We start from the raw sequence: 41847 nt of genomic DNA on the forward strand, positions 1-41847 counted from the left end.
ACACGCGCAGCTACCTGAGCGTGGCCCGGGGCGAGTTTGCGGGCGTGAGCCTGACGCGGCGCTACCGGCCCCTGGTGCCGGCCCTGGCCGCCGCCGTAGCCTGGCCCATCGAGCAGGTGTACGCCCGCATCTGGCCCGAGCGCCCCGGCTCCGAGTGGCCGCTGCGGCTGGCTTTTTACGTAGTAAACTGCCTGCTGTTGGCCGGCGCGGGGCTGGTTATGTTCCGTACCTGCCAGCGCTGCGGGGCCTCGCCGCTGGCGGCGGCCCTGGCGCTGGCGGCCGTGTTCACGAGCCGCTGGACGGTGTACATGGCCGGCCTGCCCCTCGTGGATAGCCTGTATCTGCTGGTATTTGCGCTGGCCTTTTATGCCGTGCGCGCGGGCTCGGCGGGGGCCGTGGTAGCCGTGCTGCTGCTGGCGCTGCCGGCCAAAGAATCGGGCCTGATGCTGGTGCCCTGGCTGCTGTGGTACGGCCGCCACGCGCTGCGCTGGCCCTGGCAGCTGGTCTGGCTGACGCTGGGCGGGGCCGCCTGGCTGGCCCTGCGCATCTGGATTGACCAGCAGGCCGGCACCCCGCCGTCGGCCAGCGTGAGCAACGCCCTGGGCCACCTCGAAAACCTCACCTATTCGCTCGGGCGGCTGTTTTCGGTGAAGGGGGCGGGCGAAATCTTCAGCATCTTTGGCTTCTTCAGCCTCGCCGTGCTGGTGGGTTTGCGCAACCGGGCTGCCCGCCAGCATTGGCTGCCCGCCGTGGGCTGGTCGGGCGCGTGGCTGCTGGTTATCGTAGCCGCCCACATGCTGCTTTCCGGCGACTTGGGCCGCATGGGATATCTGGCCGCCCCGGTTTTCGCGGTGGCTTTTTCGTTGATTGTTAGTGCCTATTCGCTACTTGGATCAAAAGCTAGAAGTCAATCGATTTGAAGACGATATTTCCTTTTTTGTATACGCTCACCTTATCAGGAGAATTTATAGTCATCCCTAATTCAACTATTTGATTTTTTTTGGAATAGACACAATGCATCGGACGCCATATGCCTGACATATGGCTCAGTGGAGTGAATTTATAAAAATACAAGCTATCAGATATTTTTTGAGAATACTTTCTATCGTATAATTCTACTTTCAGCCTTGTAAAATTATCCCACATAATAAATTCGCTACTATATTTTTCTTTAAAACAGAACAACGTCTGTATATCTGAATTTTTTTCATTTTTTGTCAATACACACTGTTTTTCAGATAAGTAGCTTTTGAAAGGAAAAACAAATGGCGGGTACCCTCCTAAATCTCCAATGAAACGGGATTTGATACGCTGCTCTTTACGCACAGCATCTGACTCCCTCAGCAATTTCACTATAAGCACGTTAGCGCCATGATCATCCTGATAAATTATTTTTTTTGTAGCACATGAGGCGAGGGCTACAGATAATATAAAAAGCGCAAATTTGAGATTACATCCCTTCATAAAATTATTTAAATATAACCCAAAAACTTCTATTCCTAATATCGCTCCAGATCCTGCTTGCGGGCGGCATCAATGGCCAGCAGAATAAAGAGCAGCGTGGTGAATGACCATAGCGAGGAGCCCCCGTAGCTGAAGAACGGCAGCGGGATGCCCACCACCGGGGCCAGCCCGATGGTCATGCCGATGTTGATGCAGAAGTGAAAGAAGATGATACTGGCCACGCAGTAGCCGTAGGTGCGGCCGAACACCGATTTCTGCCGCTCGGCTACGAACACCACGCGCCCGAGCAGGGCCATAAACAGCACAATGGTCGTCATTGTGCCGGCCCAGCCCCACTCCTCGCCCACGGTGCAGAAAATGAAGTCGGTGCTCTGTTCGGGCACGAAATCGAACTTGGTTTGGGTGCCCTGCAGGAAACCCTTGCCGGCCAGTCCGCCTGAGCCAATAGCAATTTTCGACTGCGTGACGTTCCAGCCTACGCCCAGCGGGTCGGCCGAAGGATTTATCAGGATTTCGATGCGCTTGCGCTGGTGGTCCTGCAGCACGTTGTTGAAGAAGAAATCCACCCCGAACACCATGCCAATCACCACCGCCCACACGCCCGCACTCAGGGGCAGGTGGTGGCGCAGACTTCGCCAGTTGGCCGCCAGCACCACCGCCAGCAGCACCGTGAAGCCCACGACCAACCAGACCTTGGGCACGAGCAGCGCCAGAATGAGAATAACGGCGCCGGCGGCCAGAATCAGCAGAATGATCGGCGACATTCCCTCGCGGAAGTAAGCCAGCAGGAAGGCGGCAAACACCAGTGCCTGGCCCGTTTCGTTGGCCGCGATGATGAGCACCGGCGGCAGCAGCGTGAGGCCAACCAGCACCAGCTGGTCGCGGAAGCTTTGCTGGCGCAGGTTGATGCCGGCCAGGTAGCGCGATACGGCCAGGGCCGTGATGAACTTGGCAAACTCGGCGGGCTGCACCCGCACCGGCCCCAGCTCCAGCCAGGAGCGCGAGCCGGCAATCGGCCGGGCAATAAAGGGCGTAACAATGAGCAGCAGAATCATCAGCCCGTAGAGGCCGTAGGCAAACGTGTCGTAGGCCTTGGGGTCGATGACGAGCAGCACCACAATGAGTACCAGGGCCGTGCCAATCCAGACAATCTGCTTGAACCAGTTGAAGTCCATGAGCTGGCCGAAATTCAGCGAGCCAAACGGGTTACTGGGCGCATCGGGCGAGTAGCTGGCCGCGTACACGTTCAGCCAGCCCACGCCCACCATCAGCAGGTAGAGCAGAACCGTGACCCAGTCGATGCTGCGGTTGTAGCGGGCGGGGAGGGAATTCAATTGTGAATTTTGAATTAGAAGCTGGTGTAGCGCGAACTTTGTAGTTCGCGTCCTTGTGCCGTTAGGATGGCTTCGAACGGCGCGGCGACGCGAACTACAAAGTTCGCGCTACACTATTAATATTTCCGGCGTTTGATGAAGCGGTCGGCGGGGCCGGGCAGCCACTCTTCCCAGCGGTGGCGCCAGGGGGCTACCTGGCCACGCAGGTATTTCTCCATCACGAGGGCGGCCAGCGGCGCGGCCGAGCTGCCGCCGAAACCGGCATTTTCGATGAACACCACGATGGCAATTTTGGGGTCCTGGGCCGGGGCAAAGGCGGCGAAGGTGGCGTGGTCGTCGCCGTGGGGGTTTTGCACGGTGCCGGTTTTGCCAGCTACCGAAATACCCACATCGGCCAGGCTGGCGTTGTTGCCGGTACCGCCGTTGCCATCCACCACACTCACCATGCCCGGAATGATGGCCTCGAAGTGGCGGGCATCAACGCCCACCGTGTGCTTTACCTGGTACTCGGGCAGCGGGCCGCCGCTGCCAATGCCGCGCACGAAATGGGGCGTGTAGTACCAGCCGCGGTTGGCAATGGTGGCCATCACATTGGCCATCTGCAGGCCCGTAATGCCAATTTCGCCCTGGCCAATGCTTAGCGAATACACCGTGCGGAAGGTCCAGCGGTGGTAGCCATTGCGCTTGTCGTAGAACTCGGGCGACGGAATCAGGCCCTTTTTCTCCTGCCCCATATCCACGCCCAGCTTCTCGCCCAGCCCGAACTGCATCACCTTGCGCCGCCACTCGCCCAGGCCAAGGCGGGCATCCTCGAAGCGGTTGCTGGAGCGCCCACGCAGCACCGTGGCCCGCATTACCTGGTAGAAATAGGGGTTACAGCTCTGCTTGATGGCAATGCCCACGTTGCTCGGATACTCGTGGCGGTGGGTGCAGCGCACCAGCTTGAAGTTGCACGGAAACGGCGTGTTGGGCGACACCACCCCGGCCTGCAGCGCCACCAGCTCGTTTACCAGCTTAAAGGTAGAACCCGGCGGATACGTGGCCATGAGGGGCCGGTTGAACAGCGGCTGCTCGGGGTTGTTGAGCAGCTCCATGTAGCGGTTGCCCATGCCCTTGCCCGACAGCATTTCGGGATCGAACATCGGGGCCGACACGAAGGCCAGGATTTCGCCCGTTTTGGGGTCGATGGCCACTACCGAGCCCCGCTTGCCGGCCATCAGCTTCTCGGTGTAGCCCTGCAGCTCCGAGTCGAGGCTCAGGTGCAGGTCCTGGCCGGCCACCGAGAGCGTGTCGTATTCGCCGTCGCGGAAGGCGCCCTTCTCGATGCCGCGCACGTTCACCATGCGGTACTGCACGCCGCGCCGGCCCATGAGCTGCTTTTCGTAGAACGACTCCAGGCCCGTAATGCCCAGGAACTCGCCCGGCTGGTACTTGCTGTATTGGGGCCGCTCCAGCAGCTTGGGCGTAATCGAGCCCACGTAGCCCAGGGCGTGGGCCATGGTGTGGGTGTTGTACGAGCGGGCCATGCGGGCCTTCACGCTAAAGCCGGGGAAGTCAATCAGGTTGTCCTGAATGGCGGCCAGTTCCTGGGTGCTCAGATTCTGCACCAGCGGCGAGGCCTTTACGCGGCTGAACTTGCGGGCCTGCTGCAGGCCCTCGCGCACTTCCTCCAGCGGCAGCTGCAGCAGCTGGCTGAAGCGGAGCGTATCGAGCTGCTTGACTTCGCGCGGCACTACCATCAGGTCGTACACGGGCGTATTCTGGACCAGAATCTGGCCCTTACGGTCGTAAATCAGGCCCCGGTAGGGCGACTGCACGATGCGCTGGAGCGTGTTGCGGTCGGCGGCCAGCTTATAGCTGCCGTCCAGAACCTGGATGTAGAACAGGCGCGTCGCAAAAACCAGCGCGACGGCCAGGAAAATTGCCTGGACGACGTATTTGCGGCCTTCGAGGTATTGCAAGGCAGAAGAATCTGAAAGGAAAGGGGTTCGGCCACCAACGGCCGGAAGACAAAGATAACCCCGACCCTGCGGAAAAGGTGCGGGAGCAGTGAATGAGTCACTCATTCACCGAGTCACTTATTCACCGCTTGCGGCGCTTGGTGGGGTAGAACACCAGCTGGATGATGAGCAGGGCCAGGGCCGTGTAGAGCGTGCTGAGCACGATTTTGGCCAGCGTGAGTCCCACAAACCGGAACGAGCCCAGTTCGAGCAGGAAAAAAGCGGCGTGGTGAATAGCCGTGAGCAGCACCAGGTACACCACCATCCACTGCCAGCCCATCTGGTGGATGTTCACCGAATCCTGGGCATCGTAGCCGTCGCGGGGCGTGAGCAGGCGCAGCACCCAGGGCCGCAGGTACATGAGCAGCACGGCGGCGGCGGCGTGCACCCCGCCGGTATCAAACACCATATCGAGCGAAATGCCCGCCACGAAGCCCAGCACCAGCTGCAGCACCAGCGGCGTACCCAGAGGCAGAAACAGCAGAAACCCCAGGTAGATGAAGCACCAGGCAAGGTTGAACAGCACGAAATCGTTGCCGCTGATCAGCAGCACGTACAGGGCCAGGTAGAACACGCCGCGCAGGCCCTGCCACAGAATAGTGAGAATTCCTCCGCTCATCGGCGCTGGGTTTCGGGTTTGATGCCGGCGCGCAGCTCCAGCGTGTCGCGCTCGGCCTGGGGCCTGCTCGTCACCAGGTACACGTAGGTGAGGCGCGAAAAATCGGTGGCCAGCCGCACGCGCACCGTCCAGAAGTTCTTGTCGGGCTCCTTCACAAACGAATCGACGGTGCCCACCAGCACGCCCTCCGGATACACGGCGTTGTAGCCCGAGGTCACCACCGTATCGCCGCGCACGAGCTTGTTCTGGCGCGGAATGTTGTCGAGCAGCACGTGGGTGGGGTCGTCGCCCAGCCAGCGCACGGTGCCAATGGTACCGTCGCGCTGGATGCGGGCCGAGGTGCGGCTCTGCGAGTGCAGCACCGACGTGATGGTGGCGTAATGTTCCGAAAACACCTTCACCCGCCCCACAATGCCTTCGGCCGACACCACGCCCATGCCCTCGCGGACGCCATCGACACGGCCCACGTTCAGGGTCAGGTAGTTGTCTACGAGGCGCTGGGTGCTGCTCACTACCCGGGCCGGAATGAGGGGGTAGTCGGGGTCGCGGGTGGCCAGGGCGCGCAGGCCCAGCAGCAGCGAATCGGGGCGGCCCAGGATGGCCAGCCGGGCGCGGGTGGTGCTGTCCTGGCGCACGGGCAGCGAGTCGGCAGTGCGGCCGCCCAGATCGGGCGGGTAGAACTGCTGGCGCAGCCGGGCGTTTTCGCGCATCAGCTCCTGGTTCACATCGGCCAGCCGGAAATAATCCTGCACCTGGTTGCGCCAGCCCAGCACCTGCCCCACGTAGGTATTAGACGAGTTGAAGAACGCGGCCCGCTGGTACGTGCTGTTGCGCACTAATAAAAACAGGCTCAGCACTTCCAGCACCGCAAATACCAGGACCCCCCGGTAGCGAAACAGAAAGGCGAACAGGTTATTCATTTTGAGAAGCCAGGAGTTAGGAGCTAGAAGCCGATGAAGTTTTACGAGCAGAAACTGTTAAGCAGAACGTCATTCAAAGCGCAGCATACTTTGAATGACGTCCGACTCTAACTTCTAGCTTCTATCTTCTAAGTCAGCAGCACCCCCCGGAAGGCCTGGATATCCTTGATGGCCTTGCCGGTGCCGCGCACTACGGCGCGCAACGGGTCTTCGGCAATATGAATGGGCAGCTTGGTTTTCACGGCCAGGCGCTTGTCGAGGCCGCGCAGCAGGGCGCCGCCGCCGGTCAGGTGAATACCGTTTTCGTAAATGTCGGCCGACAGCTCGGGCGGGCTGATTTCGAGGGCCTTGAGCACGGCTTCCTCAATTTTGGCTACCGACTTATCGAGGGCAATGGCAATTTCCGACGACGTGACTTTAATGACTTTCGGAATGCCGGTCATCAGGTCACGGCCGCGCACCTCGTAGTCGGGAGGCGTTACCTCCAGCTCGGTGAGGGCTGCGCCTACTTCAATTTTGATGCGTTCGGCGCTTCGCTCGCCAATCAGCAGGTTGTGCTGGCGGCGCATGTAGTCGAGAATGTCCTGGTTGAAGACGTCGCCGGCCGTTTTGATGCTCTGGTCGCAAACGATACCCGAGAGGGCAATGACGGCTATTTCGGTGCTGCCGCCCCCAATGTCAATAATCATCGAGCCTACCGGCTGCTCCACATCAATGCCGATGCCGATGGCGGCGGCCATGGGCTCCTGAATCATCCAGACTTCCTTGGCGCCGGCGTGCTCGGCCGAGTCGCGCACGGCCCGCTTCTCCACCTCGGTAATGCCCGAGGGAATGCAGATCACCATGCGGTGCGAAGGCTGAAACAGGCGGTTGCGGGTATCAATCATCTTGATGAGCCCCTTAATCATCTCCTCGGCGGCGTGGAAATCGGCAATTACGCCGTCTTTCAGGGGCCGGATGGTTTTGATGTTGTCGTGGGTTTTCTCGTGCATCTGCTGCGCCTGCCGGCCCACGGCAATTACTTTATTGGTGGTGCGGTCTTTGGCGATGATGCTCGGTTCGTCCACCACGATAACGTCGTTGTGAATGATGAGCGTATTGGCCGTGCCCAGGTCAATGGCAATGTCGCTGGTAAAGAAATTGAAGAAACCCATTTCGTAACGGCAAGTAAATGAGAGCGGACAGCATGGCCCGTCAAAAGAAGGGCAAAAGTACGCAGGAATTTATAGGGATGAAGAATGGCCGAGCCAGCTGCTGAACGCACAATGTGCCGAAACAGTACCGGCGCCGGCTACAATGCAAGCTCAAGCATATCGGCCACCATTGCCTGCAACGCAATAGGGTGCGAAGCTACGCCCCGCACCCAATTGCGTTACTTAAAAGTACTGTTGCCGGCTGTTGCCCGGGCTAGTGCTTGAAGTGGCGCACGCCCGTCAGCACCATGGCCATGCCCCGCTGGTTGCAGGCGGCAATGCTGTCCTGGTCTTTGATGGAGCCGCCGGGCTGCACCACGGCCCGGATACCCGCGGCACCCGCAATTTCCACGCAGTCGGGGAAGGGGAAGAAGGCATCGGAGGCCATAACGGCCCCGTTCAGATCGAAGCCGAACGCGGCGGCCTTCTCGATGGCCTGGCGCAGGGCATCCACCCGCGAAGTCTGGCCGACGCCCGAGGCCAGCAGCTGGCCGGCGCGGGCCAGCACAATGGTGTTGCTCTTGGTGTGCTTGCAGATTTTGAGGGAAAATTCCAGCGCCGCCACCTCCTCAGCCGTCGGGGCCGACTCGGTGACGGTTTTGAACTCGGCCGCGCCTTCCATGGCCTGGTCGAAATCCTGCTCGATGGTGCCGTTGAGCAGCGTTTTGATTTGCTTAGCCGGAAACTGAACGGGCTTCTGGCGCAGCAGAATGCGGTTTTTCTTGCTCTGCAGCAGCGGCAACGACTCGGCCTCAAACCCGGGCGCAATCAGTACCTCGAAAAACAGCTTGTTCAGCTCCTCGGCCGTGGCCGCATCCACCGGCTTGTTCACGATGATAACGCCACCGAAAGCCGACACCGGGTCGCAGCTCAGCGCGTTCAGGTAGGCCTGGTGCAACGTATCGGCCTGGGCCACGCCGCAGGCGTTGGTATGCTTGAGAATGGCGCAGGCGGCGGGGCCGGCCGCGTCGAACTCGCGCATCAGCAGCACGGCCGCGTCCACATCTACCAGGTTGTTGTAGCTGAGCTGCTTGCCGTGGAGCTGGTCGAAGAGCGCGCCTAGGTCGCCGTAGAAGGTACCGGCCTGGTGGGGGTTCTCGCCGTAGCGCAGGGGCGTTTCGTTGTTCGTTGTTGGTTTTTCGTTGTTCGTCTGTTCTTCAGCAGGCAGGTTCTGGCTTTTTACTTTTTCACCCTGGCTTTCCACGAAGTAGCGGCCGATTTCGGTGTCGTAGTGGGCGGTGGTGGCGAAGGCGGCGGCGGCGTAGCGCTGGCGGTCCTCCAGGTCGGTGGCGCAATTTTTCTGGGCCAGCAGTTCGGTAACGGCCGCGTACTGGTCGCGGCTGCTGACCACGAGCACGTCGCGGAAGTTTTTGGCCGCCGCCCGCAGCAGCGAGATGCCGCCGATGTCAATCTTCTCAATCACGTCGGCCTCCGCGGCGCCCGAGGCCACGGTTTCCTCGAACGGATACAGGTCTACGACCACCAAATCGATGGGCGGAATCTGGTGCTGCCGGGCTTCGGCCAGGTCGGAGGCTTCGTGGCGGCGGTACAGAATGCCGCCGAACACGGTGGGGTGCAGGGTTTTCACGCGCCCGCCAAACACGGCCGGAAAGCCGGTCAGCGTTTCCACGGCCGTTACCGCCGCGCCGTGCTCCTCAATAAACTGCTGGGTGCCACCGGTCGAGTACAGCGTGACGCCGTGCTGACTCAGCAGGTCTACGAGCGGGCCGAGGCGGTCCTTGTAATACACGGAAATGAGGGCGGAACGAATGGGCTGCGACATGGCGGAAAAGGGCTGAAAGGGTTCGTGAAATGCTCCGCGAAGGTAGGCAGCCCGGCGCGGCCCGTTGTTACCAAATTGTTAAGGAGAGCAGGTAACAGCCCCTGCGGCACCACCAGGCCGGCTTCCGGCAGGCAGCGGGTGCAGTGGCCGCCGCGCCGGCCCAGGCCTGCCGCCGCAGCTCAACCGTGGCAGCCGAAGCGGGCCGCCCTGCGTAGAGGAAGTAGTTGTTATCCGGCCCCTGTTTTTTATGCCCGAACTGATTAGCTCACCCACTTCTGCCGCGGCTACGGCGGCGCCCGCCGCCACTCCGGCCCTGGCCGCCGCCGTAGCCGCGGCCCTGGCCCCGCGCCTGTTTGCGCAGGCCGCCCACTCCGATATCGAAGGCAACTTCCCGAGCGAGGAATTCGACTGGCTGCGCGAGGCCGGCCTGCTCACGGCCCCGCTGCCCGCCGCGCTGGGCGGCAGCGGCCTCAACGAAACCGCTCACACCTACGAGCTGCTCAGCACCCTGCGCCACATCGGGCGGGGCAACCTGGCCGTGGGCCGGATATACGAGGGCCACGCCAACGCGCTGCAGCTCATCGGGCGCTTCGGGCGGCCGGCGCAGGTGCAGGCCTGGGCCGCCGACGCCCGCGCCGGCCACCTGTTCGGCGTCTGGAACACCGAAGCCCACGACGGGGTGCAGCTGGAGCCGCTGCCCGACGGCCGCTTCCGGCTCAGTGGCAGCAAAACCTTCGGCTCGGGCGCCGGCCACCTCAGCCGCCCCCTGCTTACGGCCGCCCTGCCCGAGGGCGGCGGCTGGCAGATGCTGGTGCTGCCCGCCGACACCCAGGTGCCCGAGTACGACGCCCGGTTCTGGCGGCCGCTGGGCATGCGGGCCTCGGCCAGCTTCCGGGTCGATTTTACGGGGTTGGAAGTGGAGCCCGAACAGCTGCTGGGCGCACCCGGCGACTACTACCGCCAGCCCTGGTTCAGCGGCGGGGCCATCCGGTTTGCGGCTGTGCAGCTGGGTGGAGCCGAGGCCATGTTCGACGAAACCCGCCGCTTCCTGCGCGCCCTGGGCCGCACCGACGACCCCTACCAGCGCCAGCGCCTGGGCCAGCTGAGCATTCTGATAGCCAGCGGCCAGCACTGGCTGCAGGCCGCCGCCGAGCTGGCCGCCCGTCCCGGCCCCGACGCCGAAACGGTGGTAGCCCACGCCAACCTCGTGCGCTCGGCCATCGAGGATATTTGCCTGCGGGTGCTGCCGCTGGCCGAGCGGTGCGTGGGCGCCCGGGGCCTGCTGCGGCCCGAGCCCTTCGAGCGCCTGCACCGCGACCTGACCCACTACCTGCGCCAGCCCGCCCCCGACGCCGCCCTGGCCGACGCCGGCCGCTACGCCCTGACTCACCCCCGCCCCGCCCACCGTCTCTGGCACGAGTAAGCGGGTTTGGCTGCGGGCTTTCAGCTGCTGGCTGCCAGGTTTATAGCTGGCTAACCTGGATGTTCTTTGAGACTGGATTTTACAGATACGCTTTAACATGACGCTTGATTTCAACGCCCTGCCACTGCGCCCCGCTGGCTTTGCCGCCACGCTGGGACCAACCGTGGTAATTGCCCCGCACCCCGACGATGAGAGCCTGGGCTGCGGCGGGCTGCTGGCGCTGCTGGCCCGTGCCAACGTGCCCGTGTGGTGCGTGCTGATAAGCGACGGCACCATGTCGCACCCCAACTCGGCCAGGTTTCCGGCCCCGGCCCGCCAGGCCCTGCGCGAAACCGAGCTGCGCCTCGCGCTGGCCGAGCTGGGCCTGTGCCCCACCCACCTGCTGCCGCTAGGCCTGCCCGACGGCCAGGTGCCCGGTCCCGACGCGCCCGCCGGGGCGGCAGCCGTAGCCCGGCTGGTTGACTTCCTGAGCGAAAAGCAGCCGGCTACCGTGCTGTGCCCCTGGCGGCGCGACCCCCACCCCGACCACCAAGCCAGCAGCCAGCTGGTGCGGGCAGCCCTGGCCCAGCTGCCCCGGCCCCCGCGCCTGCTCGAATACCTCGTCTGGGCCTGGGAGCGGGCCGACCCCGCCGACCTGCCCCAATCGGGCGAAACAAGCGGCTGGCAGCTCGATATCGGGCCGGTGCTGGCCGAAAAGCAGCGCGCCATTGCCGCGCACGCCTCGCAGCTACCCGGCTCCTGCATCGACGACGACCCGGCGGGCTTTACGCTGGCTCCCACCATGCTCGCGCATTTCGCACGCCCCACGGAAGTGTATCTGGAAGCGGTTGTTTAGCCGGCCAGCCCAGCCCAGCCGGTTTTTTACGTTGACGACGATATTTCGCGACCGAAGACCGCGGCCCAACCCGAAATACGACCACTTCACGTCTCATCTTTATGGAACCGAATCCCAACCAGCCCCACACCCTGCCGGCCGATTACTTCGATAAGGTGTACGAGGCCAACCAGGACCCCTGGAACTTCACTTCCAGCCCCTACGAGCAGGAGAAGTACGCTGCCACGCTGGCCGCGCTGCCCCGCCCCCACTACGCGCGGGCCTTTGAAATCGGCTGCTCGCTGGGCATTCTCACGGCCCGGCTGGCCCCGCGCTGCGACTACCTGCTGGCCGTAGATGTGGCCGAGGCCGCCCTTGAGCAGGCCCGCCAACGCTGCGCCCACCTGCCGCAGGTCGAGCTACAGCTGCTGCGCGTACCCGCCGAATTCCCCCAGGGCCAGTTCGACCTGATTCTGGTATCGGAGGTAGGCTACTACTGGAGCCCGGCCGACCTGGCCCGCGCCGCCGACCAGATAGTGGCCGCGCTGCCGGCCGGCGGCCAGCTCGTGCTGGTCCACTGGACGCCCCCCGTGCACGACTACCCGCTCACTGGCGACGCCGTGCACGAGTTCTTCCTGGCAAAAGCCACTCCTGATGGCCCCCTGCGCCACCTGCACGGCCAGCGCCACGAAAAGTACCGCCTCGACGTGCTGGAGAAGACGTAAGGATTGGTGAAGGCCTGTCATTCTGAGCGCGCGAAGAATCTCGCGTGCCACAGTAATCCTGTCGTCAGGAATTGCCACTGCACGCGAGATTCTTTGCACTACTCAGAATGAGAACCCTCCACCAACGCCTACCGCAGCCTGCGCCAGCTCGGTACGTAGCGCGGCAATGCCCAGCGCCAGTGGCACTTGGGGCACCGGGTCGGGCAGCAGCAGCGGCCGCGCCCACTCCCAGTAGGCGCCGAAGGTGGCATAGCTGGGTAGCGCCGTCAGCACTTGGGCCGGCACCTGTTCCAGACCCAAAGCTGCCTGACTGACGGAGCCACCGCTTTGCGCCAGCTGCCACTGCGCCCGCAGCCGGCGGCGCAGGCGCAGCTCGTGCACCAGGGCCGCGGGGTCGGGCACCAGCAGTTGCTGCTGGCCCAGGCGGGCCCACTCGCGCAGTTGCCACGAGAGGCCCACTGCCACCCGCCCCTGCTGCCGGCCCGAGGTAAACACGCGCACGGCCGGACTATGGCGCACTCGCAAATCGTGGCGCAGCAGGGCCTGGTACAGGGCCTCATCTTCCAGAAACGGCACTACCGGCAGCCCGCCCACCTGCCGGTAGGCGGCCACCGTAACGGCCAGGCTGGCCCCGAAATGCTGGTGATGCCGGGGCCAGGGGTCGTGGGGCTGGGGGTCGAGCTGGGTTTCGAGCCGGGCCCGCAGCAACTGGTAAGTGGCATCCTGCAGCTGGCAGCGGCGCACGGGGCAGGCGCGGCTGGTTTCTTCCATCAGAATGCGGCCGGCCACGGCATCGGTGCCCCGCGCCAGCTCGCGCAGCGTGGCGGCCAGCCAGTCGGGAGCTACGCGGGTGTCGGCATCGGTGCTGATGATGGCGGCGCCGGACTGGCCGGCCTGCTCCAGGCGGTGGGCAGCCTCGTCCATGAGCAGGCGCCGGGCCCGGCCGACGTGGGCCTCGGCGGGTGGCAGCGTGAGCTCGGCTACGTACAGGGCCAGGGCCGGGTGGGTGGCGGCAAAGGCCCGCACGGCGGCGGCGGTGCCATCGGTGCAGTTGTTGGCCAGCACCAGCACCTCGAAGCAGCCGGTCGGCAATGGCTGGCCCTGCTCGTTGGTTTGGGCGGCCAGCGCAGCCAGCGTGGCGGGCAGCGCCTCCGCCTCATCCTTGGCCGGGATAATAATGCTGGCCCGCAGCGCCGGGGCCGGCGGCGGCAGGTGGTTCCAGGGCGAAGCGGGCAGTGCCGCGTTGTTGGGATGGGCCGAATGAAACCGGCGCGGAGTGGCGTAATCCATGCGCTGCTTTCTACGCACCAAACAGGGCACAGTTGACGCAAAAACCAACAAAAAACCATACTGCTGAGCTTCAAAGACAGAAAAAGCAAAAGCCGCAGGCCGCTCCTTTACGGTGCGGGCCTGCGGCTTGCGGCTGGTAGCTTATGGCTGGTCGCTTGACTTAGAATGCTTCGCCCACGGCGAAGATGATGCCCGAGTTGCCGCCCGAGCCCACACCGTAATCGAGGCGAATGTTGAGCCGGTCGCGGCGGTTGAAGCGGAAGCGGGCACCCACGCCCCCAGCGTAGCGCATGGCGTCGAACTTGTAGTCGTCGATGTTGGGCGCCACCTGACCCACCGAGCCGAAAACGACGCCATCGATGCGCCAGAATAGTTTCTGGCGGATTTCGGCCTGAGCCGTGGTGAACTGCCGGTCGCGGTAGCGGGCCTCGTAGATGCCGCGCATCAGGTAGGCATTGTTGTAGAGCGAGCCACCGAGCGTGGCGCCCATGCCGCCCCACTCGCGGAACGGCACGTCGCCGGTGTGGTACTGGCCCAGAAACTGCAGCGCCAGAATGGTGTTGTTGGAGCCGAACAGCGGGTTGAAGTGGCGCGCATCGACCATGTAGCGCGTAAAGTTGTAGTCGCTGCCCAGGGCTTTGCCGGCGAACAGCACGTGGGCATCCACGAAATTGCCTTGGTAGGTGGCCAGCAGGTTGTCGCGGCTGTCGTAGAGCAGCGCCGGTCCCACGCCCGAGGTGGTGTAGCCGCCCCGTTGCTCGGCCGGAATGGTGTAGTAAGAACCGGGAGTGGCGTCGTCGTCGCCATGTTCCTTGAGCTTAACGGTGCCCAGATCGGTGAGGCGGTAGCGCAGGCCCACGAACAGATTGGGCTTCACTTTCATGAGCGCCTTCTCATCGAATACAATCAGCGGATACTGGATATTGGAGTACACATCCTTGTCGGTATCGTTGCCGCGGCCGTAGTACTTGAACGCCAGGTCGTAGTAGCTCAGCTCGCCCGAGAAGAAGAACTTTTCTTCCTTCGTGAAAATGGTGTGCGTGAGCTGCAGAGTGGTTTGCTTTTTCTGCGAAATCCAGGCAATCAGGCGGGCATTCGACTTGCGCACCGTGGTGTCGGAGCCAAAACGCCACACCGGCAGAATGGCCACGCCGCCGGCAAAGCCGGTTTCCTGCTGATAAAAAGCGATGGGCACCGGGATAAAGCTCGGCTTATCGGGGTCGGAGGGCGTGAGCCTGATTTTGGTGGTGGCGGCCGGCGCCAGCGCCCGGTTCAGGCCCACCGGCGCGCCGGCTGGCTCGTTAACCAACTCAGCCGAGGTAGTTAGCTCGGCCGGCGCGGGAGCCAGAGCTGCCGAGGCCAGCAGCGGGGTAGTCGAATCGGGGGCAACTGACTGCGCAAGGGCAGCCGGGGTGGCCAGCGCGCTTAGCGCCAGCAACGGATAAAGTAAGCGCATACAAAGATGGCCGGGGTCAGAAAAGTGGATGGAGCAGGCGCCGGCGGCGGCCTTCAGGCGGGCAGCACGGCCGGGGCCCTGGCCTGTGCTAACGCAACTGTAGCGGCCGCGGTTGCCCACATGCTCAGACCAACCCCAGCATCGACAGCACCCCGGCCAGCATGATGGCCTTGCACCAGGTGCTGAGCCGGGCAAAATGCCGCCGCTGGTCGGCGCGGCGCAGGGCGGCGGCCAGGGCCAGCAGCGGAGCCAGCACCAGCGCCAGCAGCCACAGGCCCAGTGCGTAGCGGTGGCTCATCAGCAGGGCATTGAACACGGCCCCGGCCACCAGCAGCGCCAGGCAGGCCAGAAAAAACCCGGCCACCCACTTGGTGCGCGGCACGCCCCACACCAGCGGCAGCGTGCGGCATTCGTGCTGGGCGTCGCCGCGCATGTCCTCCACGTCCTTCACAATTTCGCGCACCAGCGTGAGTAGGAAAGCGGCCAGCGCGTAGCCCCACACGGCCGAGCGGCCGGTATGCAGCTGCAGCTCGGGCAGCAGCACCAGCGCCGCCGTGAGGGTGGCAATGCTCACGTTGCCCACCAGCGCCACCCGCTTAAAACGGGCCGAGTACCCCCACAGCAGCAGCGCCGAACCCAGATTGACAAGGCCCAGCAGCGGCGAAAGCAGCATCCCCAGCCCCACGCCCAGCCCCGAAAGCACCAGGTGGGCCAGCATGGCGTGGCGCCGGTTGATGCCGCGCCCCACCACCAGCCGCCCGGGCCGGTTGATGGCGTCAATCTTGACGTCGTAGTAGTCGTTGATGATGTAGCCGGCCGCCCCGATGCACAGCGCCGACAGCAGCAGCAGCCCAAACCCGGGGGCCAGCACCTGCCGCCAGGGCGCCTCGGGCAGCAGCAGGCAGGCACGCACCAGCAGCAGGCACAGGGCCATAATCAGCAGGTTGGGCAGGCGCACCAGCCGGGCCAGCTGCCGCCCGCCGCTACCGGAGCCCAGGCTGCCGGCGCCGGCGGCACCCGCAGTGGCATCGGCGGCAAACAGGGGCGGGCGAAAGGGCATAGCGGGGGCCGCAAGGGCAAAAGGAACTACAAAGATGCGCCAGCCGCAGCAAAAGGCGCTAAAAAAAGCCTCTCCCGAAATCGGAAGAGGCTTTTGCCGCTGGCTTTCGGGTGGCTACAGGCGCTTTACATTTACGGCGTTGATGCCCTTGCGGCCCTGCTCGGTATCAAACTCCACCCGGTCGCTCTGCTGCACCTGCCCGCCATTGAGGCCGGTAACATGCACGAAAAAGTCTTCGTTGGTTTCGTCTTCGGTGATAAAGCCGTAGCCTTTGTCTTCGTTGTAAAATTTAACGGTGCCGGTTTTCATAGCAGGGAAAGGGGGTTGTGGTGGAAGGGTTGGAATTGGCTTTGCTGGGCTGAAGGTAAGGCGGCGCAAGGGTATCTGCGCTGCTCAAGCCGGCCGCTGCCCCTCACTGTTCTAGCTGGCTGGCCGGCACGTTGCCGCCGAGGTAGGTCAGCAGCACGACAATAGTACGCTTTGCGCGGCAATAACCCGTGCGCTACTGTCGAGCCCGGTGCGTGCCCCGGCGCGTGCCAGCAGCTGCAGGCCAGCGTAACACCGCCCGATTCCGAAAACCGTTGCCGCCGCTTGGCGCCTTACCAACCACCAATATCAAGCTTTAGCCGCTTGCGGGCAGCCTTTTACCAGGTACCCTGCGCTTTCATCACGGCTTCCATCAGCTCGCGCACGGCGCCGTGGCCGCCGGGCAGCTGGGCCACGTAGTTGCTGATGGCCCGCACATCGGTGGCGGCATCGGCGGGGCAGGCGGCCAGGGCGCAGCGGCGCATCACCTCCAGGTCGGGCATATCGTCGCCCATGTAGGCTATGCTGGCCGTTTCGAGGTGGTAGGTGTTGAGGTAGTTGTTGAAGATTTTCATCTTGTCATCCACCCCCAGGTAAATGTCGCGCACATCGAGCGACTCCAGCCGCTTGCGCACGCCCTCCTCCTCGCGGCCCGAAATAACGGCCACCCGGTAGCCCTGGCGCAGGGCGTGGCGGATGGCGTAACCGTCGCGGATGTGGAAGGAACGCACCTGCTCGCCCGAGTTGAAGGCCAGCAGCGTGCCATCGGTCAGCACGCCGTCCACGTCCAAAATAAACACCTTAATTGCCTTCAAATCAATTACTGCCGACATATTACTATAGCACAGGAGTGCGCCGGCCGGGTTGCCGGGCACCGTTATAAAAGAAAGCGGCCAGCACAACGGGCCGGGGCGGCCTATTGGTTATCGCGCCACTCGTACACCCACTTGGCCTGAATCTGCTCCAGGTGGCCTTCGTTGGCCTCCTCGCGGGTACCTTCGAAGTTGGGCAGGCTCAGCACCCAATCCAGGAGCTCGGTAAACCGGATGCGGTAGATTTTAGCCTCGCCGAATTCGTTGCCGAATTTCTCATACAGGGCAATGGCCACATCCTCGTGGTCGCTCCACTTAATCGGGGGCTCGAAATGATTCATATTAATAAAATGTGCTGAAGGTGGAAAGTGCGGCAGCTGCGGAAATGGCAATAACACCGCTGTTGCGGCCCATTACCCAATTTCTCACATTCCGCGCCTTAAAATCTAGTGCCCCAAAAAGTGCTGGGGCGGAATGCGCACTACCAGGTCGGAGGTGCCGCCCTGCACCACGCACTGGCAGGCCAGGCGCGAGTTGATGCGCGGGTTCTCGGCCCGGTCGATGAAGTCTTCCTCGGCGTCGGAAATTTCGGGCAGGTCGTTCTCGCCCTGCTCAATATACACGTGGCAGGTGCTGCACCCGCACACGCCGCCGCAGTTGTGCTGCAACTGAATGTTGTTGTTGAGGGCCACATCCAGCACCGATTCGCCCTCGGCGGCCACGTGCGTCTGGTCGGGCTGGCCGTCCTGGAAGGTAAACGTAATATTGATGGCTTTCACGGCGAAAGGCTAGGTACACAAGGCAAAAACGAAGGGGCAAAGGTACGGACGTACCCCCCCGAATCAAAGCCGCAAACCACTCCCATTGTTTGCCGGCGCCGGGGCCGCCCCGGCCGTGGCCCGAATACTGGCCGTAAGCTGCTGGTAAAGCTGCTGCCAGCGCGGCCGGTCGGCCAGCGCGGCTTCGTGGCGGGCGAGCGTGGCGGCATCGTGGCGCACGGCCGGGCCGGTCTGGGCCGCGAAGGGCGGCTGGGCCAGAGCCTTGTCGAGGGTTTCGCGGATGAGCGGGTGCAGCAGCTCCCAGGGCAGCCCGGCTCCTTCGAGCAGCTCGCGCCCAATGCCCAGCAGGTGGTTGGGGAAGTTGCTGACCCACACGGCCGCTACGTGCAGCTGCAGCCGCCGGGCCGAGTCCAGCTCGCGCACATCGGCGCTCAGCGAGGCGGCCAGCTGGTGCAGCGTAACCAGGGCCGTGGCATCGGTGGCTTCCAGGCACAGCGGCACGGTACCCCAATCAATAGCGCGACCTGGCCCGAAGGTCTGGAGCGGGTAGAACACGCCGCCGCGCAGCTGCTCTTTGTAGGGGGCAAACACCGACAGCGGCAGCGCCCCGGCCGTGTGTGCCACCAGCGCTCCGGCCGGAAAGCGGGCCGCCGCCAGCACCTCGGGCACCACCGCGTCGGGCAGCGTGAGCAGGTATACGTCGGCCGCGGGCAGCTGCTGCAGGCCGGGGGCCACGGCAACCGGGGCCGGCAGCCGGGCCGCCAGCGCCGCCCCCGATTCGGGGCTGCGGCTCCAGAGGCCTACCACCTGGTGGCCGGCGGCGGCCAGGGCCGGAGCCAGGTGCGCGGCCACCCGGCCGGCACCAAGCAGCACTATACGCAGAGGGTTGAAGGACATTGAATTCATCGGCTCAAAACCGCCTGTTTATTAGCGCCAATCATGATTAATTGAAATGTTCGCATAAAAATGATATAAAAATTAGCAGTTTATTCGGCATATTGCCGTCGCAAATACCATCTGTTCTACGGACAGGGTAATTGCTTACTTTCTGCTTACTTCACTCTTTCACACTTTTTCGTCTCTTTCCATGACAAAAATCTACACTACGGGTCGTACAACCAAGGCCTGGCGCAAGCTGGCCCTGTTGGGCCTGCTGGGGCTGGCTACCGGAGCCGCCCACGCCCAGAACCTGAACTATAATACGTTCGGGGCAAGCAATACGCCCGGCACTTATACTGACCTCGGAGCCTCGGCCACTGTTATTGCCACGCCCAACACCGATGACGCTAACTCGGCCGCAACGCCCATTGGCTTCTCCTTTAACTTTAACGGGCAGGCATTCACCGATTTCGTGCTGAACACCAACGGCTACCTGGCCCTGGGCACCACGGCTCCGTCGGCACCTTACTTCCCAACCTCCTCGACTACTACCACCAGCGGACCGCTGAACGATGCGGCGCAGACAAACCTGCTGCTGCCGTTCAACACCGACCTGGAAAGTGCCGCGGCCGGCCCGGCCGTTTACAGCTACCAGCTCAGCGGTACGGCTCCCAACCGCATCTGCACCATTCAGTGGAAAGGTGTAAGCGACAAATCGGCGGCCACGCCGGCCAAGCAGTACGCTTCGCTCGATTTCCAAGTGAAGCTGTACGAAACCAGCAACCGCGTTGAGTTCGTGTACAACACGGCCACTGCTTCCGCCAACGCCGACGCCTTCAAGTCGGCGGTGGTGGGATTGAAGGGCGTGGGGGCGGCCGCCAACCAGGTGCTGCTGGCCTCCAAGGGCTCAACGGCGGCCTGGGCTACTACCACCTTTATTTCCACTACCTACTTAGCAGGAAGCGCGACGGGCGTAAATGCGCACAACTTCCGCCAGAGCGTTGGCCCCGATGCCGGCCGCACCTACCGCTTTAATGCCATTCAGGAAAAGGACATTGCCGTGCAGCAGGTATACGCGCTCAGCAAGTTGCCTATTCCTTACGGAACGCCGGAAACCATTAGAGCTTATGTCCGAAATACGGGTACTACCGCCCAGAACAACGTCACTTTTACTCTGAAGGTAACTGGTGCCAACACCTTTACCACCGCAGTTACAATTGCTAGTATCCCGGTTGATATAGCGGGCATTGTAAGCTTTGCCCCTTTTACACCTACGAATGAGGGCACTAATACCATGACGGTTACGGTCACCGAAGACGGTAACAATTTCAACAATTCTGCCTCTACCACCCAGTTGGTAAATAAGACCACCTATGCCTACGCTCAGCCCGATGCTACAACCACGGGAAGCCTTGGCGTTAATGCAGGCGGAATTATGGGCAACAAATACACCACTTCCGCTCCGCGGACAGTTACGGGCGTAACAGTTCGCCTCTCTGATGTTAAGTCGGTGGGCAATACAGTGTATGGGGTAGTACTCGATGGCAATGGAAGCATTATTGCCCGCTCACCCGATTACAAGGTTTTAGCCGCTGATATTGATAAGGACAAGACTTTTGTTGTGAATGGTCCAGTTGCGCCGGGCAGCTTTATCGTCGGCTTGGCTCAGACTCCTGGCGCCGCTAACTACTTCCCGGTTGGTCTTCAAGGCTCCGAGAAACCAACTCGCACAGAGGCTTACTACGTCATCAGCTCGCTGACGGGAGGCACTCCAGCGGACGTGTCTGAGAGCAATTACGGTGCGTTCATGATTGATGCCATTACGGATGTTCCGCCAACCTGCCTTCCTCCAACCGACATCACCATCACTAACCTGCAACCGAATTCGGCTGTGATTACGCTCACGGGCGGCTCGGCTAACGGTACAGGTTACACCATCATTTATGGCCCGAAAGGTTTCGATCCAGCCGTTTCGGGCACCACGGTAACTGTTACGGCTTCACCCTATACACTTAGCAATCTGCTACCCAGCACTAACTATGAGTTCTACATCCGGACAATTTGCTCGGCCTCGGACCAAAGCTCGCTGGTAGGTCCGCGTAGCTTCTTTACTCCCTGCGTACCGCCTATTGTTAGCACGTTCCCCTACACTGAGAACTTCGATGGGGTAGCTGCCGGGGCCCTGCCCTGCGGCGTGGCCGTAGCGGATATCAATGCGGACGCCAAGACCTGGAGTGTTGTAACGACCGGCACGCCGGCTTCGGCTCCGAACCACATGCGCTACGCCTACAGCGCTGATAATGCTGCCGACGACTGGTTCTTCACGCCGGCGCTGTTCCTGCGGGCCGGCACCTCGTATCAGCTTACATTCAAGTACAAGGCTGCAGGAGCGACCTTTGCCGAGGGCCTGGAGGTGAAGTACGGTAACGCTACCACGCCGGCAGCTCAATCCAACCTGTTGTGGCGCAACATTGCTATCGTCAATACTGCTTACGCCACTACGGCGGCTGGCAACGACGATGGGCAGGTGAAAGCTATTACGCCAACCACCAGCGGCAACTACTACATCGGCTTCCACGCTATCAGCGCGAAAAACAAATTCAACCTCTACGTCGATGATATCAGCGTGACGGCCACGGCCATCACCGCCTCTTCGTCGGCGCTGCAGCAGGCCATCAACCTCTACCCCAACCCTACGGCCGGCAACCTCACGGTTGATGTGCGTGGTGCCAACGCCAAGAACGGTCTGCAGGTAGAAGTAACCAACATGCTGGGTCAGCGCGTGCACACCGAAACCGTGCGCGACAACGCCACCAAAACCATCGACCTCTCGAAGCTGGCCAACGGCATGTACACCGTGAAGGTGCGCAACGGCGCCGAGTACATGGTTCGTACCATCTCGGTGCAGAAGTAATTCGGCCCGGAAATAGTACCCGAAAAGGGGCAGCCAGCTGGCTGCCCCTTTTTTTGTGCCCTCTACCCCATCCGGCTATCCGGGCGCCTGCCGGGCTTGGGCTCCATAAAGTCAACCCTGACTTCTCAGCAGGTCAGGCTTCGGTTTCAGGGGCAGCATGCAGGCGCCCAGAAGTCGCTTTGGCTTTCTAACGCTACCTATACCAACTGGCTAAACCCTGGCTGGCACAACATGCAGTGCACTTCGTACCGGTTCCGGCAGGTAACTGCTGTTGGATACCCTTCAGCCGACGGCAGACTGGCCGGGACTTTCGCACGCAAGGCATTATGCAAAACGCCCCCGACGCAGCAGCATCGGGGGCGTTTTATATGTAACCTCAGGCCGGATTTAGGCTACTGCCTGGGGTTTGGGCTGCGGGATTACCGGGCGGGGCTTGGTGCCGGCTTCGGGAGCAGGTACGGCCGGGGCCTCGGTTTCGCGGCGGCGCTTGTAGATGGCCATGCCAAAGCCGACGGCCATGAGCAGCGTACCGCTCCAGAGCAGGTTAATGAAAGGCTTCTCCACGGCTTTCAGGATGATGTAGTCCTTCTGGGTCGTGCTCACGCCGAACGTGAACTTACCCTGCTGCGGATCTACGTTGAGGAAGCTCAGGCGCAGGCCCAGGTCCTCCACCTCGTCGGGCATACGGCCGATGAGGCGGTTGCGCACCGCAAACACGGGGTGCACGTGGTACTGCTTCTTCTCGCCCGACACCAGGAAGTCGCCCTGAATGGCCAGGTCGTCCTTGGTCAGGCCCAGGCCGGCCGTCTGCTTGGCCGGCTCGACGCCGCGGAACACGGCGAAGTAGTCGTTGAGGAAAATGGTGTCGCCGATGCTGAGCACGTGCTCCTTCACCTCACTCCAGTCCTTCTCCTTATCAATGGGCGGCACGGCGCTGATGTGCGAGTAGATGTCGTGGTCGAGGAACACCTTGATGTCGGGCGAGGCCAGCAGGCCGCCCATCTGCTCGTTTACCTGCGCGCGGGGGTAGAGCGTGAATTTGTCCTTGGTCTCGCGGTTCTCGTACTCGACGCGGTAGTAGGTGTTTTCGGGCAGGATTTCGAGCGTATCGCCGGCCTTGTAGTACACCTTGTCGCCACGCTTGATGTCAGCGCGGGCCAGGGCCTTGTACTCGTCGTCGGTGCGGTAGAGCTGCTGCTTATCCACGTAGCCGGGCACGCCGGGCACGTCGAAGTACTGGCCGGTGTAGCGCACGTCATAGGGCCCCATGCGCGAGGGGTCGTTGCGCCACAGCAGTACGTTGTCCTGGTTGGTGGTCTGGTCGAACTCGCGCGAGTAGAGCAGGCCCGAGGTGTTCTGGCTGATGATGTTGGAGTAGCCCGACGAGGCCAGAATACCCAGCAGCATCAGGGCAATGCCCATGTGGGCTACGCCGCCACCCGAGAGGCTCACCTTGCGCCGCAGCAGCGTGAACACCATGCTCAGGTTGGCCAGCACCCCAAACAGGGCCGTGGTCAGGAGCACGATGTAGGTCAACTCCATCTTCTTGCCGTTGTACTGCACCAGCAGAATAACGAGGGCCGAGCCGAGCAGCGCCAGCATGGCGGGCACCGTGAGGGTGCTGCTGAGCGAGGCCCGGTCGTTTTTCTGCCACCACATGATCTGGGCCAGGCCCGAGCAGAACGCCACGCCCACACCCAGCCAAAGCTGGAACTTGGTGTAGTGCGCAATCTGGTCGGCGGGCAGGGCCAGGTTGGATTTGATGCCGATGAAGCCCAAAAAGGCGTTGTATACCGGAATGCTGGTGGTAAACAGCACCTGGAACGCGCCCAGGCACAGCACTGTAGCGCCCACAAACACCCACAGCTCGGCGTTATACGTGGTCAGCTCTTTCTCCGAAATCGGAATCTTTTTCCAGCGCCACACCAGCAGCGCCACGCTCAGCACCACGAAGGCCGCCAGGTAGATAATCAGCTGGCCCGAAAGGCCCAGGTCGGTGAACGAGTGGACCGAGGCGTTGCCCAGCACGCCCGAGCGGGTGAGGAAGGTAGCGTAGAGAATGAGCAGGAAGGTGGCAATAACCAGCACAAACGAGGTGCGCAAAGCCATTTTGCTGCGCTGCCACAGTACCAGCCCATGCAGCGAGGCCACCAGCACCAGCCACGGAATGTACACGGCATTTTCCACCGGGTCCCAGTTCCAGTAGCCGCCGAAGTTGAGGGTTTCGTAGGCCCAGTAGGCGCCCATCATTATGCCCACGCCCAGAATCAAACCGCCCCACAGGCTCCAGCGAATGGCCGGACGTACCCAGCGGGTGAACTCGCCCTTCCAGAGGCCGGCTACGGCGTAGGCGAAGGGTACCAGCGTGAGGGCAAAGCCCAGGAACAGCGTGGGCGGGTGAATCACCATCCAGTAGTTCTGCAGCAGGGCGTTCAGGCCGGTGCCGTCGGTAGGCACGAAGTTGGGGTTGGTCTGCCACACGGGTAGGTCGGGCATGAAGTCGCGCAGCAGGATAAACGGCGAGGAGCCGATTTTGAGGTCGCCCAGCACCACGCCCAGAATCATGGAGGTGAGGAAGAGCTGCACACCGGCGAAAATGGCCATCACCGGGGCTTCCCAGCGCTTGGCCGAACGCAGCAGAATCAGGCCCAGGCATACGTGCCAGAAGATCCAGAGCAGGAAACTACCCTCCTGCCCTTCCCAGAAACAGGAAATCATGTAGTACACCGGCAGGTGGTTGCTGCTGTGGCTCCAGGCGTAGTAATACTCGTAGCGGTGGCCGTGAATGATGCCGAACAGGCACACAATCACGGAAATCACGGCGACCGAGTGCACGATAAACGCGCCGCGGCCCAGCTTCATCCAGCCGGCGTCGGTGTCGCCGAGGGTGCGGCCCCGGGCGGCCATGTAGTAGGAATACGCCGCCACCGTGGCCGCCACAAACGCCAGAATAACACTTAAGTGCCCGACGTCGCCGATGAGAGTGTTCAGCATGTTTACTGCGTTGAAAAAGCGAAAATCAGTCTGTTAGAATAGCTACCAGTCTGACTGAAAGTTGTTTTTGAGGAAGCTGCCAAGCGAAAAGCAACGGCGGGCAACGGGTTATCTGGTGAGGCTGAAAAGGTTACCGGACCGGGTGTTGGCGGCGCATCTTGCGGGCCCGCTTCTCCCACTGCAACTGCTGCCGGACTTCCGGGCGCGGGCCCTGGCGGGTTGGCGGCGAGGTAGCCGTAGCGAGCTGGCTGAAGCTGTACCACTGCTGCTGCACCAGCACCGGCGGACCCGTTGTGGCTTCGGCTACTACCTGGTACAGGTAGCGGCCGGGCGCGGCCAGCGTGTCGGTAAATGCATAGTTGAAAGCGGCCCCGCCGTAGGTGGTGCGGGCTACCGGTACCGCAGCGCGGCGGGCAGCGCGGGTTTCGGCGGCCTCGCGGCGCCACACCTGGAACTGCGGCACCGAACCCAGCGAATCGTCGAGCTGCCAGTGCAACGTAACCAGGCGGCTGGTTTGCGGCTCGGCAGGCGGCGGCAGGTTCAGGGCCGGTAGTCCCTGGGGGCTGGTGCTCACCGTGAGGTTGAACTGGCAGAAGTCGCGCAGGTAACCATCGACGTTGAGCAGGTAGGGCTGGCCCGCCTGCAACGAATCCAGGGTCACGAACACGTCGTCCTGCGAGCCGAGAGAAGTGCAGGAGAGCACCCGGTAGGTAGCAGGCTGGCAGGGCGTTCCGGTTAGCACCACCAGCTGCACCCCGCGCACGTCGCGGCACTGCTGCCCGCCGATGTTTACGAAGTAGCGGCCGGCCGTGCGGGGCGTGAACTCAAACCATTGGTCGTTGTGGTATTGAATGCACTTGCCGGTCAGGGTTTCATCTACGCAGCTCCACTGCACGGTGCAGCCGGTCGTACTGGAGTTGGCCGTTTCCTCGACCCGCAGTATCCGGCGCTGGGAAATATCGTCGTTGGCTACCTGGGCTTTGCCAGTCAGCCACTGGCAATTAATGAAGCAGAAGGACAGCACCAGCTTAAGCACACGGGGGCGGAAGCGGGAATCCACCGCATCGGAGCGCCCTGCCGTGTCTGCTTCCTGTTGCATCCGCAATCAACTACTACTTAATAGATGCCGTAGCGCCCTGCACCTCGTTTTCCACGTACTTGGAAGGGCACTTGAGCAGGATTTTGTCGGCCACGAACACGTCGTTGCGCATGGCGCCGGTAATTACCACCTGCTCCGACTTGTCAAAATCCTGGGGCTGGGGGTTGAAATACACGACCCGCTGGGCAATGCGGTTGGTATCCACCAGCGTGAAGGCGAAGTAGTTGGGGTCGAGGGTAGGATTGTACTCCAGGCCCATGATGTTCTTCTGGCCGTCGCGGGGCAGGCGGCCCACCACATGCACCTTGGTCAGGTTGCCATCGGCGGCCCGCTCGCGGGCCTCCTTGAACGAGACGTACACGCTGGCGTCGCCGGCGGTGCTGGTGATAATGGCAATAGCCACGGCAATGATGGCCATGACGAAAATGTGGGCTTTTTTCATGTCGATTAAAACAAGAGGCGGCTCCGGATGGAGTCAGAAGTCAGCTCGGAACAATGATTCGGGCCACAAAGGTCCGCAAAAAGCAATGAAAGTAAGGTGATGCTGAATCCCCTACCGCTCGTCCGCCACTTCCTTTTCCAGACGGCTGAGCTTGCGGTCGAGCGAAATCAGAAACAGCAGCAACCCGGCCAGTACCACCGTGATGACGGCCACCACGACGTAGATTTTACCGCTCTGGCGCAACACCTCGGCCATTTCGGGCTGGTTGCCCGGTGCCTGGGCTACGGCCTGCAGCACCGGCAGCACCAGGGCCAGCAGCAACAGCAGCCCTTTCCGGCCACTCCAATCAGGCGATTTGCTTTTCATATACTTTCAGTTTGAGCACGGAAATGCGGGTGGCTAGCTGGGCCACCCAAAAAGCCAGCAGCGTCCAGCCAATGACGGCCGGATAAAACACAAGACGCATGTCGCTATCCAAGTCGTAGCGGGCAAAGGCGGGGTTGCCACCCGCACCGGGGTGCAGCGAGTCGGTGAGGCGCGGCAGAATGTAGAACAGCGGCATGGCCACGGCGAAGGCAAACACGTTGTAAATGGCCGACACGCGGGCGCGCTGCTGCTCGTCGGTGAACGAGGAGCGCAGCACCAGGTAGGCGCCGTAGATGAGCATGGCCACGGCCGCCCCGTTCAGCTTGGGGTCGTTGGTCCACCACGCGCCCCAGGTAAAGCGCGCCCAGATGCTGCCCGTCATCAGCCCCACGCAGCCCATCAGAATGCCCGTGCGGGCCGCTTCGTGGGCCTTGATATCGAGCTCGGGCGTGGGCGCGCGCAGGTAGCGCACCGAATAGTACACCGAGGCCACCAGAATGGCCGTCATGCCGAACCACATGGGCACGTGGAAGTACAGGTTGCGGATGCTCTCGTTGAGAATGGCCAGCCGCGGCACCGGCATAAGCAGGCCCGCCACCGCCACGTACAGCAACAGCACCACCGTCAGGGCTTTCCACCAGTTTTTCATTGGAGAAGCTAGGAGTTAGAAGCTAGGAGTTAGAAGCTGGGAAAAGCGCTTAAGTCCTGCTCTTGCGTGAGGTAGATACATAACAATTTCAGTTCTCAAAAGTCGACGTAGTTCGGAAAATACAGAGGCCATTCCAGCTCCTACCTTCTCAAAATCAGCTTCGCCACAGAAAGGGAAACAGCAGGTACGACACGGCCCCGACGATGAGGTTGAGGGCCAGCAGGGTAAGCAGGGAGTTGCGACTGGCTTCGAATTCGAGGCCATCGAGGGCGTTTTTGGATACTTTGATGAGCAGCAGCAGCATGGGCACCATGAGCGGGAAGCCCAGCACGGCCATCAGGGTGCTGCTGTTGGTGGCCTTGGCGGCAATGCCAGCCACCAGCGTAAGGGTGCCGGCAAAGCCCACGGCCCCCAGCAGCACGTTGCCCACAAACAGCGGCACGTTCTGCACCGGGTTACCCAGCACCACCGAGTAAAGCGTGAAGGCCACCAGCGCTAGGCCCACGAGCAGCAGAGCGTTGTAGGCAATTTTGGCCAGAATCACGGCCTGGGGCCGTACTACGGTGTAGTAGTAAAGCATGCGGCCCCGGCTTTCCTGCAGAAAGCCCTTGGCTACGGCGTTGATGGCGGAGAACAGGAGCACAATCCAGAACAGCGCGTTCCAGGCCGGGGCGGGCAGCTGGCCGCCGCGCGATGAGAAGCTGAGGTAGCACACGAACACCGTGCTGCTCACGTAGAGCAGCATACCGTTCAGCGCTGCCCGCTGCCGCCATTCCAGGCGGAAGTCTTTCTGCATCAACACCCAGATTTCACTTAGCAGCGCCACGGCAACTCGGCTGGTTCAACGGACCACAAAGATACAACCCAACCCCCGGACTATCGGCCTTCGCCCCCCGATTCCGTCCCGATTGCCCGGCTAAACGCCGAAGGGCCGGTTTATCCCGGAGGAAAACCGACCCTTTAGTGCTCTTTCCGGGCGGCAGCCCTTAAAAATCGTAGCCCAGGGTAACGTAGAGCTTCGGACCGTTGGTGGTGTACTGCTCGCGGCCCCAGGCCACGTCGCCCTTCACGTAGAAGCCCAGCATGGTAGTGCGCAGGCCCGCGCCGTAACCGTAGAGCAGCGGGTTGGTGAAGTTGATAACCGTGGCCGAAAAGCCGCCCTGGTCTTTGGTGCGCGTGTTGTTGGAGTTGTTTACGCTGAACGGGTTGGAGCCCGAGTACGTGGTGCCCATGTCGCCGAAGGCCGTGAGCTGCAGGTTGCGGAAGAAGCCCGACTCGATGGGCCGCCGCGAGAAATACTGCACGATGGGCAGGCGCAGCTCGGTGTTGAAGAGCACGTATTTGCGGCCCACGCGCTTGCTGAAGTTGTAGCCCCGCAGGTTGGTAACGAACTGCTGGTTGAACATCTGGCTGGGGTCGAGCTGGCTGGCCTCCACTGCCGGCTTCCCGTCCTCGGTGATGTAGCGCTGATCGGCGTAATCGTAATTCAGCCAGTTATCCATGCCGCCCAGGCGGAAAAAGGGCGTGGCCTTATCCCCGATATACTGCCCGAAGCTGGCGCGGTTGGCCCAGATGAGCTGGCGGTGCAGCTTCTGGTAGTGGCGCAAATCCACCGTGAGCTTGGTGAAGCCCGTATTGCGGCCGCTCAGGTCGTGCAGCTGGTTGATACCAGCCTTCATGCGCGTACCCTGCAGCATATTGATGCCGGTAATCACCGAGTTATCAAACACCAGCTCGGCCTCGCCGCCCAGGTAATTGGTGTTTACGTCTTCGGCGTTGGCCAGGTCGCTGTAGAGGCGGCGGCTCACGTTCACGAAGCGCGGGCCCAGCCGCAAGCTCAGGTTGTGGGTGAACGGGTAGGCCAGGGTGGGCGCAATTTCGTGGCGGCCGTAGCGCACCCGGCTGTTGTTAGGCGCCAGCTCGGCATCGGGGAAGTAGGCCTGCTTCTGGTATCGGATGCTCCAGTCGTAGCGGTGCTTGAGGTTGGTGTACTCGGCAAAGATGTTGCTCGTGCGCAGGTCGGTCAGGGCGAAGATGCCGGCCTGAATCCGGTGGTCCTCCATCAGGTCCGACATGTTTACCTGCGCCGAAAGGCCCAGGCCCAGCAGCGGGTCGGCCGTAAGCGTCGATACCACATTGTCGATGCTGAACGGGGTGCCGTAGCGGAATGGGCCGGCCAGCGCGGTAGCAGCGGCGGGGGCGGCCTTGGGCAGGGCTACCACCGTCGCGCTCCGCCGCCTGGCCGGCGCCGTAGCCCGCGAGGCCGGAATGTCCTCGTCGAACTCGTAGTCGTTGGGGTTCACGCGGGTATCCGCCGTTTTGTCGGCTGGCTTCGGGGCCGGCGCCGGGGGCGCGGTAGCCGAGTCGGGGGCGGCGGGGGCCATGCCCTGGGCCCGGGCCACGGTGGGGCCGGGCCGGTTGGGAGCCGCTGCTTTGGCCGGCCGCGAGCGGTCTTCCAGAATTTCCTGGCGGGCCGTTTTGTGCAGCTTCAGGCCAGCGGGCAGCGCGTAGCTGGGGTAGAGATAGGCGTTGCTGCGGCCATCGGCCGTGGCGGTGAGGCCCAGCGCGCCGGTGGCGGCGCTGTAGTCGAAATCGTGCACGCCGGCCAGAAAGCTGGTAACGGGCTGGTAGTCGCGGGCGCTGAACGAGTAGCGGTAGATGCTGCGCACCCCGCTTTCCTCGCTCACAAACAGCACCTCGTCGTTGCTCAGGGCCCGGGGGCGGGTTTCATTGGAAATTGTGCTCACTATCACTTCCACCGGCTGCGGGCGGCCGTCGAGGTGGTAGCGGTACAGGTCGTAGTTGTTTACCACCGCGGCAAAGGAGCCGCGGGCCGTACCAGCCGAATCGAGCCAGCGGTTTGAGCTGAACACCAGGCTCTGGCCATCGGGCATGAACACCGGCTCCACGTCGTCGAAAATGTCGTTGGTGAGTCGCTCGGGCACGCGGCTGCCGGCCCGCAGCAGGTACAGGTCGCTCTGGCCCTTATACACCCCGCTAAATACCACCGATTTGCCATCGGCCGAGTAGTTGAGGGCCGTTATCTGCGAGAAGGGCGTGAACATGGAGGTGCGGCGGCCGAAGTGCGGCAGCAGCCCCTTGAGGCGGGCGGCCATGTTGCCCAGGCCGCCGTCGGCTTCGCGCAACTGCAGCACCAGCTGGCCGCGCTGCTCCTCCACCAGGGCCACCTGGCCGTTGCCGCGCCAGGCCAGCAGCGGCAGGCGGGTTTCCACGCGCTGGTCGGGCGTTTTATAGCCGCCACGATGGATAACGTCGCGGCCACGGCCGTTCTGGTTTACCACCAGCACGCGGTAGCGGCCCCGGTCGTTCTGCACGTAGGCCAGGCGCTGGCCGTTGGGGCTGAGCACGGGCTGGCTATAGAGCACATTGCGGCGGTTGCGGCCGGCCAGGCTGTTTTTCTCGTCGAGCTCCTGAAATGGCGTGAGCGGCTGGGCATTCAGCTGGCGGTAGTAAGCCAGCCAGTCTTTCAGAAACACCTTGTAGGGCACATTCAGCGAGGAGCTGATGCCCACTTCCACGTCGCGGGTGATGCGCGTCAGGTTGAGAATGTTCTGGACGCTGGTGTAGCCGTAGCGCTCGGCAATGTAGTTCCACACGCTCTGGCCGGCCAGCTCGGGGTTGCGCAGAAAGAAGGGCGCCGTGCGGTTGCCCTCGTGCTCCTGCACCATGGTGCGCATGTAGTCGTCCATTTCCACGCTCCAGCCCTGGGCCGCGTAGGCCGAGGCCCCGTCGATAAACCAGTCGGGCAACTGCAGCAGGTAGCTGCTCTGGATGACTTCCTTGAGCGAGCCGCCGTACATCATGTCGTTGAGCAGCACCTCGGTAACGCGGCGGCTCAGCTCCTGCTTGAATTCCGTCTGGGTGCCCTGGAAGGCAATCTGCACCTTGGTAGAGCGGGCCAGCGCGGTTTCGCCGCCGCTGGTGTACTTCTCGGGGGCCAGGCCCACGTTGCTCTGCCGCAGGTCGCCCACCGAGTTGAAGAGCATGAGGGTGGTTTTTGAGTACGGATAGTACCCAATCAGCCCCGTGATGCGCTGCAGCTCTTTTTCGGCGTACTCGGCCGCGTGGCGGGCGTTGGCCTCGCCGCCGGCGTAGTAGTACACCGTAAAATTCTGGGTGCTGAACTGCAGCCAGTCGAAGTCTTTATACTGCAGCCGGACCCGTCCGAAGGGCTCCTGGGCGGTTTGGGCCCAGGCGGCGGGGGCGGCCAGCAGCCCGGCCAGCAGCAGCAGCGAACCGGTGGGCCGCGCCAGCCCCGGCCGGAAAAATAAGGAGACGTGCTTCATATCAAAAACCGAGAGCGAGGGACGGGTGGGTCGTAGTGAGCGTATAATATGAGAATGTAATGCTGAGCGGAGCGGAGCCGAAGCACCTTTCCCGCTTGGTTGCCACGCCGGCTTCTGCACCGGGGTTAATGGTACAGCAGCGCTGCTTCTATTCTGCTCAGCATTACACGTTAACAGACTGCTCTTTCACAAAATCAAATTACTTAAATCCGGCTACTTCGCGGCCGGGCCGGCCGGGTACAACGAAAGATACCGCCGGATATTGACTTCGGGCCAGGGCTCTACGTCATTTTCCAGCCACTCGGCCATTACCTGCGCCAGCCGGGGTGCCAGCATCACGCCCTTCGAGCCCATACCATTGAACACGTGCAGCCCCGGTAGGTTGGGGTGCGTGCCCAGCAGCGGTTTCCGGTCGCGCACCGCCGGCCGCACGCCGGCCCGCTGGTCCACCACCCGGAAGGGCAGCGCCGTCAGCTCGGCCAGGCGCTGGCCAAGCTCCTCGCGGGCCTCGGCCGTGATGCCCGCTGCGAAGGGTGGCCAGCGGTAGGTGGCGCCCACTCGCAGCCGGTTGGCCCCCAGGGGCACCACGTAGGCGCCTTTGTTGAGCACCGTATCGGCCGGCAGGCCGGGGCACTCCACCGTCAGCACCTCGCCCTGGTTGGGGGTGAGGGGCAGCCAGCCGAAATACGGGTTCTGAATGGTGGCGGCGCCTTCGCAGCTGATGACGTGCCGGGCCTGCACCCGGCCTGCGTAGGCAAAGCCGCCGGCCGGCCCGGCAACAAGCGCGGCCCAGTCAAAAGTTTCGTGCTGCAGCCAGCCCTGCGCCAGCCCTTCGGCGGTCAGGGCCGTGAGCAGCTCCTCGACCAGCACGAAGCCCCCGCGCCGCACCAGCAGCCCCCCAAACTGGGGGCTCACACCGGGCAGCGGCGGCAGCGCACCGGTCGAAATATCGTCCACGAAATCCAACCAGGGCCGGTCGGCGCTGCGGGCCAGCAGCGCGTTCTGCTCCTGCACCGAGGAAAAGAACTTGGCAATGGGCAGGGCCTGAAAAAACGGCCGGCCCAGCCGCTGCTCCTGGACCTGGTAGAAAGCGGCGGCGGCCGTCAGCAGCTCATCGGCGCGCCAGGCCAGGGCGAAGCGCTTGCCGGCCACGGGGTTCATCAGGCCCGCGGCCACCCGCGAGGCCGAGTCGGGCTGGGGCGTGTCGAGCACGAGCACCGTGCGGCCCCGCCCGCGCAGTTCGGCCGCCAGCGTGGCCCCGGCAATGCCGTAGCCGATAATCAGGTAGTCAACGTGTCGCATTGGGGGCAAGGTACGGGTAAAGTCAAAGAGAAAAGGGCCAAAGTCAAAGTCGCTGTTATAGCAGTACGCCGCTGGTAGCGGGCTTTGGGGCGCTGGCGGCGGCTTTTGGCGGTTTGCGGGCCGGCGTTGGCGTTGGCCCTTTTGCGTTTGACTTTACCGCACCTTTTCTCTTTGACTTTAACTGTAACTTGCCCTTTCAAACCACCCCTCCCCTGCCATGACCGTTGCCGGCTTCACTTTCAACCCGTTTGCCGAAAACACCTACCTGCTCTCCGACGAAACCGGCGAGGCCATTATTGTAGACCCCGGCTGCTACGAGCCGGCCGAGCAACAGGCCCTGCGCCAGTACATCGACGACCACCAGCTGCGGGTAGTGCTGCTGGTGAACACCCACGCCCACATCGACCATGTGCTGGGCAATCAGTTCGTCATCGACACCTATAAGGTGCCCTACCTGCTGCACGAGGCCGATTTTGCCACGCTGCGGGCCGTGCCGAGCTACGCCGCCAACTATGGTTTCCCCGGCTACCAGCCGGCCGAGCCCACCGGCCAGCTGCGGGCCGGCGAAGCCGTACGCTTCGGTAATACCGAGCTGCAGGTGCGCTTCGTACCCGGCCACGCCCCCGGCCACGTGGTGCTGTACCACGCGCCCACCAGCACGGTTATCGGCGGCGACGTGCTGTTTCAGAACAGCATCGGCCGCACCGATTTACCCGGCGGCGACCATGCCACGCTCATTGCCAGCATCAAAAGCCAGCTGCTGCCCCTGCCCGACGACACGGTGGTGTACCCCGGCCACGGCCCCGCCACCACCATTGGCGAGGAGCGCCGCCACAACCCGTTTCTGCAGTAGGGCGCGTTTCCTGCCATCCCGAGCCCGAGCCCAAGCCTAAGCCCCCACGTCTGCCTTGAAAAAGTCAATTCCCAACGCCGTTACCTGCCTGAACCTGTTTTCGGGCTGCCTGGCGCTCTGTTCCATTTTTGCCGGCAACCTCGTAGCCGGGGCTTATTTCGTGGCCCTGGCCGCCCTGTTCGATTTTTTCGACGGGCTGCTGGCCCGGGCTCTGCACGTGTCGTCGCCGATTGGTAAAGACCTGGATTCGCTGGCCGACATGGTGTCGTTTGGCGTGGTGCCGGGCGCGTTTCTATTCGCGCTGCTCACCCAGGCCGGCACCGACCTGCCCGACTGGCTGCCCTACGCGGGCTTTATCGTGACGGTGTTTTCGGCCCTGCGCCTGGCCAAGTTCAACAACGACACCCGCCAGTCCGACTCGTTTATCGGGCTGCCCACGCCGGCTTGCACGCTGGTGGTGGCCTCGCTGCCGCTCATCCTCGAAAACGACCACTTCGCCCTCACGCCCTTCCTGCTCAGCCCCTGGCTGCTGCTGGGCCTGACGGTGCTGCTGTCGGGCCTGCTGGTGGCCGAGTTGCCGCTGTTCGCCCTCAAGTTCAAGACCCTGCGCTGGCAGGACAACAAGGTGCGCTTTATTTTTGCGCTCCTGAGCATCGCGCTGCTGGCCAGCCTGTGGGCCGTGGCCGTGCCGCTGATTGTGCTGCTCTACGTGCTGCTGTCGGTGTTCAGCACCGATAAGGAACCGGTGGCCGCCGCCTGAGCCGGCCCCGGGCAATCCGGGCCCGGAGTTGTTTCGTTTACCAGACAGCAACATTCGCGGCTTACCCGCCGCCCCGGGCGCAATAATTCGCGGCCGGAGCTGTTATCTTTTGGGCTGAACTGTATTACCGGCTGCCCTGTTGGCGCTTCTGGTTCATTTCCCCGACTTTTCTTGCGTTGTGCGTATGCGTTATTCTACGGTCTGGCTGCTGATTACGCTGCTCTTGCTGGGCGCTGCGGCCCCGCGGGCCCGGGCCCAGGCGGGCGAGCAGACGTATCGCGCAAACATCACCTGGACCGGCACCGTGCCCGTGGGCCTGAAGGGCCAGAAACGGCTGGTGCCTTCCTTCCGGGGCGCTGCTTTTGGTACCGAGGAGCAGGTGGGCACGCTGCTGGTGCGGCTGCCCGGCACCGTAGTAGCGGGTCAGCTCAGCGAAGCGCAGTATGAGCCCCTGCTGCCCGCCCAGGCCGGCCAGCTCGATTTAGCGGCCTTGCCGCCCTCGCCGCTCGTGCAGCTGGTGGCCGGCACCGAAGCCCGCCAGCCGGTTACGCTGCTGCGCCTGCAGCCGCTGCGCCGCAACCCCCAAACCGGCCAGGCCGAGCGCCTGGTGCGCTTCGGCTACACGTATAGCCCCGTCGGCAGCCGCCCCGAGGCCATCCGTAGCTACGTCCGCACTTCGGTGCTCAGCCAGGGCGAGTGGTTTAAGATTGGCGTGCCCACGAGCGGTATTTTCAAGCTCGATAAAGCCACGCTCAAAACTATCGGGCTCGAAAACTTCGATCCGGCCCGCCTGCGGCTGTTCGGCAATGCCATGGGCACGCTGCCCCAGCCCAACAGCGCCTACCGCCCCGACGATCTGGTGGAAAATGACATCCAGTTTGTGGGTAACGGCAACGCCACCTTCGACAACGACGAGTACTTCCTGTTTTATGCCCGCGGCCCGCACACCTGGAGCCGCGAGGACCTTACTACCCGCTTCCGCCACCAGCTTAATCCCTACACCGATACGGCCTACTACTTCCTGACGGTGGGCGCCCCGGCCGGCCGCCGCGTGGCTTCTGCCCCGGCCGTAACTGGCACGCCCGGCGCCCGCATCAGCACGTTCACCGACCGGCAGTTCTACGAGCGCGACCTGCTCAACATCCGCAAATCGGGTCGGACCTGGGTGGGTGAGACCTTTGCGATCAACGCTGAACTAAGCTTCACGCTGCCCGTCGCCGACCTGGTGCCGGGCTCCACGGCCCAGATTACCTCGGCCGTGGTGGCCTCGTCGGTCGTGCCGACCGTGTTTCAGCCCAGCATCAACGGGCAGCCGCTGGTCGCCCAGGTGGTGCCGGGCTACAGCTGCACCAGCGGCGAATACTGCTTTGCCGAGGTGGCCAACACCAACCGCAGCATTCTGGCGTACAAGGTGCCGGCCACCTCGCCCGTCGAGCTGAAAGTCACGCTCAGCTACAACAGCAACTACAACGGCAACTTCGACCCCGGCGCGCAGGGCTACCTCGATTACCTCGAAGTGAATGCCCTCCGCCAGCTGCGCCTGACCGGCGGCCTGCTGCAGTTTCGCAGCCTGGAAAACATCCGGCCCGGCGCCATCAGCCAGTTTGAGGTGGGCAACGCCGCCGCCGCCACCATCTGGGACGTGAGCAACCCGCGCCGCCCGGTGGCGGTGCCCGCAGCTGCGGGCACTTTCCTGGCCCGCACCGATACCGTGCGCGAGTTTGTGGCCTTCACGGGGGCCGAGTTTCCGGCGCCCCGCAGCTTCGGTAAAGTGCCCAACCAGAACCTGCACACCCTCAACCTCGATGGCAAGCTGGAACTGCTGATTGTGGCCCACCCCCGCTTTCTGGCCGAAGCCAACAAGCTGGCGGCCCACCGCGCCAGCCACGACGGCCTGAATGTGCAGGTGGTAAACGTGCTGCAGGTGTACAACGAATTCGGCTCGGGCGGCCAGGACGTAACGGCCATCCGCGACCTGATGAAGATGGTGTACGACCGCAACACCAGCGGCCGCCGCCAGTACCTGCTGCTGTTCGGCGATGCCTCCTACGATTACAAGGCCGACCCCACCAACGACCCCAGCAAGCTGCCCGACTGGTGGCGCAGCCGCCAGCCCAGCAACTCCAACCAGACCAACCAGAACTTCGTGCCGGTGTACGAGTCGGAAGAAAGCTTCGACCCGGTGATGGGCAACCGCCCCAATGGCCAGGGCCTCACGTATTCGTCCGATGACTACTATGGCCTGCTCGACGACTCGGAAGGGGCCTGGCTGCCGGGTTCCAGCAACGAGCTGCTCGACGTGGGCGTGGGCCGCCTGCCGGTAAGCACCAGCGAACAGGCCGCGCGCGTAATCCAGAAGCTGATTGACTACGACAGCCCGGCCGGCTACGGCAAGTGGCGCAACCGCCTCACGTTCGTGTCTGACGACGGCGACAACAACCTGTTCGTGTACTATAGCGAGCTGCTGGCTAACCCGCTCGATACACTGGCCGCCACCCGCGCCTACAACGTCTATAAGCTCTATCTGGATCTGTTTCCGCAGGTGCAGCTGGCGTCGGGCGAACGGTCGCCGGCCGCCGAGAAGGCCATCGACGAGGCCTTCGAGCAAGGCTCGCTCCTCATCAACTATATCGGCCACGGCGGCCCCCTCAGTCTGTCTCAGGAGCAGATTATCAGCAAAACGTCCATCAACAACCTGAAGAACGATGACCGGCCCACGTTCATGTTCACCGGCACCTGCGACTTCAGCACCTACGACGACCCCAATCTTACCTCGGCCGGCGAACAGGCGCTGATTGATGTGAAGGGTGGCGCCATCGGCCTGCTCACGACCACCCGCGTGGTGTACGCCGACCGCAACCAGGCCCTGGCCTTCCAGTTTTTCCAGGACTTGTTTCAGCGCCGGCCCGATGGCACCATGCCCCGCATCGGCGACGTCTGCCGCACAGCCAAAAATTTGGCTGTCATCGGCGACAACAACCGCAACTATGCCCTGCTCGGCGACCCCTCGATGCGCCTGGCCTACCCCGAGCAAACCGTGGCCCTCACCGAAATCGATGGCAAGCCGGTAAACGAAACGATGCCCGACACGCTGAAAGCTTTGCAGCAGGTTACGCTGAAAGGGGAAATCCGGCGGGGCGGGCAGCTGAATCCGGCCTTTGCGGGTACGGCCAACGTGCAGGTGTTTGAAAAGCAGGCTACCGTGAAAACGCTTGGCAACGAAGATGTGCCCCAGGATATTCGGCTGCGTGAGAATATCCTCTACGACGGCCCGGCCAGCGTGCAGGACGGAAAATTCAGCCTGCAGTTTGTAGTGCCCAAAGACATCAACTACAGCGTGGGCCTGGGCAAAATCAGCCTGTACGCCGCCGACCCCACCAACCGTACCGATGCCCAGGGCCAGCGCCTGCTGCCCATCGGCGACGTGGCGCCACTGACTTCGCGTGACACTATTGCGCCCCGCATCCGCCTGTTCATGGACAACGAGCAGTTTGTGTCGGGGGGCCTGACGGGGCTCAGCCCCACGCTGCTGGCCGTGCTGCGCGACGCCAGCGGCATCAACACGGCCGGCACCGGCATCGGCCACGACCTCACGCTCACGCTCGACGGCGACGCCAGCAAGGTACTGGTCCTTAATTCGTCGTACACGGCCAAGACCGACAGCTTCCAGGTGGGTCGGGTGCGCTACGAGCTCAAGGACCTCACGCCCGGCCCCCACGAGTTGCGCCTCAAGGCCTGGGACACCTGGAACAACTCGGCCGAGCAGCGCCTCGAATTCATTGCCGCGCCCACCGATAAGCTCGCGCTGCAGCACGTGCTCAACTATCCCAACCCGTTCGCGCAAAGCACCACCTTCCATTTCGACCACAACCGCAGCGGCCAGGACCTCGACGTTCAGGTGCAGATTTTTTCGGTGGCCGGCCGACTGGTGCGCACCCTGCAGGGTACGGCGCTGGGCAGCGGCTCGCACGTGGCCGCCCTCAGCTGGGATGGGCGCGACGAGTACCAGGACCAGCTGGCCCGCGGCGTGTACGTGTACCGCGTAACCGTACGCACCCGCGGGGCCAACGGCACCGATGTTTCCACGGCTTCCAAATACGAGAAGCTGGTACTGCTCAACTAACTTGCTTTCCCGGCTTTTCTCTACTTTTCGCCTTCGCCTCTTTACTCCCCCCTCCTCTATGACCCTGCCCCACTTGTCCCTGCGTTCGGTATTGTTGCCCGGGCTACTGAGCCTGGCCGCCGCCACTGCGCACGCCCAAGACCAGCATACCATCACCACGGCCATTCCCATTCTTACCGTCAGCCCCGATTCGCGCTCCTCGGCGCTGGGCGAAGCGGGCGTGGCCATCAGCCCCGACGCCAACGCCGGCTATTATAACCCCGGCAAGCTGGGCTTTGTGCGCTATCAGCACAGCGCCTCGCTTTCCTACACGCCCTGGTTGGGTACTATCACCAACGACATGGGCTTAGGGTATCTGAGCGGCACTACCAAGCTCAGCGACCGAAGCACACTGTCGGCCAACCTGATGTATTTTGACCTGGGTCAGATTCAGTACCGCAATAATACGGGCGGCCTTCTTAGTGACTTCAACCCTAAGGAATATGCCCTGGCGGTGGGTTACGGCCAGAAGCTGAGCGACAATTTTGGCGTAGGCCTTAATGTGCGCTACATCCGCTCCAACCTCACCGGCAACAGCATTCCCGACTCGCAGCCGGCCAACGCCGTGGCCGTCGATCTGGGTGCTTACTACACCACCGACCTGACCATCGGCGCCGGCGACTACAACCTGTCGTTTGGCGGCGCGGTATCCAACATCGGCAACAAAATCACGTACACCGACCCCAAAAATGCCGACTTTCTGCCTACCAACCTGAAGCTCGGCACGGCCATTACCAAGGAACTCGACCCGTTCAACAAGCTCACCTTTACCTTCGACGCCAACAAGCTGCTCGTGCCCTCGCCTTACTATGAAGACGGCGTGGCATCGAACAATCCGGCAGTAGTTGCCGAGAACGACAAGCGTCGGCGCTATGGTATCGTAAAGGGCATCACCAGCTCGTTCAGCGACGCGCCGGGCGGCTTCAGCGAGGAGCTCAAGGAAATCAACCTCTCGACCGGCCTCGAATACACCTATAACGACTTGCTGATGGTGCGGGCCGGCTACTTCTACGAAAACCCTACCAAGGGCAACCGGCAGTACTTGAGCTTCGGCGCCGGTGTGCGCTACCAGGTTTTCGGGGTTGATGGCACGTACTTAGTACCTAACTCCAAGGCCAACCCGCTGTCGCAAACATTGCGGGTGTCGTTGCACTTTAACTTCAACGAGCTCAGCGAAGCCTTCGGCCCAGCCGACAGCCCGGTTAACTAATTCTTTTCCTTCTTTGTAAAGTTGTCATTCCGAGCCGAGCGAGGAATCCAGCCGAACGCCCTCGAACGTTTCCGTTCGGCGTTTCAGCCCGGATTTCCCGCCCGGCTCGGAATGACAGTTTTCCAGCCCTTCTAATTCATTCAATTTTGATACTTGACCGAACCGTTGCTCCCCCTGTTCAGCCGCTGGCCCGCGTAACGCTGCCCGCGGCTGATGTGCTTTCGCTGCCCAACGGCGCCCGCCTGCACGTGCTTCGCAACGATGCCCAGCCCGTCGTGCGCCTACAGGTGGTTTTCCCGGCCGGTAAGTGGTACGACCCCTCGGCGGGCGTATCGCTGCTGGCGGCGCGCCTGCTGCTCGATGGCACCCGCACCCGCACGGCCCGCCAGATTGCCGATGAAGTAGCCTTCTTCGGGGCCTCGCTGGATTGCGAGCAGGGCTTCGACCGGGCCACGCTCACGCTATACTGCCTCAGCCGTCACCTGCCGCAACTGCTGCCGCTGGTGCAGGACGTGCTCACCAACCCCACCTTCCCCGAAACAGAGCTAGCCCTGGTGAAGACGCGCACCATTCAGAACGTGCGCGTAGAGCGGCAGAAAACCAGCTACCTCGCCTCCGAAAGTTTCTCGCGCCACCTCTTCGGCCCCGGCTACCCCTACGGCGTCACCTTCGATGAAACCGTTTTTCAGGACATCACCTCCGAACAGGTCCGGAGCTTCTACCAGCAACACTACAATTTTGCGGAGGCCGAAATATTCCTGTGCGGTGATGTAGTGGACGAGCAGGTAGCCTTACTAACTGAAATGCTGGGTGCCCCGGCCGGAACCCAGGCGGCTACCGCGGCGTCTACTCCTGCCCCCACTGTTCTGGCCCCTCGCGACTACGTAACAGTAGAGGGAAGTTTGCAGGCTTCGCTACGCATCGGCCGGCTGTGGCCGGCCCTCAGCCATCCGCAAGCCCACGCCCTCCAGGTGCTGGTGAAGGTGCTGGGTGGCTATTTCGGCTCGCGCCTGATGAAGAACATCCGCGAAGACAAAGGCTTTACTTACGGCATCTATTCCAGCGTGCATCCCCGTGAACACGCCACCAGTTTCATGATTGGCTCCGATGTAAACGCTACCAATGCCCCCGCCGCCATCGAGCAGGTGCAACTGGAACTGCGCCGTCTGCAAGAAGAACCGATACCTCTGACGGAGCTGCAAACCGTGAAGAACTACATGAGCGGTAAATTCGCCAATGAGCTCAGCACCGTCTTTGAACAGTGCGACAAATACAAGAATCTGGTGTTCTTCAACCTTCCCGCAAGCTACTATTCCGATTTTGTAGAACAGGTGCAGGCCACCGATGCAGCCACCCTCCAGGAATTAGCACAGGAATACCTTTCACCCGAGAGCATGGTCGAAGTAGTTTCCGGCCCGAAGCAGTAACGGCTCCTTTCCTTAAATGCAATAAGGCCCGCTTCCTCATGGGAGGAAGCGGGCCTTGTGGCGCAGGACCAGCCAGAGCCGGTAGCCCGGTGCCGGTTGGCGCCCCTGCTACCGTTGGCCTGGCCATAAACGCGAGCTGCCCCGCGCATCCTTCTGCCTTGGAAGGCACAGGACGCTGCGGGGCAGCAGGCTTGATAAGGTTGGCGGCGACCGACTCTCCCACCGATGAAGGCAGTACCATAGGCGCTCCGGGGCTTAACGACTCTGTTCGGAATGGGAAGAGGTGAACACCCGGGCTAAAGCCACCATTATCAATTCAGCGTGTTATGCGTGTTCGCACACAACAGCTGTGAAATTCGACATAGAGGCAGAGTGAAAGAAAAAGCAAGCGGTGAGCTTATTTGCTACAGAAGTGTTCGAGCCCTTAGTACCCCTCGGCTATGCCATTTCTGACTGTACACCTGGGGCCTATCAACGTCCTAGTCTCGAACGGCTCTTCAATCGG

At 62.6% G+C, this 41847-nt stretch carries 33 protein-coding genes and 1 rRNA gene (1 of these 34 cut by a window edge); 10 read left to right on the forward strand and 24 right to left on the reverse strand.

Going from position 1 to position 41847, the window contains the following annotated elements:
• Window positions 1–920, forward strand: partial view of a hypothetical protein gene (locus BMY67_RS14530; protein ID WP_143069839.1) — the 3' portion only. Its footprint begins 127 nt before the window's first position; only the last 920 of its 1047 coding nucleotides appear in the window; the start codon falls outside the window, past its left edge; it ends in the stop codon at window positions 918–920.
• On the opposite strand, the gene BMY67_RS19045 is transcribed toward BMY67_RS14530, so the two are convergent.
• The 7 genes from BMY67_RS19045 to purH all read right to left on the reverse strand — a co-directional run bounded on the left by BMY67_RS19045 (window position 901) and on the right by purH (window position 9313).
• On the reverse strand, window positions 901–1464 hold the full coding sequence (locus BMY67_RS19045) for a hypothetical protein (protein WP_143069840.1): 564 nt from the start codon (window positions 1462–1464) through the stop codon (window positions 901–903). The two genes, BMY67_RS14530 and BMY67_RS19045, sit on opposite strands and share 20 nt — an antisense overlap.
• Window positions 1465–1499: 35 nt before the next feature.
• Window positions 1500–2798 carry a rod shape-determining protein RodA gene (gene rodA, locus BMY67_RS14535; protein WP_092772815.1) on the reverse strand — a complete coding sequence of 433 codons (1299 nt, stop codon included), beginning with the start codon at window positions 2796–2798 and terminating at the stop codon, window positions 1500–1502.
• A 116-nt stretch (window positions 2799–2914) separates the two neighbouring features.
• Window positions 2915–4759: a penicillin-binding protein 2 gene (mrdA, locus tag BMY67_RS14540; protein WP_092772817.1), complete on the reverse strand. Its 1845-nt coding sequence runs from the start codon at window positions 4757–4759 to the stop codon at window positions 2915–2917.
• 121 nt (window positions 4760–4880) lie between these two features.
• Window positions 4881–5417, reverse strand: a complete 537-nt coding sequence (locus BMY67_RS14545; RefSeq protein ID WP_092772819.1) for a hypothetical protein — start codon at window positions 5415–5417, stop codon at window positions 4881–4883.
• Window positions 5414–6337 carry a rod shape-determining protein MreC gene (mreC, locus tag BMY67_RS14550; RefSeq protein ID WP_092772821.1) on the reverse strand — a complete coding sequence of 308 codons (924 nt, stop codon included), beginning with the start codon at window positions 6335–6337 and terminating at the stop codon, window positions 5414–5416. The genes BMY67_RS14545 and mreC overlap by 4 nt, the downstream gene beginning before the upstream one ends.
• 128 nt (window positions 6338–6465) lie before the next feature.
• Complete coding sequence (locus BMY67_RS14555; RefSeq protein WP_092772823.1) at window positions 6466–7491, reverse strand: rod shape-determining protein; 1026 nt, start codon at window positions 7489–7491, stop codon at window positions 6466–6468.
• A 253-nt stretch (window positions 7492–7744) separates the two neighbouring features.
• Window positions 7745–9313, reverse strand: a complete 1569-nt coding sequence (gene purH, locus BMY67_RS14560; protein ID WP_092772825.1) for a bifunctional phosphoribosylaminoimidazolecarboxamide formyltransferase/IMP cyclohydrolase — start codon at window positions 9311–9313, stop codon at window positions 7745–7747.
• Window positions 9314–9560: 247 nt separating this feature from the next.
• On the opposite strand from purH, the gene BMY67_RS14565 reads away from it, so the two are divergent.
• From BMY67_RS14565 to BMY67_RS14575, 3 genes are all read left to right on the forward strand, one after another.
• On the forward strand, window positions 9561–10736 hold the full coding sequence (locus BMY67_RS14565) for an acyl-CoA dehydrogenase family protein (protein WP_245745058.1): 1176 nt from the start codon (window positions 9561–9563) through the stop codon (window positions 10734–10736).
• 97 nt (window positions 10737–10833) lie between these two features.
• Complete coding sequence (locus tag BMY67_RS14570) at window positions 10834–11571, forward strand: PIG-L deacetylase family protein (protein ID WP_092772829.1); 738 nt, start codon at window positions 10834–10836, stop codon at window positions 11569–11571.
• Window positions 11572–11672: 101 nt separating this feature from the next.
• Window positions 11673–12275, forward strand: coding sequence for an SAM-dependent methyltransferase (locus BMY67_RS14575; RefSeq protein WP_092772831.1), 603 nt, complete (start codon window positions 11673–11675; stop codon window positions 12273–12275).
• 102 nt (window positions 12276–12377) lie between these two features.
• On the opposite strand, the gene BMY67_RS14580 is transcribed toward BMY67_RS14575, so the two are convergent.
• The 8 genes from BMY67_RS14580 to BMY67_RS14615 all read right to left on the reverse strand — a co-directional run bounded on the left by BMY67_RS14580 (window position 12378) and on the right by BMY67_RS14615 (window position 18875).
• A complete protein-coding gene (locus BMY67_RS14580) occupies window positions 12378–13565 on the reverse strand; it encodes a glycosyltransferase family 2 protein (protein ID WP_092772833.1) in 1188 nt (395 codons plus the stop codon).
• Window positions 13566–13725: 160 nt separating this feature from the next.
• Window positions 13726–15021 (reverse strand): BamA/TamA family outer membrane protein, encoded by a 1296-nt coding sequence (locus BMY67_RS14585; protein ID WP_143069842.1) that lies wholly within the window; start codon window positions 15019–15021, stop codon window positions 13726–13728.
• 124 nt (window positions 15022–15145) lie between these two features.
• Complete coding sequence (locus tag BMY67_RS14590) at window positions 15146–16081, reverse strand: geranylgeranylglycerol-phosphate geranylgeranyltransferase (protein ID WP_092772837.1); 936 nt, start codon at window positions 16079–16081, stop codon at window positions 15146–15148.
• A gap of 114 nt (window positions 16082–16195) precedes the next feature.
• A complete protein-coding gene (locus BMY67_RS14595; protein WP_092772839.1) occupies window positions 16196–16390 on the reverse strand; it encodes a cold-shock protein in 195 nt (64 codons plus the stop codon).
• 335 nt (window positions 16391–16725) lie between these two features.
• Window positions 16726–17220, reverse strand: coding sequence for a KdsC family phosphatase (locus BMY67_RS14600; protein ID WP_092772841.1), 495 nt, complete (start codon window positions 17218–17220; stop codon window positions 16726–16728).
• A gap of 83 nt (window positions 17221–17303) precedes the next feature.
• Complete coding sequence (iscX, locus tag BMY67_RS14605; RefSeq protein ID WP_092772843.1) at window positions 17304–17540, reverse strand: Fe-S cluster assembly protein IscX; 237 nt, start codon at window positions 17538–17540, stop codon at window positions 17304–17306.
• Between the two features lie 105 nt (window positions 17541–17645).
• Window positions 17646–17978 (reverse strand): 2Fe-2S iron-sulfur cluster-binding protein, encoded by a 333-nt coding sequence (locus BMY67_RS14610; protein ID WP_092772845.1) that lies wholly within the window; start codon window positions 17976–17978, stop codon window positions 17646–17648.
• Between the two features lie 63 nt (window positions 17979–18041).
• Complete coding sequence (locus BMY67_RS14615; protein ID WP_177189840.1) at window positions 18042–18875, reverse strand: Rossmann-like and DUF2520 domain-containing protein; 834 nt, start codon at window positions 18873–18875, stop codon at window positions 18042–18044.
• A 190-nt stretch (window positions 18876–19065) separates the two neighbouring features.
• Between BMY67_RS14615 and BMY67_RS14620 the strand changes: the two genes are divergently transcribed.
• A complete protein-coding gene (locus BMY67_RS14620; protein WP_092772849.1) occupies window positions 19066–21771 on the forward strand; it encodes a T9SS type A sorting domain-containing protein in 2706 nt (901 codons plus the stop codon).
• A 387-nt stretch (window positions 21772–22158) separates the two neighbouring features.
• Here BMY67_RS14620 and ccsA (BMY67_RS14625) read toward each other — a convergent pair whose 3' ends face one another.
• From ccsA (BMY67_RS14625) to BMY67_RS14660, 8 genes are all read right to left on the reverse strand, one after another.
• Entirely contained in the window at window positions 22159–24765 is a 2607-nt protein-coding gene (ccsA, locus tag BMY67_RS14625) for a cytochrome c biogenesis protein CcsA (protein ID WP_092772851.1), read from the reverse strand.
• 130 nt (window positions 24766–24895) lie between these two features.
• Window positions 24896–25801 carry a hypothetical protein gene (locus tag BMY67_RS14630; protein ID WP_177189841.1) on the reverse strand — a complete coding sequence of 302 codons (906 nt, stop codon included), beginning with the start codon at window positions 25799–25801 and terminating at the stop codon, window positions 24896–24898.
• 76 nt (window positions 25802–25877) lie between these two features.
• Window positions 25878–26306 carry a cytochrome c maturation protein CcmE domain-containing protein gene (locus BMY67_RS14635; protein WP_092772855.1) on the reverse strand — a complete coding sequence of 143 codons (429 nt, stop codon included), beginning with the start codon at window positions 26304–26306 and terminating at the stop codon, window positions 25878–25880.
• Between the two features lie 111 nt (window positions 26307–26417).
• Entirely contained in the window at window positions 26418–26672 is a 255-nt protein-coding gene (locus BMY67_RS14640) for a CcmD family protein (protein WP_092772857.1), read from the reverse strand.
• Window positions 26653–27321 carry a cytochrome c biogenesis protein CcsA gene (ccsA, locus tag BMY67_RS14645; RefSeq protein WP_092772859.1) on the reverse strand — a complete coding sequence of 223 codons (669 nt, stop codon included), beginning with the start codon at window positions 27319–27321 and terminating at the stop codon, window positions 26653–26655. Before ccsA (BMY67_RS14645) ends, BMY67_RS14640 begins: the two co-directional genes overlap by 20 nt.
• Window positions 27322–27475: 154 nt before the next feature.
• Window positions 27476–28117, reverse strand: coding sequence for a heme exporter protein CcmB (locus tag BMY67_RS14650; protein ID WP_092772861.1), 642 nt, complete (start codon window positions 28115–28117; stop codon window positions 27476–27478).
• Between the two features lie 190 nt (window positions 28118–28307).
• Window positions 28308–31628, reverse strand: a complete 3321-nt coding sequence (locus BMY67_RS14655) for a PD40 domain-containing protein (RefSeq protein WP_092772863.1) — start codon at window positions 31626–31628, stop codon at window positions 28308–28310.
• A 213-nt stretch (window positions 31629–31841) separates the two neighbouring features.
• Complete coding sequence (locus tag BMY67_RS14660; protein WP_092772865.1) at window positions 31842–32930, reverse strand: NAD(P)/FAD-dependent oxidoreductase; 1089 nt, start codon at window positions 32928–32930, stop codon at window positions 31842–31844.
• Window positions 32931–33147: 217 nt separating this feature from the next.
• Here BMY67_RS14660 and BMY67_RS14665 point away from each other — a divergent pair, with 217 nt between their 5' ends.
• The 5 genes from BMY67_RS14665 (at window position 33148) to BMY67_RS14685 (ending at window position 41342) form a co-directional block, all read left to right on the forward strand.
• On the forward strand, window positions 33148–33783 hold the full coding sequence (locus tag BMY67_RS14665) for an MBL fold metallo-hydrolase (RefSeq protein ID WP_092772867.1): 636 nt from the start codon (window positions 33148–33150) through the stop codon (window positions 33781–33783).
• 55 nt (window positions 33784–33838) lie between these two features.
• Entirely contained in the window at window positions 33839–34543 is a 705-nt protein-coding gene (locus BMY67_RS14670) for a CDP-alcohol phosphatidyltransferase family protein (RefSeq protein ID WP_092772869.1), read from the forward strand.
• A 184-nt stretch (window positions 34544–34727) separates the two neighbouring features.
• Window positions 34728–38666, forward strand: coding sequence for a type IX secretion system sortase PorU (gene porU / locus BMY67_RS14675; protein WP_092772871.1), 3939 nt, complete (start codon window positions 34728–34730; stop codon window positions 38664–38666).
• 58 nt (window positions 38667–38724) lie between these two features.
• A complete protein-coding gene (gene porV, locus BMY67_RS14680; RefSeq protein WP_092772873.1) occupies window positions 38725–39915 on the forward strand; it encodes a type IX secretion system outer membrane channel protein PorV in 1191 nt (396 codons plus the stop codon).
• A 146-nt stretch (window positions 39916–40061) separates the two neighbouring features.
• Complete coding sequence (locus BMY67_RS14685; protein WP_092772875.1) at window positions 40062–41342, forward strand: M16 family metallopeptidase; 1281 nt, start codon at window positions 40062–40064, stop codon at window positions 41340–41342.
• Window positions 41343–41540: 198 nt separating this feature from the next.
• Here BMY67_RS14685 and rrf read toward each other — a convergent pair.
• Window positions 41541–41652: ribosomal RNA gene (gene rrf, locus BMY67_RS14690) — 5S ribosomal RNA — on the reverse strand.
• Between the last annotated feature and the right edge of the window lie 195 nt (window positions 41653–41847).

This window comes from Hymenobacter actinosclerus (assembly GCF_900111515.1).
In the GTDB taxonomy this organism is placed as follows: domain Bacteria; phylum Bacteroidota; class Bacteroidia; order Cytophagales; family Hymenobacteraceae; genus Hymenobacter; species Hymenobacter actinosclerus.

Coding starts and splice junctions, on each gene's coding strand:
- ccsA (WP_092772851.1), bottom strand. CDS start 24,765: ATGCTGAACACTCTCATCGGCGACGTCGGGCACTTAAGTGTTATTCTG.
- BMY67_RS14665 (WP_092772867.1), top strand. CDS start 33,148: ATGACCGTTGCCGGCTTCACTTTCAACCCGTTTGCCGAAAACACCTAC.
- BMY67_RS14595 (WP_092772839.1), bottom strand. CDS start 16,390: ATGAAAACCGGCACCGTTAAATTTTACAACGAAGACAAAGGCTACGGC.
- porU (WP_092772871.1), top strand. CDS start 34,728: ATGCGTTATTCTACGGTCTGGCTGCTGATTACGCTGCTCTTGCTGGGC.
- BMY67_RS14650 (WP_092772861.1), bottom strand. CDS start 28,117: ATGCAGAAAGACTTCCGCCTGGAATGGCGGCAGCGGGCAGCGCTGAAC.
- BMY67_RS14635 (WP_092772855.1), bottom strand. CDS start 26,306: ATGAAAAAAGCCCACATTTTCGTCATGGCCATCATTGCCGTGGCTATT.
- porV (WP_092772873.1), top strand. CDS start 38,725: ATGACCCTGCCCCACTTGTCCCTGCGTTCGGTATTGTTGCCCGGGCTA.
- iscX (WP_092772843.1), bottom strand. CDS start 17,540: ATGAATCATTTCGAGCCCCCGATTAAGTGGAGCGACCACGAGGATGTG.
- BMY67_RS14620 (WP_092772849.1), top strand. CDS start 19,066: ATGACAAAAATCTACACTACGGGTCGTACAACCAAGGCCTGGCGCAAG.
- BMY67_RS14655 (WP_092772863.1), bottom strand. CDS start 31,628: ATGAAGCACGTCTCCTTATTTTTCCGGCCGGGGCTGGCGCGGCCCACC.
- BMY67_RS14575 (WP_092772831.1), top strand. CDS start 11,673: ATGGAACCGAATCCCAACCAGCCCCACACCCTGCCGGCCGATTACTTC.
- BMY67_RS14585 (WP_143069842.1), bottom strand. CDS start 15,021: ATGCGCTTACTTTATCCGTTGCTGGCGCTAAGCGCGCTGGCCACCCCG.
- BMY67_RS14615 (WP_177189840.1), bottom strand. CDS start 18,875: ATGTCCTTCAACCCTCTGCGTATAGTGCTGCTTGGTGCCGGCCGGGTG.
- mreC (WP_092772821.1), bottom strand. CDS start 6,337: ATGAATAACCTGTTCGCCTTTCTGTTTCGCTACCGGGGGGTCCTGGTA.
- BMY67_RS14565 (WP_245745058.1), top strand. CDS start 9,561: ATGCCCGAACTGATTAGCTCACCCACTTCTGCCGCGGCTACGGCGGCG.
- ccsA (WP_092772859.1), bottom strand. CDS start 27,321: ATGAAAAACTGGTGGAAAGCCCTGACGGTGGTGCTGTTGCTGTACGTG.
- BMY67_RS14580 (WP_092772833.1), bottom strand. CDS start 13,565: ATGGATTACGCCACTCCGCGCCGGTTTCATTCGGCCCATCCCAACAAC.
- BMY67_RS14640 (WP_092772857.1), bottom strand. CDS start 26,672: ATGAAAAGCAAATCGCCTGATTGGAGTGGCCGGAAAGGGCTGCTGTTG.
- BMY67_RS14570 (WP_092772829.1), top strand. CDS start 10,834: ATGACGCTTGATTTCAACGCCCTGCCACTGCGCCCCGCTGGCTTTGCC.
- BMY67_RS14590 (WP_092772837.1), bottom strand. CDS start 16,081: ATGCCCTTTCGCCCGCCCCTGTTTGCCGCCGATGCCACTGCGGGTGCC.
- BMY67_RS14545 (WP_092772819.1), bottom strand. CDS start 5,417: ATGAGCGGAGGAATTCTCACTATTCTGTGGCAGGGCCTGCGCGGCGTG.
- BMY67_RS14555 (WP_092772823.1), bottom strand. CDS start 7,491: ATGGGTTTCTTCAATTTCTTTACCAGCGACATTGCCATTGACCTGGGC.
- BMY67_RS14600 (WP_092772841.1), bottom strand. CDS start 17,220: ATGTCGGCAGTAATTGATTTGAAGGCAATTAAGGTGTTTATTTTGGAC.
- BMY67_RS19045 (WP_143069840.1), bottom strand. CDS start 1,464: ATGAAGGGATGTAATCTCAAATTTGCGCTTTTTATATTATCTGTAGCC.
- BMY67_RS14660 (WP_092772865.1), bottom strand. CDS start 32,930: ATGCGACACGTTGACTACCTGATTATCGGCTACGGCATTGCCGGGGCC.
- purH (WP_092772825.1), bottom strand. CDS start 9,313: ATGTCGCAGCCCATTCGTTCCGCCCTCATTTCCGTGTATTACAAGGAC.